The organism is Ruegeria sp. E1 (assembly GCF_056534225.1).
Genome location: NZ_JBQFPE010000007.1, coordinates 1 through 56,380 on the forward strand (window position 1 = coordinate 1; position 56,380 = coordinate 56,380).

Genomic DNA, 56,380 nt, shown 5'->3' on the forward strand with positions numbered 1-56,380 from the left:
CCAAACCAAAGTGTCGCGGGATGGAGCAGCCCGGTAGCTCGTCAGGCTCATAACCTGAAGGTCGTAGGTTCAAATCCTACTCCCGCAACCAGCGTCAGAAAATCTCAGTACAGCCCGCATCACCACAATTGAGCCGCCAGTTCAATCGCTTGTCCGAGCCTCGTCGATTTCAGGGCCTAGGTCCCAGAAAGGCAGCGCTGTAAGATCGCCGACACCTTATTCCCCAAGGCCGGAGCCTCGGATTTTCGGGGGCCCGCTATGTTGAGCGTTTCAGTCTTATGTCTGGCCATCCATGACTGGATATTGCGGATGCATGCCTCTTCCCCGGCTTTGACGTTGACGACTAGGCACGGTTTTTCCAGATCACGGGCGAAATCAACGGTTTGATCAGTTCCCGGGCTGTTCGAGCCGTCCACGAAAACCAGGGTTGCGTCGCTGGATGCAACGTTGAGCCGGGTGCGTTCGATGACGTCGCTGGATTGGGTTTCCTTCATGCCTTCGAAATGGTCGGGGATTATCCCTGCCTCGTTGGTTCGCCCTTTGGGCACCCAGCCACCAGTTGGCAAGCCGCAGCGGTGCGCGAATTCAAGGGCTGCGGTGTCCACGCCTGTCTGACCGCCAGATATGATTTTTATTGGCATTTGTCCGGCTCTGGATAAGGATCAGTCTTACCGGAATATTAAACGCCCAAGCGACGCAGGCCAGCTTATTCTGCATGCCGGTGGGGCTGCATTCTGTCTGCTACAGATATTCTACTATAATTGATCAAGTTCGCCGCGCAGGGGGTATCCTGCGCGGCGGGTATTCATCAGGCAAATGAGACGCCGTTCTCGCTCATCGGCAGTTCCGAGACGCGAAGGTCCAGTTGCGCGATCGCATTCGCCAGTGCAGGCGCCGAGGGGGGCGTGCCGGGCTCGCCGATCCCGGTCGGGGCTTCGGCAGAGGCCACGATGTGGGTTTCGATCGCCTTGATGTCCGAGATGCGCAGCGGTTCGTAGTCGGGGAAGTTGGACTGTTCCACGGCACCACCGTACAGGGTGATCTGATCCCGCATCGCGTGACCGATCCCATAGCCAATACCGCCTTCGATCTGGGCTTTGATCACGTCGGGGTTCACCGCGATACCGCAATCGACGGCAGCGGTGACTTTTTCGACCTGAATGCCGTAATCGAGATCACCCGAGATTTCGACAATCTCGGCGACATAAGATCCGAAGGATTTGTGCACGGCAATGCCTTGCACATTGCCTTCGGCCGGTTTGCCCCAATTGCCTTTCTCGGCCACCAGTTTCAACACGGCAGCTTTGCGTTGCTGGTCCTTGTCACCTTCCAGATAGGCCAGACGGAACTCCACGGGATCTTTGCCAACGGCCTTGGCGGCCATGTCCATCATGACTTCCATGACATAAGCAGTGTGGGTGTGCCCGACCGAGCGCCACCATAGGACCGAAGTCGCCTTTTCGGTGTCTGTCAGACCAATCGCCATACCGGGAATGATATAGGGGTTGTCTGTGACACCTTCGACTGTGGAATGGTCTATGCCATCGCGCACGGCAAAGGACTCGAACGGGGTGCCTTTCATGATCGATTGGCCGGCGACCTGATGTTCCCAGCCAACGATGGAGCCAGCGCTATCCAGTCCAACGCGCACTTTATGGCCCGCCGCCGGGCGGTAATATCCGCCGCGAATGTCGTCTTCGCGATCCCAGACCAGTTTTACCGGACGCGTCCGGTCAGTCATGACAAAGGCCAGAGCAGCTTCGACCTGATAATCCGCGTCCGGGGTCGCACGGCGACCAAACGAGCCACCGGCCAGCATTGTGTTGATGTGGATCTTTTCGGCCGGAAGCTCGAAAATCTGCTGATAGGCCATATGCGGTCCGGTCGGCATCTGCGCGCCATCATGCAACACAATGTCACCCTCGGCGGTCTGTTCGATGGTGCAGTTCAGCGGCTCCATTGGGGCATGTGCCAGCAGCGGGAAATAGAATGTCTTTTCCACAATCGTCGCTGCGCCGTCCACTGCCGTGGTGACTGCGGCCTGATCGGCGTTGTTCACGTTGTAAACCGGTTTCGCATCCAGCGCCGCCATGATCTCATCCCGGATTTCCTGAGACGACCGGGTTTCAGCGGCAGACAGATCCCATTCAACCTGCAACGCCTCGCGCGCTTGCATCGCGGCCCAGGTGTTTTCGGCATAGACAGCGACACCATGTTTGGTTGGAAGGGTCTGGGCCATGATGAAACCCTTCACCTGCTTGGCGTCGGTATCGTCAAATCCGGCCACCAGACCACCACGCTGCGGCGTGCGTTTGACCATGACAACCATCTGGTTGTCCAGATGAACATCCATTGCGAACTTACCGCTGCCGTTCACCTTGACGGGGCTGTCCTTGCGGCGCGTGGCCTCGTTACCGATGATCTTCCATTCGGACGGGTCGCGTAGGCGCGGGTTTTCCGAAGGTGCGATGTCGGCAGCCGCTGTAACGAATTCACCCAATGGGGCGGAGTTACCGGAACCGACTATCAGGCCGTCCTGAATGTCCAGCGAGCTTGCGTCAACACCCCAGGCATCTGCAGCTGCTTTGATCAGCATCTCGCGCGCATTGGCTCCGGCGGTGCGGTATTGCAACCACGAGTTCGCCATCGCGGTCGAGCCGCCGGTCCCCTGAAACGGGCCGAACAAAGTGTTGTTGTATACAGTTGGATCAGATGGAGCGAATTCATAGCCGATCTGGTCCATCGTCACGCCCAACTCTTCGGCGATCAGCGATGTCAGGCCAGTGGCTGGACCCTGACCTTTTTCAAAATGTTTCACGATCGCAATGACGTTGCCATTGCTGTCGATCTTAACAAATGGGTTCAGCATCGCGTCCGCGCTACCGGATGCTGCGACCGCACCATCGGCGTTTGCGCCGACATAGAGGATCGCACTTGCGGCTGCGGCGGACTTCAGGAACCCACGGCGGGAAATATTGGCTGTCATGGGTCTCAGGCCTCCAGAATCTCGGATGCACGCAACACGCCTGCGCGGATACGTTGATAGGTCGCGCAGCGGCAGGCATTGCCGTGCATGTAGTCATCAACTTCTTCAGCCGTTGGCTTGGCGTTTTCGCGCAAAAGCCCTACGGCATTCATGATCTGACCAGATTGGCAGTAGCCGCACTGAACCACGTCAAGTTCCAGCCACGCCTGTTGGACGGCGGCACCAACTTTGTCCTGATCCATCACTTCAATGGTCGTGATTTCGGCGTCTTCGACATCTTCGATATAGGTCTGGCAGGACCGAACAGGTTCACCGTTCATATGCACGGTGCAGGCCCCACACGAAGCGACGCCGCATCCGAATTTGGTGCCGGTCAGTTTCAACTCATCCCGGATCACCCACAGAAGGGGGGTGCCGGGTTCGGCCTCGACGCTATGGGTCTGGCCATTCAGTTTAAGCGATATTGCCATGGCTGTAGGGGCTCCCTTTGGCTGGTTCGTTGGATTGTCAAATTGCGTGGATTGCGCAGTGCTTTTTGTGGGGTCTCCACAAAGATAGCGCTGAGGCACGCAACGTCGCTGCCTTATCCTCCGAATGATCTGCCTAATCCTCCGACAGCCTGCGGTTTGGTGTTTCCTGACGCTGCATAGACCCTATATTTCAAAGGCAGAGGAGGCACGGGATGCAATCGAAACAGCTGGTTGATGATGTAATCGATCTTGTGAAAGCCAATGGCGCTTTGGGTGTCGGCTGCGAAACCGGTGTCGATGGGTTTTATGCGTTTGGCAGTCTGGAGACGACCGAATGTTCCGCAGGATTTTATGAACCGATCATGTGTCTGGTCCTGCAGGGTGCCAAAGAGGCTTATATCGGGGGTCGCGTCGTGCGCTACAGCGCGGGTGATACGTTGATCGTCAGCCATGCGGTTCCGGTTGAGGCGGCGATCAAACAGGCCAGCCCGGGTGAACCTTATGTCGCGCTGGCGCTGAAGCTGGATCTGGCACTGGCGCGTAGCCTTTACGATGAGATCGGTGAGATGGACCAGGCAGATGTCAATGTGCACACATTGGATGCAGCCGTGTCCGAGGACGCCCTGATCGAAGCGGTGACACGTTTGTTCCGGCTGGCGCAAGATCCGGTCGAGGCGCGTGCGTTAGCGCCGCTGGTAACGAGGGAAATTCACTTTCGCCTGTTGCGGGCGCGCCATGGTGGAATGCTGCGCCAACTGTTGAGTCAGGAAAGCACCGCGAGCCGAATTTCCAAGACTATTGCCTTTATCCGCAGCAACTTCAGATCCAACATCGCAGTGACCGATCTGGCCAGCGAATCTGGCATGAGCCCCTCGGCATTCCACGAGCATTTCAAGACCGTGACGTCGACCACGCCGTTGCAATATCAAAAGGAATTGAGGTTGCTTGAAGCGCGCCGGTTGCTGTCAGGTGGAAATATCTCGGTTGCGTCAGCGGCCTATGATGTCGGGTATGAAAGCCCGACTCAGTTCAGCCGCGAGTATTCACGCAAATTCGGGATTACACCCAGCGATCAGAAATCCGGTTCAACTCTGTTGGCGGGATAAACCGACCTTTGACGCGTGGGATCCCGAGAAGACTACGATCCCAATGTTTAGCTCTCGCTCTGCATAGTAACACGCAACCAGGATGGATTGCCCAAGCCCCGGTACTCGGAATTCATGGAGCTCGCCGTTGCCGTCAGCCAGGAATCCGGCGAAAGCGCCGCCCGGTGCTTTGCGGACCTAAGCAAATTGGCGGTGATCAGAAACAAAAGGCCCCGCCGCTCATGCGGCTTTTCGCAAATCCTCGATGGTTGCAAAAGTTTTCGAATTTTTGGCCAGTTCCTTTAGTAGCAACGCCAGCTCTTTCTCTTCTACCAGCTTTGCCGCCTTGCCCGGCGAGAACCAGTGGCGCTTGCGCTCGTTCCGTTCCTTCCAGCGGCGTTTGAGCTTCTCTACGATCATCGGATAAAGCGTCACGCGACAGGGAATGTTGTCCTTGTCCTGATACCGCTTGTCATAATGAAATTGACCAATCGCGTGTTTCGAGATCGACCCCACGGCCCCGGCCTCTTCCAGCGCTTCAATCTCGGCTGCGTGCCAGGGTTTTTTGCCGTCCATCATCCAGCCTTTGGGAAATACCCAGCGGCCCCGGTCACGTGAGGTGACCATAAGAACGCGCAGCTTGCCGTTTTTTTCCCAGCGTATGGGCAGTGCTGCAATCTGATCAACGATATCGGTGCTCATGCGGTGCCCCCAATTCGGTAGGCCGCAGTTGCAGGATGTTCCACACTGCCGATCATTTGCCTGTCTATGTCGTGTGTTTCCGGTCGGTACATGTCAGACTGCGCCTCGAAGTTCTTTTTATATTTATGGATTCTCACAATGATATAAGGGATATGCAACAAAAAAATATCGCCACACGCCCGAAAGACCACAAGATCTAGTGTGTAGCAGAGCCAGATCAACGCATGTCCGGATCGAAAACGCGCTGCAAGACCCCGGAGTACAAGCAGGGCCGTCAGAAACCACAGGCAATCATCGGTGTCGCGGTCGATGTCCTTGTCGTGAACCGGCCATAGTCGCGACGATCAAGCAACTCGGTCAGGTCGACCAGATTTTTCTCCGCCTTTCTTTCACCAGTTCATTGCCCTCGGTCGTTCCATCGTGAAAGGTGCCCAACCAGCTGTCCCACGGTGTCTCGAACGTCCCATAGTTGCAGTCGAAGAAGCGGTGGTGAAGCTGGTGAAAAAAGTCCCCGACCTCAAGCCCTCCTGCCTTGCCAAAGCTCAGCTTTTCAAAACCGGCGTGCGAGGTTGGGGCGCCAATGCCATGATGGAACAATAGGAAAATGACGTGGATTGGATGGGCGGGCACAATCAGAAACAACAGGGTATCTGTCATCAGGATGAAACTTTCGACCGGATGCATGGCAAGCCCTGACCAAGGCCCGGTATTGATGTTCTTGTGGTGCCAGGAATGAACGTGCTTGTACATGAACCCAATGTGCAACAGGCGGTGCTGGCAGTAGAAATAGAACCCAGCCCAGATCGGTATCAGAATGATCAGCAGAACAAACCATACCGGGTTGGAGGCAAACGTGATCATCGTCGCCCAGCCTTTGGCATAGGCGTACCACATGAAACATTCCCAGAACGTCCAGAACTGCATCGCAACAAATGACCAGAGCATGTTGTCCCAGACCTGATTTTTGAACCAGAACGCCTTGGTGTTGGTCATCATCGGGCGCATGTCATAGCGGGTTTCATCACCTTGTACGCCAAATCTCCAAAGCAACAGATGCAGGCCACCAGCAACGGCAAACAGGATGATGAAGTTGCGGACCCAAACCTGAAAGACCCAGTCGAATGCCAGCGTTTCCGCTCGGCCTATCTCGGGTGTTGCGAACGCCCAGGTGATGATCGCGCCCAACAGAAAAAGGCAACGCATACCGACCGGGTTCCAGCTGCGCAACAGATACACAACCGATGCAACAGGTTTCATGGGCCAGTCCCAGTATGGGGCGACCTGCAGTGGCAGGCTGGGTGTGAAATTCCAGATTTTCCGCGGTACGCGCGCTGGTCTGTCGGCTTGATTTGTCATCTCAACAGCTTGCTCAGGCGCGGTTAGCCGCAGTTTCCGGTACAACAAGCGGCCGGTCTTCGGCCTGCATCACCGCAGGATCATAGGGTTTGCGTGCAAAAACCTCGTGCACCATGGGGGCAAAGAAAGACAGGGGCAGCGTGTCGTAGTCGGGATCAAAGCTGGCCTGATCCCAGCGTTCGCAAAACTCGGCGCAATCGTCGAAATATCTATGCCCGCGATGCCGCTCACGCTTGTTTTGATCGAACCCGTCCAGGTGATGGCCATAATACAGCATCTGGAAATCGCCGTGGGTTTCCACGCACCAGCGGCATTGCTCGCGCACAAACGGCTTCAGGATGGTCGCGGCATATTCATCGTGGTTATAGGGCGCAAAGATATCCCCGATATCGTGCAGCAACGCTGATACGACCCAATCAATATCTGCGCCATCGCGCCAGGCCCGCGTCGCGGACTGTACCGAGTGTCCAAGCCGCGTGATCTGATATCCCGACAGACCTTCATCCAGATGTTCCAGCGCGTGAAGCAGACGATCAGCAGTGCCTTTTGTGTACTCGATCTCATGTGCGGTCAGGAATTCATACTCTTCCTTGGTGCCGTCCTTCATCTGGGTAAAATTCACGCGGTCCATGATTCTGGCGTCCTTTCGGTTGGCTTGCGTCAATCATTCCACAAGTCGGGCGCGATTCACGAGAGCAAATTGTTGAATGCTTTGATGCCTTTTTGTTATCTAGCTGCCACGATGATTAGACGACGCTTACCCCCGATGAACGCATTGCTTGCGTTTGAATCAGCCGCCAGGCATGGCAGTTTCACCCGCGCCGCCGAGGAGCTTTCGGTCGCGCAACCTGCTGTCACGCGGCACATCGCTAACATCGAGGCATGGTTGGGCACCCCAGTCTTTGTCCGCCGCGGAAACAAGGTCTCACTGACATCGCAAGGTCAGGAGCTGGCTGAACTTGCGACCTCGGTTCTCGACCGCCTCGAACTGGGCCTGAGAAACGTGGTTGCGTCTGATGAGCGTGAGTTGCGCATAGGTGCGTCCTTTGGCGTGACGCATCTGTGGCTCATGCCGCGAATAAGCAAGATGCGCGCGGCGGCACAGGTGACGATCAATTTTCTGACGTCGGACAACTATCGTGATTTCGACGATCCTTCTGTGGATTTGTCGATCCGGTTCGGCAGCGGCACCTTCGGCGAAAACTCAAGCGACCTGCTGTTCCCCGAGACATGTCAGGTCATCGCCAGCCCCGCCTTTCTTGCATCCAATCCGGGCTTTGATCCCTGCAAGTTGGCCGAGACCGTCGATCCCCGGCGGATGTTCGACCACGGTGATCCTTATGCCCATGGCTGGATGACATGGCATGACTTTGCCGCACAGACCGGTCAGACGCTGCGGGCTGATACTCCGTTCCAGCGGGTGGCAAGTTATCCAACCATGTTGGATATGATTTGCGCGGGCGAGGGGGTGGGGATCGGCTATCGCGGGCTTGAAGAAACGTTGATCGAGCAGAATCAGCTTGTTCGGGTTGGCCCCGCCATCAGCCGTGCAGATCGTGGATATTACATGGTTTATTCACAGGCCGCAGAGGCCAAGAAGTCGTTAAAAAGGTTAAGGGATTATCTGGTTTCAGGCAGCGCGCCATCCCTTGAAACGCCACCAATGGAAACCTGACGGGCAGACCCCGCATCACCTGCGCCCTTTTTTTGGGGCTGGTGACGTGCCAGACTTGCTGGATTACAGGAACAGGAGTTTGAAAGATGGCACTGTTTTTTTCCCGCCGTACCTTTAATGCGCAGAAAAAGAAATTCACCTTAAAGCCTGCGGCGAAAACCCGATACGTCAGCATCACCAAGCAAAGTGCCGGTGGCCGCATTCGCAAAGGCGGCATCGTGAAGCAATCGAAATGGCTGGAGCTGGTGCGCAAGGAAGGCGGGGACAGCTCGGTTTTGATCTATGTCCACGGGTTCAACACCTCACAAAAGGGTATGCTGGACCGATTGGGAAAGATCGAAAAAAACCTCCGATCACAGGGGTATCGGGGTGCGGTTGTGGGGTTTGACTGGCCTAGCGACGGGTCGATCCATACCTATGATCGGGACCGATCCGACGCCAAGGCGGTTGCGCCGCATCTGGTCGGCGACGGGATCTTGCCGCTGCTGGCCATGTCACCCAAACCCAAGGTTCACATATTGGCGCATTCCATGGGCGCGCTGGTCGTCCTGCGTGGCTTTTCTGATTTCGGCGATGGGGCCGGGGCCGGAAAAGGGAACTGGGGCGCAGATCAGGTCATGTTCGCCTCGGGCGACGTGGATTCAGCCTGGCTTGAAAAAGGGGCGTGGGGCGATCTGGTCCTGAAAAAGCGCAGCAAACGCTTTACCAATTACTACAGTGGCAAAGACAAGATCCTCGCGCTGTCTGGGGGGCTGGTAAATGGGGGCAGGGCCCGGGTGGGGCATGTCGGTATGCCCAAGCTGGTGTCAAAGACCCATTGGGACATTTACTGCGATGATCAGTATCTGCGCCATGTGCCCAAGGGAAAGCGGACCAAAGCCTTTTCGCATCGTTGGTTGTTTGACGACAAGGGGTTCTACAAGGATGTTGCCCTTACCCTGGCTGGCGCGGATGCAAAGAAAATGCCAACGCGGCACAAAACAACAATCTCGGATCTGGCGTTGCTGACCTGAAACGCGCCCGCAAGGCTCTGGTCGGGCTCTGCGATTGACGCAACCTCACTTGGCAGCTAGATCCTGTGTCCATGGAACATTGCAGCGTCATTACTGTGATCTGGTGGCTGGTCTCCTGACAAGGCGGCCAGAACATTTCCATTTTTTCTGAGGCCGCCGCTTGGGCGGTCTTATTTGTTTTCAACACTCCCCAATGCGGCGCCTCAAAATCTCATGAGGACACGCATATGAACAAACCCATCATCCTGACAGGCGACCGCACAACCGGGCCGCTGCATATCGGCCACTATGCGGGCTCGCTGGCCAATCGACTTCGGTATCAAGACAGCCATGAACAATTTCTGCTTCTTGCGGACATGCAGGCCCTGACCGACAACGCCCATGACCCCGACAAAGTTCGTCGTAATGTGCTGGAAGTTGCGCTGGATTACCTCGCGGTGGGCATTGACCCCCAGAAGACAACGATTTGCCTGCAATCGCATCTGCCTGCGCTGGCCGAGCTTTCGATGCTTTATCTGAACTTCGTGACAGTGGCGCGGCTTGAAAGAAACCCGACCATCAAGGATGAGATTCAGTCCCGCAGATTTGGCCGGGACATTCCTGCAGGCTTCCTGTGTTACCCAGCAGCGCAAGCAGCAGATATCACCGCCTTTAAGGCTACAGTCGTCCCTGTCGGAGAGGATCAGGCCCCACTGATAGAACAAACGAATGAGATCGTGCGCAAGGTCAATGCGACCGCGGGTGCATCGGTTCTGCCAGATGTGCAGGCGGTGATCCCGCAATCCGGGCGGCTTCCCGGGGTTGATGGCAAGGCCAAGATGTCAAAATCCGGTGGCAACGCCATTTTACTATCCGCATCACCTGACGAAATCCGTGCAGCTGTTCGGGCGATGTATACCGATCCGAACCACCTGCGCATCGAAGATCCAGGGCGCGTCGAAGGGAATGTAGTTTTCACTTATCTCGATGCGTTTGATGAGGCGAAAGATGACCTCGCCATGCTCAAGGCCCACTACCGACGTGGCGGGCTGGGCGATGCGAAGATCAAGGCGCGACTGGAGGACATCTTGCAAGCCTTCATCGCACCGATCCGCGCGCGTCGCGCACAGATCGCAAAAGACAAAGGCTATGTTCTTGACATCATTCGGCAAGGCACTGACCACGCAAGAGAGCGGACCGAAACCACCAAGAGCGCGGTGATCAAAGCCCTCGGGCTGTTTACGCTTTGATGTGTCGGACGAACTGGGGCAACTTGGATCGTCCAACAACGCCCCAGATCGCGTTCATTGGACTAGTTGCCCAAGGCAGTATCCAACGTGTCCCGAAAACGCTGTGTCACCTTTGCAAAGCCCTCGTCTGTGCCATGGATTTCATCGATCCAGTCGGTCAGATTCGGCATCGCGCCGCGGCAATTCACAACCAGAACATCGTTATGCGTCTGCGCCAGTTCGTTCAGCATGTCATAAAGGTGGTCGATCAACCGTTTCACGATGTTATGGCGCAAGTTGCGCTGGGTTTGTGTTGTCGTCGGAAAATGGCGCTGGTCCAGAGGCTCGCCCAGCCATTCGTTATTCGCGGCGTGGATGGGATTGCGTGGATCGTCATCGATATGAGGGAAGGGGAACGTGTAATCGTACCCGTGAATGATGATCGGAAGCGTCTCTAGCCCCGGTTCGGCCCGCACATCCGTGATCACCCGCGTGTAAGCTGTGCGCAGAGTATCCAGTCGCGTTGTCAGAACGCCACTGTCGATATGGCCGTCGATATCGGTCTCGTTCCCGTTGAAATCTTTAAGGATGTCAAACAACGCAGATTTCTCTGTGTCCGGATCCTCTCCGATGATGTCATTGCCAGCGGCGGAAAACAGAAAGGCGCGAACATGTTCTTTTTGGCGGCGCAGGTTGATCATGTATTCGCGCCCGCCGGATTCTTCGGGGCCGTCCACCATGTTCTTTGCCGTGTCCCCGGCTGCAGCCAAAGACAGGATCGCGTATTTGTCCGACAGATGATCTAGGATTTCATCCACGAGGATCGGAAACTGAAACCAGCTGTCACCCTCGGCGACCAGCACGGGTTTGTGACGACTGAATATCCGATCCAGATTAAAGGCCAGCCGCCGCGCAGTCCGCTCGATCCCGTTTCCGGCCTGCATCGCGTTTTCAAGCTGAATATCGTCAGGGATGTCCACCACAAGGTCGGGGTTCGGAAGAACACGGAAATCAAATCCGCTGTCCCCGGGGATTACGATCGAATAATCGCGAAACTCTTTGCGGCGATTGCGGTTCGCAGAAAGAGAGACGTAAGTGTCGTAGGAAATTTTGTCCATTTGAAAAAACCTTGCACAATAAAGCCCGCATTTTAGGCTCAAAGCCATTCTACACCAAATTCAATTGTGAGATCACATGGCGATTACCCCACTGGATCTGGGCTTTGATGATCATGACGATGCCATCGCGCGGATGATGTCGCGCAAGGTTAAGTGGCAGAAAGCCCAAGAAAATATTGCAAAAGGAAATGGCCGCGCGTCAGAAAGCGATCAGAGACGTCTGAAGGCTGAATTGCGGCAAAAAGCGATGCAGACTGCCGAATCGGAAGGTGGGCAGAGTTTTCTGACCCTCATGCCCGATTTGGGGCAGGAAGCTCATATCGGGGAAAGAAACAACATCCTGTCAGGAGAGTTTCTGGAGATCGGAATTCTGACGGCACGGTCGGTTTGCAGGATCGCTCAGGGTCTGAAAACGGGCACCGGATTTCTGGTCGGCAACAGCGTTGTCGTGACAAATCACCACGTCATCAAGAACGAAGCTGAGGCAAAGAACTCGTCTTTCGAATTCCTGTTTGACGACAATAGCATCGGCACTCCGCGCAGCACGGAAACCTTTCTTGCGGATACAGACCATTTCTTTTGGGCGGATGAGGATCTGGATATCTGCTTTCTGGGCCTGCAGGGTGTGACGGATATCAAGACCTTTGGCTGGCTTCCGCTGTTGCGCGAAGAAGGCAAGGCGCTGATTGGCGATCCTACCAATATCATTCAGCACCCAGCGGGTGAAAAGAAGCGTATCGTGGTGCACGAAAGCACGTTTACTCTGGTCGACAACGGGACCGATGCGGATGCATTCTGTTGGTACACGGGCGATACCGACAAGGGCAGTTCCGGCGCGCCGGTTCTGAACAACCGGTGGGAAGTGCTGGCCGTGCATCACAAGGCCATCCCGGACACCGATGTCAACGGGCATGTTCTGGACGTAAACGGCAAGAAGATCGCCAAGGACCGTTTCGAAGAAAACGATGCCCGTGTGCGTTGGCTGGCGAATGAAGGCATTCGCGTTTCACGCATCGTTGCAAGACTTGAGGCGCAGGTTTTCGACAATGCGCAGCATACTTCGGTGCGCGATGAACTTCTTGCGCTGTGGTCAGACCCGTTGGTCACAGACAAGGCACGCCTTGCATCGTTTCAGGGCATGGATAAGCAACTTTAGCCGCTGGTTTTGCACCTATGCAAACCGCCCAGGCAAGCGGTGACTGTTCAAAACCTGCCAATTCATGGTTTAATTCGGTTATACTTTAAGAAGATTAACTTTATTTTTTGGGAGTCTGATATGCTGCGTAGCTCGATCGCCGTATTGTGTCTTGTTGCCGGTTCTGTCGTCGCCGAGGATTTTTCGCAAAACGACGTGTCCATTTTGCTTGAAGCACCTGTGCAGGCAAGTGACCCTCGCGTTGCTTTGCCTCAGTCAGTATTCTCGACCGCTTTATCGGCGTCCGCTGGCGCAGTTATTGACGGGGTGAATGCCTCTCCGACGGCGGTTGAAACGATCGATACAAGCCTGCTGACCAATCGCCGGGATCAATTGCACGTTGCATCGATCCGAGTTGATCCGGGCGCGCCGGGGCTGGATGCGGCGTTCCGTCCTTTTGGGCGAAACCTGCAGATCAGACTGGTTGTGCAGCCCGTGGATTTTTCTGCCAACATTCCGGTTCGCGACGAAGCAGTGCATCTGGTCTATACATTCGGCGATGCTGCTCCGGGTGGATCGCCGGTCTGTCCGTTCCGCGTATTGCCGGATCAGGCGGATATGGATGATTTTCAGGCAGCATTGGATGATCTGGCCGCAATCCGCGACGATCTGGCGGCGATGGGGGTGGTGACTACGGATACCCCGCTGGGTGTACATCCCGCGTTTGAAAACCCGGCTGCGGCAGAGCTTTTGACCGCGCGCCTTGGTGCGTTTCTGGATACTCATCTAAGCGAAGGCCGATTGTCGGCGCTGTCCATCGCTGGTCTTCCGCCGGGTGCGCCAGAGCCTTGGGTGTTTCTGGCTTTGCAGCACGATGAAAACGGGTTTGGACCGGTTCCCAGCCCTGCTGTGGCCCAGCCGAACCTTCAGCAAATGTTGACGTTTCTAAGCGACCCCCAGAACGGCGGGGTGGTTCCGCCCGGGCTGACACGAAACCTGTTACCGGTTGATTGCGGGGCGAATTTCCTTCTTCCACCCGGGGCGCAACCGGGTGCGGATGCCGGGGTCTCGACCAGCACTTTGTTTGGTGATGGCGACAATAGTCCGCAGAACGCAGCGGACATCGCGGCTGTTATCGCAGACCCTACCGTTTCACATTTCTTCAACACCGATTGCGTCAGCTGCCACACTGAAACGCGGCGCGAGTTGGATGCCGCGCCGGACCCGCAGGCCGCTGCCGAACGGATCGCCACGCAAGAGCGGATTGCAGTCGCCGACCTTCCGCGCAGCCCGGATGGTGAGGCGACCCGGTTTGACCGATGGAACGTCCGCGCCTTCGGCTGGTTCCCGGGCTTTCAGGTCACGAACAAGCGCGCGCACGCCACGGTAACGCGCCGAACCGCACGCGAAACCGTCGAGGTTGTGGCATGTCTGAACGACGGCGACTGGACCAAGCTGGACGAACCTTGCCTTGCCGAGGATCACACTCAATTCATAGATCAGGGCTGGCCGGACGAAATCCGCAGGCTTTATTATCATACCAGTCAGGGCGGTGAGATCATGCCTTTGAACTGGTTTCTGGCGCTTGAAACCAGCGAGGGCACGCGATTTGCGGACCCCGACAATCTGGCAGGCTATGGCTTTCTGCCTTCGCCAGCCGATGCGCTCAACCCGCATGGATTGCCGGTCGGGTTTGCCGAAACCGCTGCCGAGGGTGGGGCGCAGGTCAGCCTGAATTGTGCTGCCTGTCATACGGCGGACGTTGTGATCGGGGGTGAGAAGTTCAGAATTGACGGTGCCCCGGCCAATTTCGATTTCGATCACTTTGTAGCTGATCTGGCGCAAGTCGTTCGGGATACGGGGCAATTGGACCTTACCGATCCGGTCAACCGGCCACCTTCTAAACGTCTGGTACGGTTCATGCAGAACCTTGGTCAATTGGACCCTGCCGCTCTGCAGGACCAGCCTGCCTTTGTGGCGCAGTTCCTGAAGTTTGCCTCGGAATTCTCGGGGCAAATGGCGCAGCGCAGCCCCTTGCACCCGTCAGGACCGGGCCGCGTTGATGCGTTGACGCAGATTGTCAACGCCGTGGCAGTGAAGGATCTGGGCGTCATCGAAAATCTGGCGACACCACGCGCGCCGACCAGCTATCCACCCTTGTGGTTGGCCGATCAGCTGGAATTTGTGCAGTGGAACCTTGCCGTCGCCGACCCGTTCTCAAGAAATCTCGGGCAGGCGTTGGGCGTTTTTGGCACCACCAGTTTTGATGCAGACACCCTGTTTGACTCGACGGCGGACCGTCAAGCGCTGGAGCTTTATGAGACATGGATCGCGGATCTGTCGCCTCCGCCCTGGCCCGAGGATTTGTTGGGACCAATCGATGAAACGCTGGCCCAGCAGGGTCGGGATCTCTTTGCCGCAAACTGCGACGGATGTCACAACGCACCGCCTTTTCGTATGACCGATCCGGGCGACAATCTGCAGGGTGAAACGTTCATTCGGGTCAATGCGATCCCTGCGATTAAAGCAGGGACAGACAGCGCATATACAAATGCGTTTACGCAACGTTGGGCCACGACGGGTTCGCTTGCTGGCCCTTCCGATCAGGGCGGTCTACCCGCTGTCGTGCCCTCGGTTGCGCTGTTGCAAACGGTCGTTGGGGGCGTGGTCAGAAAAGCGCTTGGGGATCAGGCTGGTGCGAAAATGCGCCTAAGGCCGCCGACCCACGCGGACTGTGCGAATAACGGCAATACTGCGCCCTGCGGCTATCAACCACCCTTTGGTGGCGCTGCGTTGAAGGCGAGCCCGTTGATCGGCGTCTGGGCCACCGGTCCTTATCTGCACAACGGGTCCGTACGCACCGTCTATCAGGTGATCTCGTCGCCCGAGGATCGCGAGGCGACGTTTTTTGTGGGCGACCGTACTCTTGACGCTGAAAAGCTTGGGTTTGCAAGCACCGAAGGTGACAACGCCTTTGTGTTTGACACCACGGTGCCGGGAAATGGCAATGGCGGCCATGTATTCTGGGACACGCCTTTCACCCATGATGAAAAGATGGCGATTGTCGAATATCTGAAAGACCCCGAACGCTTTCCAATTCAGCGGTGACACCCGCCCGAACCAGCCATCAGGATTGAATGGAAGGAGAAGCATTAATGTCAGATCAGCATAGCAAACACGACACCGGCCTTAGCCCGAATCTGGGTAACCTGTATCTTCCGTCCGGATTTTCACCGGACGCGGGCCATCATGGGCATCGGGAATCCTTTACTTCGATCCGAACGGCAGAGCATCGCGGCAGGAAAATCAAAATCAGAACGACCTATCGTATAGAAATTGATGGCGAACCGCTGACCATGCACACCATGGTCATGGATGACGGCTCTGTTCATTACCACGGTCTGCCGAACTATTCCTTTCCCTCGGCCATAGATCTTGTGCGATCCATCATCGATGCCGAACGGCTGGCGCCGATGGTCCGTAACGAGCTGGGCTCAGAGGGTGATGACCACGATGGTCACGGCAACCACGGAGGGCATGAACACGGAGGGCATGACCAATGAGCGGCACCCGAGAGAACATACTGGTCAGCGAAACCGTCCGCGATCAGTTCCTGCAAGGCATGGTGGCGCTGGATCAGCCTAACTCTGGCATCTTTGCGCGCGATATTCTTGCCTTTCTCAGAAACAACAACCTGCCGCTGGATATTGTCGGCATAGATCAGGAATTGTCGATCTATGACATCTTTGTCTTCTGGCATGTGCTGGCCATGTCGATCCCTCTTTCAGTGGGCAACGCGGCCCATAGTGGCCCGATCTTCCTGCCCTGGCACCGGATGTATATGATCCGTCTGGAAGAGAACCTGCAGCAGGTTCTGGGTGATCCCGATTTCGGCCTTCCCTATTGGGACTGGGCCGCCGACGGGGAACTGCCGGTTCAAAACCAATGGCGTACGGAGCTATGGTCGCGCGATTATATCGGCGAGGCACGCGGCGCGGTTCGGTCCGGACCCATCGCCAACATGCAGGTGCGGTTGGTTCAGGATGCCAGAACCGGCCGTCTTGTTTCAACGGCGCCCAGACCGATCCAGCGCGCTGCGGGGCTGGATCCGCGCGTCAGAACGCTGCCGACCGAGGCGCATGTGGAAACTGCGCTGAACCAGAACGTCTATGACCAGCCCCCGTGGAACCAGAGTGTTATCAGCCACCGCAACATTCTGGAAGGCTGGGTCCAGGGCCCGCAGCTTCACAACCGTGTCCATGTCTGGATCGGTGGAGATATGGGGCCGGGAACCTCGCCAAACGATCCGGCGTTTTTCCTCAATCACTGCAATGTGGACCGCATCTGGCAGCTTTGGATGGACCGGAACGGCAACGACTATCAACCCGGTCGCAATCGCGGGCCGCAGGGTCACCGGATCGATAGCGTCATGGTATCGATCATCGGTCAGGCACTGACACCCGAGCAGGTTCTGGACCCATCCAGCTGGTATGCATACGATCATCAGCTCATTGCTTAGGTCCGGATTGTGATCGCAGAAGGTCAAGCATCTTTCTGCGATCCACCTTGGACGCATGGCGCTTGTCCATGGGGATGGTCGGGACGGACACGACTTTTGGCACCCCAAACTTGCGGGCCGCGTTACGCCAGTCGGGCAAATGCTCTGCCTGTCCCTGAACGCACAGCACCGCCTGGTCGTCCACCGCGACAAGCGCGCTGCGTTCGACACCGGGCCATTGCCGCGCGGCGACCTCGATCGCAAAGGGGTAGATACGTCCCGAAGGTGTGGTCACGTCTGTTCCGACACGACCCCACAGCCAAAGACGCCCCTGATCATCCAGCGCCCCGGCATCCCCTGTCCGGTGCCAGATCACATCCCCGTCGGCAATCTTGTTTTCCTTCGAGTGAGCGAGATCAAGATAGCCGTCGTTCACATGCGCCCCGGCCACCTGTATCTCGTCATTCTGAATGCGAAGCGCGACCTGCGCGACTGGTTGCCCGACCAGAAGACCGTTGCCACTTGCCATTTTCTGCCGGTCCTTTTCCGAAATCTCACCGGCATCCAGATGGGCAATCGGTTCCGCCTCGGTCGAGCCGTAGACGCAGGTAACATCCAGCCCGACCGCGCTATGCAACGTCTCGACAAGATCGGGAAACACCGGACCGCCCCCGGTGAAAACCTTTTGCAGCGGGTCGGTATCGTCACAAAGCGCCAGCTTTTCGCAAAGCGAGGGCGGCACAAGGATGCGCGTGACCTGCTGCTGGCGGATCCAGCCCGATAGCTGCGCGGGCGTGACGCTGCCGGGCTTGCTTATCTTCCAGTTCGGAAGGACGGTCGTGCGCCCAGCGGCGAGATTGATCAGGGCAAAGACCGGGAATGCCACCAGATCACGCTGCGGCGTATCGCTGTTCAGCAACGGTGCAATTGCGTTGTGTTGGGCCATTAGGAACCCATGACTGCGTGGAATGGCCTTGGGCTGGCCCGTGGTTCCAGAGGTGAATGAGATCAGCGCAGTCTCGTCTCCTGCGACTGTCGCTACCGCTCCGTCGCGTTCCCGGCACAAAAGCAAACGCAGAGGCCAAAGGTCCGGCTGGCAGAGTTTCAGCAGCGCATATGCGCCAGCGGCGCAGAATGCCGTGGGTCTGGTGGTTCTGACGGCACGGCACAGACCGGGCAGGCCCATTGCAGGTTCCGGCAGAACCACGGTTGCCCCCAACGACCAAAGGGCGGCCAGACTGGCATAGAGATCGGCGCTGACACCCATAGCCAGCAACACGCGATCCCCCGGTCGGATGCCCTTTGACTGCCAGTTTGCGGCAAAGCGCTGGGCGCGGGTTTGCAAGTGCTGAAAGCTGATCTGCCGCCCGTTGCCCTCGACAATCGCGATCCGGTCCGGGTGTCGGTCAACCGCCGCCGCAAAGTGGTCCAGCAGGCTAGACATCCAGCTTTAGCCCCAAAAGACAATAGCGCCGAAAGACCGAAGCCCCTTCGGCCGCGCTGCGGTCTGCGGATTGGTTGTCGTCATGGATCAGCGCGTGGATTGCCGTGTCAAAGCCCATTTCCAGCGCGGTTCTATGAAACCGGTTCGCCATCTGCCGCCCCGCACCGGGTTCAAGGCTGGCATAGGTTTTCAGGATCGCGGCCTTTGGATTGGGCCCCTCGGCATAGTTCGGTATCCCGAACAGGAATCCGGCCAATGTACCATCTGGGCGGCGGGCAAAGAAAATCAGCTCTGGCCTGATCATCGGCACCACCGGCATGTACATTGCCAGAAAATCGGCCTCGGAGATGGGCTTGTAAAATGCGTTCCCTGAAAATGCCTGAACTGACAGCTGATATACCTGTCGAAACAGGCCTTCGGGATCCGCGCCGTCCCAGGTCTCGACCGAAAACGCATCGCTGGGCGGGGCAACCGACGCAGTGGTGTCGGCCAAGGCAACCCGGGCCGAGAAGTACTGGCTGATTGCAACGAACCCCGCCGCGCGGAATACATCAGGATCATGCGGCTTGTTTGTTGGCTCCATCAAAAAGGGGGCCGAGCCGTCGGTTTCGGATACGAACCGATAGCTGTGCCAAGTGTCCCCCGACATCGGCCCGATGATGCGATCAATCCCAGCGTCGCGGACCAGCGCGATGCCCTGTTGCAGAATCTCTGCTCCGGCCTCGGGACTGACACAGGAAAAATCGCCAAAGGTGGCGGTTGCGTGATGGTCCCAATACGGGCCGTCTAGGTAAACCGTCAGCTTTGCGCCATCGGTCTTGAGGGTTTGTTTCGTCATGAGACCACTCCAAGGAACAGGCCTCGTTCGGATGACACCGCGACGGACCACAGATAGAAGATTAGCGGCGGTGCAATTGCCAAAGCCGTCAGCTTTGCCACACGGTCTTTGATGAAAAGACGTGGAAAGATCAGCGGCGCACCTGCTGAAACCCCCAGCGTGATCAGCGACAAGGCCACCAAAGGCTCGGCCCAGTTTGAGGCATCAGGGTTCAGTGTCACAACCATGTTCCGGGTAGCGAACAGGATCGCGGCGACGGCCGCAACAGCCAGAGCCTTACCCCGAAGGGCCAGAACGCTCAGCCCCATGGCCAGACCCATCGCACTGAGCCCGAAAAACGACACCGCATTCCAGCCCGTTGCATTCCCCAGCGCCAGCCAGCCAAAGCTGAACAGACCCAGTGACGCGACAATATCCAGATCGGGATATTTGCTGTCGCATGGGGCCGCTACCCGTGCCCAGAAATGCGTCGCCAAAACGGCGATGGGCAGGATCGCGTTCTGAAAGGCCGTCACCGCCAACAGCAGGAAAACCGCAATGACATAGACGCGGGTTGCATGTTTGGTCAGCCCAAGCCGGGCGCCGAGTACGCTAAAGCTGATGAGTGCGGCTAGAAAGGTCAGCGCCAGCACCGTCAGTTCGAACAAAGAGCTGCCGGAATGCACTGACAGGAAGATCAACAGCCCAAGCGGCAGGAATAGGTTGTCAAATCCGCGCCAGCTTTGTGCTTCGACCAAGGTGCCAAAGGCTGCGACCATCAGGCATAGCATCAGCGTATTTGCGGGGGGTAGGTCAGACAGGAACAGAAAGCAGATCAGCGATATCAGCAGGGTAACGACAAAGAAAACGACGGACCCTTCGACGCTTTTTTCGCCATCCTCGACAACAAAACGCCGGGTTCCATAGGTCGTTCCGGCCAGCGCCGCCGCTGCATCAGCCAGTGTCAGCACTGCGATAGGCAGCACGTAATACAAGGTATTTGCACCGGCCAGCAGAAAGCAAAGCCCAACCGACAGCGCCAGCAGGAAATCCCCGTACGAGCTGCGTTCAACCCCGTGCAGCGTTGCCCCGATACCGGCCGAGAAGCGCGGCAGGCGCAGCACCACCATGACACCCATCGTCAATGCGACCAGCATGTAGACCGGCCATCGGTCAGGAAAAAGCCAGGGCAGCAGCAGAGCGAACAGGCCCGTTCCCACATGCATCAGCTTGCGCTGCACCTCGGCGCTGAAACCCATGTTTCCCGCCAGCCTGTGAACGGCTGCCATCAGGCCCAAAAGCGCCAGAACCGACCCAAAGGCCAATAGGATCTGAGACGCAACATTCATTCCTGAACTTCTTCCACCACGAAATCAGAATAGAAAAAGGCCATATCATGGGCTTTCAAACGGGTCTCGAGCTCGGACAGAGTTTGGATCTTGTCCTTGTACTGTTCCGGCACGCGGCGCGGGGCCATCATGTTCCAATAGACCAGACGGGCCTTTGGGTTGGCGGCTGACAGGATGGTGCCATAGACCTGCGTAAAGACATCCGGTGACATGTATTCAAAGATATCGGACAGGTTAAAGCCATCGGCCTTTTCGCCGGTTGACACAAAGGCCTCAAGCGACCCCTGACGGATGTCCAAACGATCAAGCCGGGATCGGATTACCTCGAAGTGCTCGGCGCGCCACGCCATGGGAAGGGCATCGCCATGATCGCCCTTCAGTATCCAGTGCAGATAGGGGTTTTGCGATGGATCGGTCTCGACCCCTGCGTGACGGATCCGACGGGCGACATGCTGCGCAGGGCTGCCGTCAACGTGATCGAAAAACGCCTTGTCCCGCCCCATGCGGCCCATCACGAAACGCGAAAAGAACAGGTTCAGCAACATCCGCCAGCGGAAGGTGTTGAAGCGCGTGTTGAAAAACTCCGTGCGCGCATCCGGTTCGCGGGGGATGAAGACATCATTCAGGGTTGCGCTGGAATGAACCAGCGGCAGCAACCATGTTCGAAAGATGCGAAAATAGCGTTCGAACTTACCGACGCCGCCGATGCCGTATCTTTCGACGTCCCCGGCTTGTATGGACCAGAAGGCGCGCGTTTCGGGGTCGGTGCCTTGCAGCGCCCGGTCCAGCAAGTCCCGCCGCCGCGTGCTGGGGCGGGAACCGGTCAGTTCAATGAACTCGCTATGGGTCAGGTTCCGATAGGCCCCGATCCTGAGCTTCAGGCAGGCAATCTGCGCCGCAGACAGGTCCAGCACCACGATCCGCGCCGGATCAAGCGTCAGCATTGCCAGCGCATTGTCCCCGGCCGAGCAGATGGACACCAGCGTTTTCCCGGTACAATCGCCCAAAGCCGCGGTCAGCACATCGGCATCTTCCCACAGCTGCGCATAGCGGATGTAGTCGAAATCGGCCTTCTTCTCGATCTCAGCTTTGGACATCGCATCGCTCCACCGCGCCGCTTGCGCCATCGACAGACAGGGTTTCGCCATCTGTGATCCACCGGGTCGCCCCTTTCAGGCCCACAACGCAGGGAATGCCCAATTCCCGCGCGACAATCGCCGAATGGGACAAGAGCGAGCCGCGCTCGACCACGATGGCTGCGGCGTTGGAAAACACCGCGATCCAGCCCGGATCGGTGTGGCGCGCGACCAGAATATCCCCGGGCTCTAACGCCTGTTTGCGTGGGTCGCTGATCACGCGGGCCCGCGCCGTCACCTGTCCGGCAGAACAACCGGTGGCGTGTTTCAGCCGCGTTGTGTCAGCATCCTTATGCGCCGGTTGCGACCAGACAGGCGCTATGGCAGGGCCACGAATTTCAATCCGCTCTGGCGGGTCGGAACGTTGCGCCGAAGCTGAGTCTTCGGATTTGCGCTGCTGGACGGTCGCTTTCAGATCGGGCGACAGGCTGAAGCCTTCGATGGCACCCAAAACCTCGTGTGTGGTCAGAAAGAACACATCGCGCGGGGTGTCCAACAGCCCGCGCGCCGTGAATTCGCGCCCAATGCCCAGAAACACTCGGCGCGCATAGCCGAATATCCGGGTGCGTTCAAAGCGCAGGTTTTCGCGGTCGCGCACGCGCGCCTTGGCCCAGCCGACGATCCACTGCGCCAGATATCGCTTGATCGGGTTCGATGGAAACAGGGTGGCCCAATCGGGTTCTGCGCCTGTGATGTGTGCCGCGACCGGGCGTTCAGCGCTGGCGGCAATGGCCAGAAGCAGACTGGTGGGATCACCGCGCAGGGTGATGCTTTCCAGCTTAAGCTCTTCGGTGCAGCGGTCGCCGAACTTCTCGAGATATGCATCAACCTCGGCGCTGATTTGCGGATGGTCAAACAATTCTGCCAGATCCGGATTGCTGCGCAGTTGCTCGGCAATACCAGCCGCACCAACCATCTGTCCCATCTGCGCAATCCGACGCGCCGGTTCTGCCGAGACGATGTCCCCCTGACCGATCATCACATCGTTGTGTAGCAACAGTCCGTCCTCGCCAAGCCATTTCTGCAGCAGATTGCGCGACGCACCAAAGGCGATCATGCATAGAAAGTCGTTGATCAAAGGGGCATCCCACCGATCCAGCAGAGTGCTTTCGATTTTGCGGTACTCGGCGGCCAGTTCGGTTGCGTTGGCGGTGTCAACATCCAGTTCCGATTGCAGGACGCCATTCAACCGGTGATAAAAGTCGCGCCGGGTCCGGGGCAGGCGGATCGCCTGCCAGATCAGCCCTCCGGCGACCCGGACCAGCTTTGCGTATTCTACCCCTTTGCGCCACCCGACCGACGGGGCTGGGGCCAGCGCATCCGTGACCTCGGGCGGCATGGGTTCGGACACGCCCATCATCGTTTCCATGTAATCCCGGTTCAGCGAGAACCCCGGCAACAGCGCCAGCGCGCGATACCAGTTGATCAGGTTGTAGTAGGCGCGCCCGTCAATCCGCCCCAGCAGGTTGTCGAACACCGTTGGGTTCTGCCCGACCGTACGCTCTGAGACTCCCAGCAGCCGGACAAAGGCGCGATACACCCGCGCATAGACATGCAGTGCAAAGGAATAGGTCAGCGGGCTGACTATCCCCGGATAGCTTTCGACAATGTTCGAGTTGTCAAAGATCGTCAGCGTCTGGTCTGGCTGCGCTGCCGGGTTCAGTTCGGTCGTAATGGGCCGAGTCTGCAGGATTTGCAGACCAGCCTTGTCAATCGCCCATTCGATATCCTGTGGTGATCCAAACGCGGCTTCGGCCTTTCGGGCGAGTTCAGCGATGGATTGGGCGTCGCTTAGCGTCAGAACCTTGGGATTATCCGGTTCGGTCGTGGCATGGCCATGCTGATCGATCACCCAATCCTCACCATCCGCCTCGCCCGAGACCAGACGCTCACCCAGCCCGTCGATGGCCGAAATGACGACTACATCGCGCCGCTTGCTGACAGGATCGGCGGAAAAGGCAACGCCCGCGGCCCTTGCATCGATCATGCGTTGCACGATGATTGCAGGGGCTTCGGCATCACCACCGGATTTCAGCGCGCGATAGGTTTCCACGGTGTCGGAAAAGCCCGACGCCCAGACTTGTTTGGCTGCCTTCAGAACGCTGCCCCGTGCAACGTTCAGCACCGTGTCGTATTGCCCTGCGTGACTGTGTTCATCCCCATCTTCGGCCTGACCTGAACTGCGCACCGCGTATGGCCCAGCCCCCAGATTTTCCAGTGCGGCTTTCAGCGATGCCTGCAGGCCCGCCTGAGCAACCGGGCCGGATTTGCCCATCCGGAACGCGTCACTTGTGATGACGAAAAAGGCCGGTGGGGCAAAACCCTGCGCCCCCAGTCGCGACAGCGCCGCAGCCTTTCCGCCGACGCGGCGCGTGTCGGTGGCCTTGGGTGCGGCGATGATGAACGTCATGCGAAGGCTCCGATCAGATAAGGCAGGAAGCCTGCGGTAGCGTAGCAGAAAAATACCCAGAGGCCGGAAACCGCGTCCATTCGGCCTTGCGCTTTAGGTGTCGGTGACGAGTGGTAGCCATAGGCTGCCAAACCGCATGGGATCAGGGCCAGCATCCCGACCAACGCCGTGATCCAGCCCGTGCCTGTTGCAATGCCCGTGCCAACCAACAGCGCAAAGGACGTCAGGATGACTCCCAGCCAAATGCGGATGGCTAGGGATGGTCCCCACAGCCCGGAATAGGTGTCGACGCCTGCAATCTCGTTCTCAGGTGCCCACAGCTTGCGCCCGATTTCCAGCACGCAGCCGTTCACGAAGGACAAAGCCAGAAACAGCCACAGGTTCGATGCGGCACCGCCTGATGGCAGCCACTCGATCCCGGTCAGCAGCAGGTCGATCAAAGGCATGATGGCCATATGGCTGAGTAGATACAGAACAGGTCGGGCTTTCAGCCACTCTGGTGCACCAAACTCGGCTGTCATCGCTGCCAGCCATATCCAGACCCCTGCCAACAGCCACAGAACTTTCGCATCCCAAAACCACGCTGCAGCTATGGCAAGCGGAACGGTCAGCACACCAAGGCCCAGCACTTCGTTCGGCGAGACCAGACCGCGCGGGATCGGACGGTCAGGGCGATAGCGGCGGTCGTCTTCGGCGTCCTTGAACTCGTCGCAGACCCGCATCTGAAAGAACAACGCTATGGCCAGAACAAACCCGACCACGAATGCGGGCCATTCAGGCAGAGGGCGGTCGGCAAGGCGGGCCGAGACACAGATGCTGGCGGCGGAAAACACAAGCAAAAGCGGAACGGTTTTTTTCAGGGGAAAGCGCTCGGCCTGATACACCCAGATGCGATCGAGAAAGCTCATCTGTGGCGGGCCAGACTTTCATGGGCGCGGGTGAAATGACCCGCTGCGATGGCCGCGACGATAGAAATCTCGCCGCACAGGCAGGTGGCGGCAGCGACCTCGGCCAGCGCGGTTCCGTTGCCACTGCCTTTGAGGCCCAGAATGTTCAGCGCGGCGGTCTGGCTTGGCAATCCGGTGCCGCCGCCGACTGATCCCACAAGAATGTTGGGCAGCGTCACCGAGCAGAACAGATCGTCCCCCCGAGGTTCCATCCGTGTCACCCCCATCGCGCTTTCGGCGACACAGGCCGCGTCCTGACCGGTGGCGATGTAAAAGGCGGCCAACCCGTTTGCATAATGGGCCTGCGCGCCCAACTGACCAGACAGATGCGCGCCCAGATTGGCAACCTGACCGTATTTCAGCATCGCCTCGACCGTGGTACCCAGCGTCTTTTCAACGATCTCGGCGGGCAATGTGACGGACGCGCTGGCTTTGCGCCCGCGCCCTGTCACCAGACCCAGCGCCGAGGCTTTTTTGTCGCCCGAGAAATTGCCCTCGATATACCAGTTCTCGAACGGGATTGGGCATTCGTCAGCGATCGAACGGCAGAGCGCGTCGGTTGCGATTGTCACCATGTTCTGACCTGCCGCATCGCCGGTCGTATAGCGGCATATCAGAAAGACGACATTGGTGTCGATGAAGGGCTCAAGCGACACCAGCTTGCCGTGCCGGGTTGTGCCCTCGGCCGCAGATTTCAGCGCCTCGACATTGGTGACTACCCAATCGACGAATTGACCGGCCTGCAGCAGGTTTTCGAACACGAAGGCCGGGGTGCGCAGGACACCTTCGTACAAGACGGCGGTGCTTACACCGCCCGAGCGTGTGGCGGCGTAGGCACCGCGCGCGTAAGAGGCAACGAGCGCTGCCTCGGTTGTAGCGAGAGGGACATGAAAATCGCCGTTCGCGTTCATGCCGTTCAACCGCAGCGGGCCGATGATGCCGACCGGCAACTTCACTGTGCCGATGAAATTCTCGATATTTGCGCTGTAGGTCTCGGCGGCGTCGACGCTGTCTGGATCGGCGATCTGTGCCTGATCTGTCGCAGCAGCGGTTGGTTTCAGCTTGTCCCAGAACCGCGCGACCGTGTCAGGGCTGGCTTTGCGGGCCGGGCGCAGGGTTGAAAAATCTGCGTCGCTGGGCGCCATTTGAATCGGCGTATGCGTTGCATCATAGCGCGACTTTATGCGGCGCAACATTTCACGGACATGAAACGGAATAATCAAGCGCGTGCCCTCGCACCCGTTATGCGGTCCAAATTAGAACGAAAAATCAATATCATTGCGCACCAAACCCGAGTCGCCGATAGATATTGATACGCATCCGACTGACGGTTTGTCAGCCGCTGGATGTGGTACAAGGCGTTCGGGTGTGCTTTTCCGATCAGCCCCACCAGGGCGAAGGAGTGGGTCAAACGATCCAGGGTCGCGTCTGGCTGGTCCGGCAAGTGGATCGACTCGAAAGCAACATTTTTGTGAACGCTGTATTTCCGTCTCTTTTCTGCCGTTTTTTTCATTGATACACAGGTCGCGTTAAAGGTGGGTGTTTAACAGTGCGGGCGGAAAGATGAGAACCGGTAACAACGGTCGAATAGCAATATACTGGACCCAAACCGAACTGGACGGGCTTGAGGCAGCGCCTCTGGCAGACGTGTCGGTCGGGTCCACCTGGTCCTGGAAAGGACCATTTCTGGATTTTGCAACAGCGGGACAGTTGGGTATTGAATACTCTGCGTCCGAAAAACGAGCGCCGGGCCAGCCTTTGAGTGCCGCAGCGCAGGCCATGGATCCGGGTATCAGCGTTTGGGCCAGGATCGAACTGTCGAATGGCGCGCAACGCTTTGTTGCCGACATCGTTCGGATCAATGGCGAGGACCGCTCGCTTCTGATCTTTGAAAACGGATGCCCCGCGCGAGAGCAGGAGTTCTGGGTCAATTCTGTATCGCGGTTGGCGAAAACGGCTGGCCACGTTCAGCAAGACGCGAATGTCGTTGCTTTCCCGTCGCGTGTCGCGGCAGTTGCGGCGGGCGCCGCCAGACCCCGCCAGATCGCTGGCATCGCGGCGGAATAACCGATCTTTCGCAGCGATTTCTCTTCTTCCGGAATAGTGTAATTCGGGCCTCTTTCGCGTGTTGACTCTGTCTGCCATGCAGATATAAGCGCAGCTTCATTGGTGTTGGTGGCCCCCGCAAGGGGATGCCTGTCATGAGGGAAACCTCAAGAGGACAACGCCCTTCATAGTGGCCCATCGAGGCCTCGACCAAACGAAGGAGATCAGCCGTGACCAAACGCACGTCTGCCAAGTACAAAATCGACCGCCGGATGGGCGAAAACATCTGGGGTCGTCCGAAATCCCCGGTCAACCGTCGTGAATACGGCCCCGGCCAGCACGGCCAGCGCCGCAAGGGCAAACTGTCAGACTTTGGTCTGCAGCTGCGCGCCAAGCAGAAGCTGAAAGGCTACTATGGCGACCTGACCGAAAAGCAGTTCCGTCGCATCTATGCCGAAGCCGAGCGTGTCAAAGGCGACACCGGTGAAAACCTGATCGGCCTGCTGGAGCGTCGTCTGGATGCCGTTGTCTACCGCGCCAAGTTCGTGCCGACCGTGTTTGCCGCACGTCAGTTCGTAAACCACGGCCACGTCAAAGTGAACGGCAAGCGGGTCAACATCCCCAGCTACCGTGTGAAAGAAGGCGACGTGATTGAAGTGCGCGACAAGTCCAAGCAACTTGCTATTGTTCTGGAAGCAGCTGCGCTGGCCGAACGTGATGTGCCTGATTATATCGACGCCGACCACTCGAAAATGACCGCAACTTTTGTTCGTGCGCCGGGTCTGGGCGATGTGCCGTACCCCGTCGTCATGGAACCGAACCTGGTTGTGGAATTCTACGCGAAGAACTAAGCGATTTGCGTTTCGTTTAGGGCAAAAGCATCGAAACACGCGTTCGACCGAAGGGAGAGGCAGCGGGTTTCGATCCAGTTCAAACGCAAAACGGTTTTATCTTCGCCGATACACATGATCCAAAGGGCCGCGCTTTCAGCGCGGTCTTTTTTTGTTTAGTGGGGGCGCTGCCCCCGTCGCTGCGCGACTCCCCCGGGATATTTCCGGACAGATGAAGGGGCGGATCAGATCGGCAGGGGGCGGCCTTCGGCAATGGCCTCCATCGCGAAATAGGATGTGACGCTGTCGAGTTCGACCTTTTCGATCAAACGCTGGTAGACCTTGTCATAGGACGCCATGTGCTGTGTTACCACCTTCAGCTGGTAATCGTAGTCACCGCCGATCCGGTGAAAATCGACCACCTCGGGAATGGTTAGAACGTGGCGACGAAAAGCCTGCAGCCATTCGGCTGAATGGTGCCGGGTGCGCAGCATGACAAAGACCACAAGGGTCAGTCCCAGTTTCTCGCGAGCAATGCGCGCGGTTGAACCCAAAAGCACATCCTGGTCGTTGAGAGCCTTGAGCCTGCGCCAGCAAGCGTTCTGGGACAGGCCAACCCGGTCGGCCAGTTCGCGCTGCGACAGGGTGGCGTCTTTTTGCAGCTGTCGCAGGATGCGTGTATCAATTTGATCTAATTTATGGCTCATATCTAATCATATGACACAAAAAATTAAAAATACAGGCAGATATTTGTGAAGTTTTTGGCTTAAAATTCAATCATATTTGCTCTGCAAGAAGGAGCCGATGTTATGACTTTGTCGAATTTCCGCGCCGAGATACAGGCTGCCACTCAGAAATCTGAACTGCGTGACGGTTTGATTGGTGAGAATGTTCTGATCCCGGGTCTGCACGGAGACGTACCGCTTGTCTACGCGGATTACGTCGCTTCGGGCCGCGCGTTGCGGCAGGTCGAGGATTTTGTGGCCACGCAAGTGCTGCCGTTTTATGCCAACAGCCACACCGAAGCCTCTTATTGTGGATCTTACATGACCCGTCTGCGCCGCGAAGCACGGGCCGAGATCGCCCGCATTGTTGGCGCGAGGGAAGAGGATGCGGTGATATTCGCCGGGTCCGGTGCCACTGCGGGGCTCAACCGGCTGGTCAGTTTGATGGGTGTGGAAGAGGCTGACCAGCCGGTTGTCCTGATTGGTCCGTATGAGCATCATTCGAACATCCTGCCGTGGCGCGAAAGCAAGGCGCAGGTCATCGAAATTCCCGAAGCGACGGATGGCGGGCCGGACATGGTCGCGTTAGAGCAGGCGTTGATTGCCAATTCCGGGTCTGATCTGTTGATCGGTTCCTTTTCTGCCGCGTCCAACGTAACCGGGATCATTTCCGATCCGGATCCGATCACGCGGCTGCTCAAGGCGCATGGGGCGTTGGCGGTGTGGGACTATGCTGGGGGCGGGCCTTATTTGCCGATGGATATGGGCCCCGATGATGCGCGCAAGGATGCGATCGTCGTGTCACCGCACAAGTTCCCCGGCGGGCCGGGCGCGTCGGGTGTCTTGATCGTCAATTCCAAGGCGGTACAGCGGACCAGCCCGAGTTGGCCCGGCGGCGGGACCGTCAGCTTTGTTTCTCCGTGGCGGCACGACTACAGCGAAGATCTGGCGACCCGTGAAGAGGCCGGAACCCCCAACGTCATCGGCGACATCCGTGCCGCGCTGGCTTTTATCGTCAAGGACGTCGTGGGCACGGATGAGATCGCAAAGCGCGAGGCGCAGTACAATCGGATGGCGCTGGAAGGTTGGGCGGACAACCCGCATCTGACCCTTCTGGGCACAAAGAACGCGCATCGTTTGCCGATCTATTCCTTCCTTGTGCGTGACAATGCTGGCCAGCCGGTGCATCAGCAGCTGTTCACCCGGATGCTAAGCGATATCTATGGCATTCAAGCGCGCGGCGGCTGTGCATGTGCCGGGCCTTATGCGCATCGTCTGCTGGGGATTGATCGCGAGACCTCGGAAGGTTTGCACGCCGATCTGATGGCAGGGGAAGAGATGAAGAAACCCGGATGGGTGCGGCTGAACTTTTCCTATCTCATGAGCGAGGAAACCGTTCAATTCATCATCGACAGCGTTAACGACCTGTCGCGCCGAACCGAAGAGTTTGCCCGGTTCTACAATGCCGATCCGGCGACGGCGCGCTTCAAGGCGGCATAAAGGAATTGCCGCTTTTCTCAACGCATTGAGACAGGTATGAGGGGCCCTAATCAACGGAGCCTCTTATGACCAAAATCACCCCGCAACCCGGCATTATGGACATCGCGCTGTATCAGGGCGGCCAGTCGCATGTGGCGGGGGTCGAGCATGTGATCAAGCTGAGCTCGAACGAGAACCCGTTTGGGCCTAGCCCTAAGGCCATCGAAGCGGTGCGCGACAGTGCCGCAAACCTGCATCGCTATCCTAGTACCGATCACGCAAGCCTGCGGGCCGTGATTGGTAAGCAGCACGGGTTGGACCCGGCGCGGATCATCTGTGGGGTCGGCAGTGATGAGGTGCTGCAATTCGTGGCGCAGGCCTATGCCGGGCCGGGGGATGAGGTGATCCATACCGAGCATGGATTCTCCATGTATCCGATCATCGCGCGTATGGCCGGGGCAACGCCGGTCATGGTGGCCGAGCGGGATCGCAAAGTGGACGTGGACAATATCCTGTCCGCTGTGACCGGACGAACGCGGATCGTGTTTGTGACCAATCCAGGCAACCCGACCTCGACCATGATCCCGGATGCGGAATTGACGCGTCTGGCCGATGGGCTGCCGCAGGGTTGCCTGATGGTGATTGACGGGGCCTATGCCGAGTTTGTCGAGGGGTTCGACGGCGGCGCAGGTCTGGTGGACCGCTATCCAAACGTGATCATGACGCGGACCTTTTCCAAGGTATACGGCCTTGGCGGAATGCGCGTCGGTTGGGGCTATGCACATCAGGACATCATCGATGTGCTGAACCGTGTGCGTCAGCCTTTCAACCTGTCACTCACGGCTCTGGCCGCGGCTGAGGCTGCGGCACTGGATCAGGAATACCTGTCTTTTTGCCAATCCGAAAACGCCCGACTGCGGGTTTGGCTGGCCGAGGAGCTGGCAAAGATCGGCGTGTTGTCGGACCCGTCCTGCACCAATTTCATCCTCGCCCGTTTTGCCGATCAGGCCGAGGCCGAAGCTTGCGATGACTACCTGAAAACTCAGGGTTTGATCGTACGCCGTGTTGCGGGCTACAACCTGCCGAACGCTTTGCGGATCACCGTGGGCGACGAAGAAGCCTGCCGCCGTGTCGTTGCGGCCGTTACCGCGTTCAAAGGGGGCGCTGCATGAGCCAGATATACGACCGCGTGGCGCTGATCGGGCTGGGCCTGATCGCATCGTCGATGTATTGGGCGATCAAACGCGCTGGTCTTGCGGGTGAAGTGACGGGCTATGCCCGGTCCGAGGCGACACGCGAAACCGCCCGCCGGATCGGCTTGTGCGACAGGGTTTGCGATACGGCGCAAGAGGCTGTCGAAGGGGCCGATCTGGTTATTCTTTGCGTGCCCGTGGGCGCGATGGGGGCGGTTGCGCGCGATATTGCTCCGGCGCTGAAACCCGGGGCGACCGTGTCCGATGTAGGTTCGGTCAAACGCCATGTCATTCAGGATGTTGGCCCTGCGATCCCGGACGGTGTCCACTTTATCCCGGCCCACCCGCTGGCCGGGACCGAACATTCTGGACCCGAGGCCGGTTTTGCCGAACTGTTCGACAATCGCTGGTGTCTTTTGGTACCCGTCGAAGGAACAGACCCAGAAGCAATCGCACGCTTGCGGGCGCTTTGGGAAGGTCTGGGCTCGAATGTGGATGAGATGGACGCCGATCACCATGATCTTGTGCTGGCCGTGACCTCGCACGCGCCGCACCTGATCGCCTATACGATGGTCGGTGTGGCAGATGATCTGCGCCGCGTCACAGATACCGAGGTTATCAAATATTCAGCGGCGGGTTTTCGGGACTTCACCCGGATTGCGGCGTCGGACCCGACGATGTGGCGGGACGTGTTCCTGACCAACAAGGACGCGACACTGGAAATACTGGGCCGCTTCACCGAGGAACTGTTTGCCCTGCAACGCGCGATCAGAACAGGTGACGGAGAGCAGCTTTTCGACTATTTCACACGTACACGGGCAATCCGGCGCGGCATTATTGATGCGGGTCAGGACACGGATGCACCGGATTTTGGACGAGGGAAGGTTTAGAAATGCGGGTTTTGCAGGGTACGTTCACGGGATTTTTTGTGACATTGATGACCCTGCCTGCGTTGGCGAACTCGCCCGAAACCTCACTGTTTCCGGTATCGCGGCCAGTTGAAACCGCCAGCGCCATTCCAGCCTCTGCCGTTGTGGCCGCGCTGCCCGCCGCGATTCCGTATATGCGACCACAAGTGCGCCCTGTTTCACCGCAACAGGTTGCCGCCGCCGCGCGGCCATCGGACCTTCCGGCGCTGGGGCCGGATGTGTCGTTGAAACCGTATCTCAGACCAAAAGAGTTGGAGCAGCAGGTGTTGTTCAAAAAGCGCAAATTGCGCAAAGGCTCGGTTTGCGGCGATATTGATATTCAGGGCAAGCCGATCGGTAAAGTGCCGGGGAAGATCAAGGCCTGTGGGATCAAGGATGCGGTTCAGATCACGTCTGTGTCCGGCGTGGTGCTCAGCCGCCCATCGACAATGGATTGCGGCACGGCCATCGCGTTGAACAAATGGGTGGACAAGACGGTTAAACCAACCTTTAAGCGGCGCGGTCCGGTGGTCCAGCTACAGGTGGCGGCGCATTATGCTTGTCGCACACGTAACAATCGCAAAGGCGCGCGTATTTCTGAGCACGGCAAGGGCAGGGCCATCGACATCTCGGGCTTCAAGATGGCTGATGGAGAGGTCGTGACGGTCTTGGCAGGATGGCGTAAGAACCCTTCGCAAAAGCAGCTGAAAAAGATCTGGCGCGGGGCGTGCGGGCCGTTTGGCACGGTGCTGGGGCCGAACTCGGATCGCTATCATCGCGATCATTTCCATCTGGATACCGCTCGCCACCGCAGCGGGCCGTACTGCCGCTAACGCAAAATCAGGCGCGGCGCGGGGCCAAGAGGTAAGGGACCAAGGGCCACAAACCCGTCGCGGAAATTCAGTTGCAGGTCCAGCGCATTGGGATTGCCACCCAAACCGGCCAGAAAGTGCAAAGCCCGCGTCACCGGATCAACCGCCTGATCCGGCAATGCCCCGGCGGCATTGGCCATGGCAATCATGTCGCGCCAGTTTTCAGCCTTGATGGCAATTTCTCCGGTCGGAATGCCTTGTTCGTCCACGTCCAACTCTCCGGCTGCAAACAGGCGCAATTCGCCCCATTTCATCTCGGCCAGATTGACTTCAACAGCAACTGGTTGCGGGCGACCCTGTTCCAGCGCGCTTCGGTCCCAGGGTTTGTCAAAGGTCGCGGTGATGTCCAGTTCCAGCGTATCGAATGCCTGCGGCAACGACCTTGCCGACCGCATGAGGTCACGCAGATCGTCGCCCGGGGTGAACTCATCAATTTGTGCCTTGATCGTGTAGGTTTCAGGTGTCGACGTCTGTTCCATCACCATGGCAAACGTCGTTCCCCCGGCCAGATCGGTGCCATTCTCGACAACCGACCATGGGCCTGCGGTCAGGGCCATTTTCTCAAGCACCAATGCGACACCGGGCTGCAATTGCAGCTCGGCCATCAGATCATCTGCCTCGATCGTGGCGGTCTGATCGAAATAGGATAACCGCTGTGGCGTGTCGGCAAAGCGCAGAACCTGACGACCAGGCCAGATTGCGGGGCTTTGAAATTCGATCCAATCCGCGCTCCATGCCGTGCCGTTGATGGGATCGGCCAATGCAGGGTTTATCAACCTCGTCTTGTGTTGGGCCGGGTAGCCCGCAGTTTCAACGCCCGAAAAATCGGCCTGCCAGCCCATCGCCTGTTGCTTGTCGAACCAACTGGTCAGCGCGCTGCGCAGCCCGTAACCGGCGATGAACCAATAGGCGCTCCAGGCGATTGCGATGAAAATCAATACTCGTATCAGACGGCGCATCAGCAATGGCCCTTTTTCCCACTTTGAATTTGATGTTTATAGGGGCAAACAGGCAAGGACCAGAGCAATGACAATGTGGGTTTTCGGATATGGATCACTGCTGTGGAATCCCGGTTTTCCGGTGGCCCGCAGTGAACATGCGACGCTGCACGGTTATGCGCGGTCCTTCTGCATGAGTTCGATCCATCATCGCGGAACCGAGGAAAACCCAGGCCTGGTGCTGGCGTTGGACGAGCAGGCGGATGCCAATTGCACCGGGCTGGCGCTTGCGGTCGAGGCCGGGCATGAAGAACGTACTCTGGCGGAACTGCGCGAGCGAGAACTGATCTCCTCTGCCTATCTGGAACGAATGCTTGATGTTCACCTGACCAATGGCGAGATTGTGAATGCAGTGACCTACGTGATCGATCCGCACCATGTTCAATATTGCGGTGGAATGCCGCTTGAGGAACAGGCCCGGATCATCGCCCACGCGGTCGGCGGGCGTGGCCCGAATACCGAGTACCTGTATAACACCGCCGAACACCTAACCGAGATCGGTCTGCATGATCCCGACCTTGAGTGGTTGTCGCAACGGGTGCGCAGAATTACCGCATAAACCCTTGGCGTCCTCGCAGGGTTTTCGCTAGGTTTGGCGCAAAGCAGGCAAAACCCGGGGCACAGGCGCATGGCGCAGGCACAACAAGGCGCGAGACCGCATTTCTCGCACCCCATTCGTCAAATCCTGATGATGTTGATCGCAATCGGGCTGTCCGGTCTGGGTGTATTTCTGGCGCTGCCTTACGTGTTGCCGGTGTTTCAGGCGAACCTTTACCTGAACGGGTTCATCTTTCTTGTTTTCATCATCGGCGTGTTCGCCTGTTTTTATCAGGTAACGCAGCTGATCGGTTCCGTCCGCTGGATCGAGGCTTTTGTGGGCGGCGTCGAACGCGATGATACCCGTCCGCCGCAACTGCTGGCCCCCTTGGCTTCGTTGCTGCGGTCACGAGGCGCGCGGTCACATATCAGTTCCAGTTCTGGCCGGTCGATCCTGGATTCGGTAGCCGAACGGATTGAAGAAGAGCGTGAGATAACGCGCTATATCACCAACGTGCTGATCTATTTGGGCCTGCTGGGCACGTTCTTTGGTCTGGCCACAACCGTTCCGGCCATTGTCGACACAATCCGCAGCCTGAATCCGCAGGAAGGCGAAGAAGGCCTGACCGTGTTCAACCGCCTCATGACAGGTCTTGAGGCGCAGTTGCAGGGCATGGGCGTGGCGTTTGGGTCATCGCTTTTGGGCCTCGCCGGATCCTTGATCGTTGGTCTGCTAGAGCTCTTTGCAGGACACGGCCAAAACAGATTCTACCGCGAGCTTGAAGAATGGCTGTCCGGGATCACGCGCGTTGGCCTTGGCGGGGCGGATGATGGCGGTGCAGAACTAGCGGTTCTGACACCTGTTCTGGACACGATGGCCGAGCAGATGGATGCCCTGCAAGAGATGTTTACGGCACAAGAGGCCGACCGAGCCGATGTGTCCGCCAAACTAGGAGCGCTTGTGGATGCGATCGGCGACATGAACCAGCGTCAGGCCCAAGGCGAAGGGGTGACCGCCGCGTTGGAACGCGTCGCGCTGGGGCAGGACGCTTTGCTGGATCACATGCGCGATCATGGCGCGGGCGAGGGGATCGATGCCGAAAGCCGTATGCGCCTACGGTCGATGGACGTGCAGTTGCTGCGCATCCTCGAAGAAATCTCAGCCGGTCGTCAGGACAGTATGAACGAGTTGCGCAAAGACTTTGAACTGCTGGTCAAGGCCCTGACATTGCCGCGCGGCGCGGTGCGAACCCCTCCGGAAGGAGAATAACGCATGGCCCTGTCGCGCCGCACCGGTCAACGTTTCCAAGGCTCGGTCTGGCCCGGTTTTGTCGATGCGATGACGGGCCTGCTGATGGTTCTGACCTTTGTTCTAACCATCTTCATGATCGTTCAGTTCGTGCTGCGGGAAACCATCTCAGGGCAGGAAGACGAATTGACCGCGCTGTCAGATGAGGTCGCGGCGCTGGCCGGGGCGCTTGGATTGGAAGAGCGGGAAAACAGCCGCCTTCAGGCGCGGTTGGGGGCGTTGAACACAACCCTGTCACAGGTCGAGGGCGAGTTGGCGCAAGCTCAGGGCCGGATCACCGCATTTGAGGCAGAAGTTGCCGCATTACTGGCCGATCAGGCCCGGGCGCAAAACGACATCGCATCGCTTGAAGCGCAGGCCGAGTCCCTGCTGACGCAGCGCGATGATCTGTTATCGGAACAAGAGGCGCTGAACCTGGCGCTGGCACAAAGCCGTAGCGAGATTGACGCACAGGCCGAGGCCGCCCGTCTGGCTGCTGCGCGCCGTGAGGCGCTGGAGGCGTTGGTCGCCGATCTGGAAAGCAGCGATGCCGCGCAATCGGCGCAGATCGCCGAATTGGAGCAGCAGCTTTCCAGCGAAGAGGCGGCCCGTTTGGCGGAAGCCGCCGCTGCCGAGACCCTTCGCGACAGGCTGCAAAACGCGGATGCGGAACTGACGGCGATGACGCTGGCGCTGGAATCGCAGCGGAAAGAGGCCGAGGAAACGCTGACCCTGCTGGCTGCCGCGCAGGCAGCGCGGGCTGAACTGGAACGACAGTTTGGTGAGTTGAACCCGGATCAACTCAAAGCCCAGTTGCAAGCGGCCTTGGATGCGCAGGTACAGGCGCAGGATGACGCAACTGAGCAAAGAACATTGGCAGAAGAACGTGCCGCCTTGCTGGCCATTGCTCAGCAGTCGCTGGAATCGGAAAAAGAGATTTCGACCCAAGCGCAACGCCAGACCGCTTTGCTGAACCAGCAGATGTCAGCATTGCGTGGACAGTTGGGGTCTTTGCAGGCGTTGTTGGACGATTACGAGGAACGAAACGCCGCCGCCGATATTCGAATCCAGACTTTGGGGCAGGATTTGAACGCCGCGCTTGCACGCGCCGCATCCGAAGAACGCCGCCGCCGTCTGTTGGAAGAAGCAGAGCGTGTGCGCCTTGAGGCCGAAGCCGAAGCATTGGCGGGTCAGAATCAGGAATTGACCGCACAGGCCGAGGATCTGCAGCGATACCGGTCCGAGTTCTTCGGTCGTCTGCGGGACGTGTTGGGTGATCAGGACGGCGTTCGTATTGAAGGCGACCGCTTTGTCTTTTCGTCCGAAGTTCTGTTCGACACAGGCTCAGCGGTTTTGTCTGCGGAAGGCAGGCAAGAAGTCGCCAAGGTCGCCAACATCCTGCGCAGCGTAGCGGCAGAAATACCAGAAGGTCTCAACTGGGTGATCAGGGTGGATGGCCATACCGACAACGTACCGCTGGGCGGCTCAGGTCGCTATCGCGATAACTGGGAGCTTAGTCAGGGGCGGGCACTTTCCGTGGTGCGCTACATGGTGGACGCGCTGGGCATCCCGCCCGAGCGGTTGGCGGCCAACGGTTTCGGAGAATTCCAACCGGTCAACCCCGCCGACACGCCCGAGGCGCGCGCTCAGAACCGGCGGATCGAGTTGAAATTGACCGAACGATAAGCGTTCAGATCAGCCCGTGGAGCCGGGTGAATGGATCGTGTGTCTTGTCCTTGTGCCAGTTATATTCGCTCCACAACGCGACCTTGTCGGCGATATCTTCTCCGTGCATCAGCGCTATGGCCCCCAAAGCCATGTCCATTCCGGCCGATACACCGGATGAAGTCAGGAACCGCCCATCCTCGACCCATCGCGCCTGTGGCACCCAGTGGACATTCGGTCCTTGATCCTTCACCCAAGAAAACGCGGCTTTGTTTGTGGTCGCGCGCCTGTTGTCCAATATTCCGGCCTTGGCCAGAAGGGCGCTGCCGGTGCAGACGCTCAGTGTGAATTCCGCACTTTCAGCCTGTTTTCCTAACCAGTCCAGCAGGCGGGTATTGCCGACCTCTCTACGCGTTCCAGCACCTCCGGGGACAAACAGAATGTCGTACTGCGTCGGGTCATCAAGCGACACGTTCGCATGTGCCTGCAGTTGCTGATTGCTTTGCACCGGGCCGGTCGTTTCGGCGATCAGCGACAGTTCGAACTCATCCGGCAAAAGCCCGAACATCTCCATCGGACCGAACAGGTCCAGAAGTTCAAAACCGGGAAAGATCAATGCTCCAATCTTGCGCATATGACCTTTTTACCTCGTGCATTGATCGGAACGAAAAACGCCCACCGAAGCGGCGGGCGTTCTGGGTTGTTTGAGGCTCTGCATCAATCGGCCGTCAAAAGCGGCGGCTTGTCGCCCGGAATGCGCGGCTGATCAGGGCCAAGGATTTCCAGGTTCAAATCCCCCTTCTTAACCGAGACACGCACAACACCGCCCTTGGCCAGCTTGCCAAACAGCAATTCCTCGGCCAGTGGTTTCTTGATGTGTTCCTGAATGACCCGACCCAGCGGGCGGGCACCCATCTTGTCGTCATAGCCCTTGTCGGCCAGCCATTCAGCAGCCTTGGGTGTCAGATCGATAGTCACGTTGCGATCCAGTAATTGCGCCTCAAGCTGCAGGACGAATTTCTCGACCACCTGCAGGATGACCTCTTTCGGCAGCGGCGCGAACGAGATTACGGCGTCCAGACGGTTGCGGAATTCCGGCGTGAACATGCGTTCGATCGCGGCGGTATCCTCGCCCTCGCGACGGTCACGGGCAAAGCCGATGGCGGCCTTGGCCTGTTCCTGCGCGCCCGCGTTCGAGGTCATGATCAGCACCACGTTGCGGAAGTTCACAGTGCGACCGTTGTGATCGGTCAACTCGCCATGATCCATGACCTGCAACAGAATGTTGAAGACATCCGGATGCGCTTTCTCGATCTCGTCCAGCAGTAGGACACAGTGCGGATGCTGGTCAACGCCGTCAGTCAGCAGACCACCCTGATCAAACCCTACATAGCCCGGAGGCGCACCGATCAAACGGGAAACCGCGTGTTTCTCCATGTATTCCGACATGTCAAACCGCAGCAGCTCAACACCCAGCGTATCCGCCAGTTGCTTTGCCACCTCGGTCTTACCCACACCGGTGGGACCGGCGAACAGGTAGTTGCCGATTGGTTTTTCAGGTTCACGCAGACCCGCACGGGCCAGTTTGATGGCGCTCGATAGAGCCTCGATCGCTTCGTCCTGACCAAACACCACTCGTTTGAGCGAGGCTTCGAGATCTTTCAGAACCTCAGCATCGTTTTTGGTGACATTCTTGGGCGGAATGCGGGCGATCTTGGCAACGACGGCTTCGATCTCTTTGACACCTATGGTCTTGCGGCGCTTGCTTTCGGCCAGCAGATGCTGCGCCGCGCCGGCTTCATCAATGACATCGATGGCCTTGTCGGGCAACTTACGGTCATTGATGTACCGAGCGGCCAGTTCCACAGCGGTCTTGATCGCGTCTGCGGTGTATTTGATTGCGTGATGTTCCTCGAAATAAGGCTTGAGGCCGCGCAGGATTTTCACGCTGTCCTCGACCGAAGGCTCGTTCACGTCGATCTTCTGGAAGCGGCGGCTCAGCGCGCGGTCTTTTTCGAAATGCTGACGGAATTCCTTGTAGGTTGTCGAGCCCATTGTGCGTAGCTTGCCACCCTGCAGGGCAGGTTTCAGCAGGTTCGACGCATCCATTGCCCCGCCCGAGGTTGCACCGGCACCGATCACCGTGTGAATCTCGTCGATAAACAGAACCGCGTCGGGGTGATCCTCCAATTCGGTCACGACCGCTTTCAACCGTTCTTCGAAATCACCGCGATAGCGGGTCCCTGCCAGCAGCGCGCCCATGTCGAGCGAATAGATCGTGGTTTCAGACAGCACATCCGGTGCTTCACCAGCGACGATTTTGTGGGCCAGACCCTCGGCAATAGCGGTTTTACCCACGCCCGGATCACCCACCAACAGCGGGTTGTTCTTGCGGCGGCGGCAGAGTACCTGAATACAGCGTTCCACTTCGTCCGAGCGACCGATCAGCGGATCAACATCGCCCGCGCGCGATTTGGCATTCAGATCAACGCAATACTTACCCAGCGCGCTTTCCTTCTGGTCCGCCTCACCCGAGGTGGTCTGCGCCTCATCTTCCACCTCATCCGCGCCGGTGACCGGGCGGTTTTCGCCATAGGCCGGGTCCTTCGCCACGCCATGTGCGATGAAGTTCACCGCGTCATAGCGGGTCATGTCCTGTTCTTGCAGGAAGTAGGCCGCGTTGCTTTCACGTTCGGCGAAGATAGCAACCAGAACGTTGGCCCCGGTCACTTCGGTCCGGCCAGAGCTTTGAACATGGATTGCGGCGCGCTGGATGACGCGCTGGAACGCAGCAGTCGGAACAGCCTCGGACCCGTCGATATCCGTGACCAGATTTGACAGGTCTTCATCGATGAATTCGACCAAGGTGCTGCGCAATTCGTCCAGATCGACGCTGCACGCCTTCATCACCCGGATCGCGTCCGGTTCTTCCAACAACGCAAGCAGCAGATGCTCAAGCGTTGCAAATTCATGTCGCCGTTCATTCGCAGCCGCCAAGGCCGCGTGGATGGCTTGTTCCAGTGTGCTCGAGAATGAAGGCACGCGGGTGCTCCTCTGTCTTGGGTCAGAAGGGGCGGGCTTTAGGCCGGATCCCCATCCCAACCATGTCCTCATACTATTAGAGTTTGGTTGATCGTGGCCCGGCTTCAAGGGTTTTCTTGCTCTTGACAGTCACATTTGTTGTGACCGTGACCGTGAACAGCGCAAAATATGCACTAAAAGCGGTCTTTTCGGGCCCTGATTTCGGCAAAGACCGCAGCGGGATCTGCATTTTCCATTCCCAGAAGGGACTGAATCGCCGGATTTTCAGCGCGCAGGAAGGGGTTTGTCGCTTTTTCCAACGCCAGAGTCGACGGCACCGTCGGTTCTCCGGCTGCGCGCGCACGGTTGATTTCGGCAACACGATCCAGCAGGGCAGCATTGTCCGGGTCAACCGTCAGCGCAAATTTAGCGTTCGATTGGGTATATTCATGGCCCGAGCAAACAATTGTCTCATCCGGCAGGGCCGCCAGCTTGCATAGTGAGGCCCACATCTGCGCTGGTGTCCCCTCGAACAGACGGCCACATCCCAGCGCCATCAGGCTGTCGCCGGTGAACAATGCGCTGCTTTCTGGTGCGTAGAATGCAATATGCCCTACGGTGTGGCCCGACACGTCTATAACCTCGACCGGGTCCGAGCCGATGTAAAAGCTGTCGCCCTCAGCGACCGCCTGATCCAGCTTTGGCAGTCGGTGTTCGTCGGCCTTTGCGCCGATCACCCGCGCGGGATGTTTTTCCAGAATACCGGGCAACCCGTCCACATGGTCCCAATGATGATGGGTCAGCAACACATGACTCAGACGCCAGCCATGCGCATCCAGCGCCGCAAGAATCGGTTCCGGTTCCGGTGCGTCGATCAATGCGGTCTCGCCACTGGCGGCATCATGCGCCAGAAAAGCATAGTTATCACTCAGGCACGGGATGGTGACGATCTCAAGAGGCATGGCCTTTTGCCCTTTCGTTGCTAGACTGCGCTCAGCTAAGCCGATTGACCGGGTGTCCGCAATGCATCTTGATGTGCAGGATCTGAGGAATTTCTACTACCGCAGCACCCTGGGCCGTGCGGCGCAGGCGGCCATTCGCGGGCGGCTGGTCGATTTGTGGCCCGAAGCCAAAGGGCAGACTGTGGTTGGCTTTGGCTTTGCTGTGCCCCTGCTGCGCCCCTATCTGGCGGACGCGCGCCGCGTAATCGGGCTGATGCCCGGGCCGCAAGGGGTTATGCCTTGGCCTGCAGGGATGCCCAATGTATCGGTCCTGACCGAAGAAACGCTGTGGCCGATCGAGACCGGCCATGTGGACAAGCTGGTGGTGATGCATGGGCTTGAGACCTCAAGCCGTCCAAGCAAATTGCTTGAAGAATGCTGGCGCGTGCTTGGGCCCGGTGGCCGGGTTTTGTTTGTGGTGCCGAACCGGGCAGGGCTGTGGTCACGGACCGACAAGACACCTTTTGGTTTCGGGCGGCCTTATTCAGCATCCCAGCTTGAGAACCAGTTGCGGGCGCATCACTTTGTGCCGGAAAACCACTGCTCGGCCCTGTATCTGCCGCCGTCGTTCCGCCGGTTCTGGCTGAAATCCGGCAACCTGATCGAAAAAACCGGGCAGCGCCTGCCAACGGTGATGGCCGGGGGCGTACTGATGGTCGAGGCCAGCAAGCTGATCCGCCCGCCCAGCGGAAGCGTGACCAAGGACAAGGCGAAGCGCCCGATCAAGGCGCTGGACGGGTTGTTAAAGCCCGCCTGAGACCTGCGTCCGCGACGGCGAAAATCGCGGGAAAAAAGTCACAGGAATCGCAAAAACCTGCATATTCGTAACATTTTTCAACTGCCACAACCGGTCCAAAGGGTCGCACTTGGTGTAAGTAACTGAAAATTAACATTTTGTGGATAAGTCCGTTACCGCTATAGCGTATTGCTAGGTTGGAACACCTCTGCTACATCCCCGGTGATTTTGATCCCCGCCCTTCATGGACGGGGTTTCCTCACGCCCCAAGGTAGCGGCCGCTACTTAAAATCGGGGCCTCAAATATCGGAAGGGTGGACGTGTCCGAACCAGCTTCGATTTCCACAGGCATCGCCGAGCGCTATGCCACCGCGATCTTCGAGATCGCCAAAGAGAATAATGACCTTGCAGGTCTGGAAACCGGAATCAACGATCTGGCAGCAGCATTGGGCGACAGCGCCGAACTGCGCGACCTGATCGCATCGCCTCTGGTTTCGCGCGCCGAACAAGAGGGCGCAATCACCGCAGTTGCCGACAAGATGGGCCTGAACTCGATCCTGCGCAACACGCTGGGTCTGATGGCGCAGAAACGCCGCCTGTTTGTTGTGCCGCAGCTGGTGCAGGTTCTGCGCGACATGCTGGCTGAAGAGCGTGGCGAAGTGACCGCCGATGTCGCCTCGGCCAAGGCGCTGACCAAAACACAGATGGATAAACTGTCCAAAACGCTGTCCGAGCGTGTGGGCAAGACCGTGACAATCAATGCGACCGTGGATGAAAGCCTCATCGGCGGTCTTGTCGTTAAAGTGGGCTCGAAAATGATCGATAGCTCGATCCGTTCGAAGCTGAACTCCCTACAGAATGCAATGAAAGAGGTCGGATAAATGGGAATCCAAGCTGCAGAGATTTCTGCAATCCTGAAGGACCAGATCAAGAATTTTGGTCAGGAAGCCGAAGTGGCCGAGATCGGCCGCGTGCTGAGCGTCGGTGACGGGATTGCCCGTGTATACGGCCTGGACAACGTTCAAGCAGGTGAGATGGTCGAATTCCCCGGTGGCATCATGGGCATGGCCCTGAACCTGGAAAGCGACAACGTGGGTGTCGTTATCTTCGGGTCCGACCGTGACATCAAAGAAGGTGACACCGTCAAGCGCACCAACTCGATCGTGGACGTTCCAATCGGTGACGAACTGCTGGGCCGTGTTGTTGACGGTCTGGGCAACCCGCTGGACGGCAAGGGCCCGATCAATGCGTCGAAGCGTGGCGTTGCAGACGTCAAAGCCCCCGGCATCATCCCGCGTAAATCGGTGCACGAGCCGATGGCAACCGGCCTGAAATCGGTTGATGCGATGATCCCGATTGGCCGTGGTCAGCGGGAACTTATCATCGGTGACCGTCAGACCGGCAAAACTGCCGTTGCTCTGGACACCATCCTGAACCAGAAAGTCTACAACGACGCAGCAGGCGACGACGAGTCGAAGAAACTGTACTGCGTTTACGTCGCCATCGGTCAAAAGCGTTCGACCGTTGCGCAGCTGGTGAAGAAGCTGGAAGAATCCGGCGCGATTGAATACTCGATCGTTGTGGCCGCAACCGCGTCCGACCCGGCGCCGATGCAGTTCCTGGCACCTTATGCCGCGACCGCGATGGCCGAATACTTCCGTGACAATGGCCGCCACGCGCTGATCATCTATGATGACCTGTCGAAACAGGCTGTGTCCTACCGTCAGATGTCGCTGCTGCTGCGCCGTCCGCCCGGACGTGAAGCCTATCCTGGCGACGTTTTCTACCTCCACTCGCGTCTGCTGGAGCGTTCGGCGAAGCTGAACGAAGACTTCGGCGCGGGCTCGTTGACCGCTCTGCCGGTTATTGAAACCCAAGGTGGTGACGTTTCGGCCTTTATTCCGACCAACGTGATCTCGATTACTGATGGTCAGATCTTCCTGGAAACCGAACTGTTCTATCAGGGCATCCGTCCTGCAGTGAACACAGGTCTGTCAGTTTCGCGTGTGGGCTCGTCGGCTCAGACCGATGCGATGAAATCGGTTGCGGGTCCGGTGAAACTGGAACTGGCGCAGTACCGCGAAATGGCTGCGTTTGCGCAGTTTGGTTCCGACCTCGACGCCGCGACCCAGCAGCTGCTGAACCGTGGTGCACGTCTGACCGAACTGATGAAACAGCCGCAGTATTCGCCGCTGACCAACGCGGAAATCGTCTGCGTTATCTTCGCAGGCACCAACGGTTACCTCGACAAGATCGACGTATCTGATGTTGGCCGCTATGAGGCCGGTCTGCTGGCGCACCTGCGCGGCAAACATGCTGACCTGCTCAAGTGGATCACCGACGAAGATCCCAAGATCAAAGGTGACGCAGCAGACAAGCTTAAGGCAGCGATCGACGAATACGCCGCGACCTTCGCTTGATAGGGGGTTCCGATGCCTAGTCTGAAGGACCTTAAAAACAGGATCGAGTCGGTCAAATCGACCCGCAAGATCACCAAGGCCATGCAGATGGTCGCGGCGGCAAAACTGCGCCGCGCCCAGGAATCTGCCGAAGCCTCGCGCCCCTATGCCGAGCGGTTCAATGCCGTGATGGCGGGGCTGGCGGCATCGGTCGGGGGCAGCGACAGCGCCCCCAAGCTGCTCCGGGGTACGGGCAGCGATGATGTACATCTGCTGGTTGTGATGACAGCTGAACGCGGCCTGTGTGGCGGCTTCAACTCGAACATCGCCAAGCTGGCCCGCCAAAAGGCGGAAGAGCTGCGCGGCAAAGGCAAGACGCTCAAGATTCTGACTGTCGGCAAGAAAGGCCGTGACGCGCTCAAGCGCGATTTGGGCGATCTGTTCGTTGGACATGTCGACCTGAGCGAGGTCAAGCGTATCGGGTACACCAATGCGCAAGACATCGCCAAGGACGTGCTGTCCCGCTTTGACGGGGCTGAGTTCGATGTTGCCACGATCTTCTACTCGAAGTTCGTCAACGTCGTGACCCAGATTCCGACGGCACAGCAAATCATCCCCGCTTCGTTCGAGGACGAAGCGGCAGGTGACGATAGCGGTGCCATTTTCGACTACGAGCCCAGCGAAGAGGCCATTCTGGCCGATCTGCTGCCCAAGGGGGTTGCGACCGCGATCTTCTCGGCTCTGCTCGAAAACGGAGCGTCTGAACAGGGTGCACGGATGTCCGCGATGGACAACGCGACACGCAACGCGGGTGAGATGATCGACAAGCTGACGATCCAGTTCAACCGCTCGCGTCAGGCCGTGATCACCAACGAGCTGATTGAAATTATTTCCGGCGCCGAAGCGCTGTAGAGACATACCGGAGACGAAACATGGCGAATGCAAAAGGCAAAGTCACACAGATCATCGGGGCCGTCGTCGACGTGCACTTCGAAGATCAGCTGCCTGAAATTCTGAACGCGCTGGAAACCACCAACAACGGCAAGCGCCTGGTGTTGGAAGTTGCTCAGCACCTGGGTGAAAACACCGTCCGTACCATCGCGATGGACGCGACCGAAGGTCTGGTCCGCGGCGAAGCCGTGACCGACACCGGCGCACCGATCTCGGTTCCGGTTGGCAACGCCACCCTGGGCCGCATCCTGAACGTTGTGGGTGAGCCGATCGACGAAAAAGGCCCAGTTGAAGCAACTGAGGCCCGCGCGATCCACCAGCCTGCACCGACCTTTGACGAACAGTCGACCGAGTCGGAAGTTCTGGTAACTGGCATCAAGGTTGTTGACCTTCTGGCCCCCTACGCCAAAGGCGGTAAAATCGGCCTGTTCGGCGGCGCCGGCGTTGGTAAAACCGTTCTGATCATGGAACTGATCAACAACATCGCAAAAGTGCACTCGGGCTTTTCCGTGTTCGCGGGTGTTGGTGAACGGACCCGTGAAGGGAACGACCTGTACCACGAGATGATCGAATCGAACGTGATCAAGCCGGACAACCTGTCGGACTCACAGGTTGCGCTGGTTTACGGTCAGATGAACGAACCTCCGGGTGCGCGTGCACGTGTTGCTCTGACAGGTCTGACCCTGGCCGAACAGTTCCGCGACCAGTCCGGTACCGACGTTCTGTTCTTCGTCGACAACATCTTCCGCTTCACGCAGGCGGGTTCCGAGGTTTCGGCTCTGCTGGGTCGTATTCCGTCAGCTGTGGGTTACCAGCCGACACTGGCCACCGACATGGGCGCCCTGCAGGAACGCATCACCTCGACCAAGTCGGGCTCGATCACGTCCGTGCAGGCGATCTACGTGCCTGCGGACGACCTTACCGACCCTGCGCCGGCAACCTCGTTTGCTCACTTGGACGCGACCACCGTTCTTAACCGTGCGATCTCGGAAAAGGGTATCTACCCTGCGGTTGACCCGCTCGACTCGACCTCGCGTCTGCTTGACCCGGCCATCGTTGGTGAAGAGCACTACAAGGTTGCGACCGACGTTCAGCAGATTCTCCAGCGCTACAAGTCTCTGCAGGACATCATCGCCATCCTCGGCATGGACGAACTGTCGGAAGAAGACAAACTGACCGTTGCCCGTGCCCGTAAGATCGAACGCTTCTTGTCGCAGCCGTTCGATGTGGCCGAGGTCTTCACCGGCTCGCCCGGCGTTCAGGTTCCGTTGGACGTCACCATCTCGTCGTTCAAGGCCGTTGTGGCCGGCGAATACGATCACCTGCCCGAAGCGGCCTTCCTGATGGTTGGCGGCATCGAAGAAGTGATCGCCAAAGCGGAAAAGATGGCCGCAGAAGCCGCCTAAGGAGTATCCCTGATGGCAAACACGATGCAATTCGACCTCGTCAGCCCCGAGCGGAGCCTTGCTTCGCTCGAGGCCACCGCGGTCCAGCTTCCCGGCGCGGACGGGGACATGACGGCAATGCCCGATCATGCCCCCACCATCACCACGTTGCGCCCCGGTCTGCTGAAGGTTGAGGCACCCGAAGGGTCCAGTGAATACCTGGTCACTGGCGGGTTTGCCCAGATCAACGGCGACGGCCTGTCGGTTCTGGCCGAAAAGGCCATTCCGGTTGCCGAAGTGACCCGGTCGCATCTGGATGACCTGATCGCCGAAGCCCGCGCTTCGCACGAGGCCGCCAAGGCCGGTGACGATCAGACCATCGTCGACGATGCCGCCAAGCTTCTGGCCGACATGGAAGCGCTTGGAACGCATATGAGCCTGTAAAGGTTTATCTCGGAGAAATTTGAAACGGCCCTGCTTTGCGGGGCCGTTTTTTTTGTCGTGATTTCGTGATCTCTGCACGGTAAGGTGCCGGAATTGAAAGAAAAGACGACACGATGAAGAAATTTCTGACCCACCCCATGGGCATCGATCAGGGCGAGGCTGTCCTGTTCTCGGATTTTGCGGATGGGGGTGACATGTGGACGGGTGCAGGCCCCCGCGAACGCCGCAGCGCTGTGCGGTTCAGCGAACCGTTTCGATCCGCGCCCATCGTGCAGATCTGCGTTTCACTTTGGGATGTTGACACGGCGTCGGCCCTGCGCGCCGAAGTTCAGGCCGAGCACATCACAGCGCATGGGTTTGATGCCGTATTCCGCACGTGGTCGGATTCACGCGTCGCCCGCATTCGCGTGACCTGGACCGCGATTGGCGAGGTCGCCAGCGCGGATGACTGGGATATTTCCTAGCAGGGCTGTTTCTCACACAACCGCGAAATGACGCAAACGGTTTCTTAAATAGAAACCGAGCCTGAAACTTTCAAAGTTTCAGGCCCCCGATTAGCGAAACGCGCAGACCCGCGCTCGCCGATCAATCCATCTGATACAGCGACTCGTAAATCGGCGTCAGCGTCTTGTCTTCAAACAGCGACGAAACGCTCGTCCCGTTCCAGATGTTCAGAATCGCCTGCGTAAAAATCGGCGCGGTCGGAACGATGCGGATATTGGCGGCATTGGCCACCTCGGGCGTCGGCTGGATCGTATCCGCCAGCACCAGCGACTTCATGACCGAATTCGTCACCCGCTCGACCGCAGGGCCGCTCATGACGCCGTGGGTGATATAGGAATGAACCTCTTTGGCCCCATTGTCGATCAGCACCTGCGCTGCCTTGCACAATGTTCCGGCGGTGTCACAGATATCGTCCACGATAAGGCAGATCTTGCCCTTTACATCGCCGATCACGGTCATCTCGGCCACTTCCCCCGCCTTTTCGCGGCGCTTGTCCACAATCGACAGGGGCGCATTGATGCGCTTGGCCAACTCCCGCGCCCGCGCCACGCCGCCGACATCGGGTGACACCACCATCAGATCTTCCATCTGATCCTTGAACTGCTTTTTCACATCCAATGCAAAGATCGGCGAAGCATAGAGGTTGTCCACGGGCATATCAAAAAAGCCCTGAATCTGCGCGGCGTGCAGGTCCATGGTCAGGATACGCTCGATCCCGGCGCCGGTCAGCATGTTTGCCACCAGCTTGGCGCTGATCGGCGTGCGCGCCTTGGTGCGGCGATCCTGACGGGCATAGCCGAAATATGGGATGACTGCGGTGATGCGGGCGGCGGAGGAGCGGCGCAGCGCATCGGCGATGATCAGCAGCTCCATCAGGTTGTCATTGGCGGGGTTCGAGGTCGGCTGGATGATGAACATATCCTCGCCGCGCACATTCTCGAACACTTCGACGAAAATCTCGCCATCATTGAACCGCTCGACCCGGGCATCGACCAGCCCCTGATCGACGCCGCGATGCAGGCTCATGCGGCGGGCAATGGTTTCGGCAAGCGGAAGATTGGCGTTCCCAGCGATAAGCTTGGGTTCGTGAAGTGTCGGCATCGGCTGATTTTCCCCGGGCAGCAATGGCAATGTGACAGATTCGTGATGTTGACACCGCTTAGCACGGGTCTACCGTCCCGCAAAGATAACGCAGCGGAGAAAGTGAACATGGCTCAGATTGACTACTATTTTGCGACAATTTCGCCCTATTCCTACCTGGCGGGCACAAGGCTCGAAGAGGTTGCCGCCAAACATGGCGCAACGATCAATTACAAACCGCTCGATATCATCGCATTGTTCGGCCGAACCGGAGGCACTCCACCCAAGGACCGCCATATCTCGCGCATTGAATACCGGGCGCAAGAGTTGCTGCGTCAATCAAAAAACCTTGGGATGGCGTTCAATCTGCAGCCTGCCCACTGGCCAACCAATATGGCTCCTTCGTCATATGCGGTGATCGCAGCCACCCAGGATGGCTCGGGCGACATAGGGCAACTGTGCCATTCGTTCCTGCGCGCCTGCTGGGCCGAGGAAAAGGACATTGCCGAAGACAACGTGATCCGTGATTGCCTGACGCAAGCAGGCTTTGACCCGAAACTGGCCGATACCGGTCTGCTGGCGGGGGCCGAAACCTATGCGGCTAACCTCGAAGAGGCGGTGGATCGAGGTGTCTTCGGCGCGCCGTTCTACATCACGCCTGACGATCAAAGGTTCTGGGGGCAGGACCGCCTCGACGACCTTGATCGCCATCTCGCAACGCTAAAAGGTTAAACCAAACCCGCCTGCTTCATCTGTCCAGAAATATCCCGGGGGAGTCGCCGCCTGCGGCGACGGGGGCAGAGCCCCCATTCCCCTAGAGCAAAGCTAAAAATTGCTCGATCTGATCTGCCGGAGTGGACCAGTCACAGACCAACCGGCAGGCCAGCATCTCGTCCTCATCCGGCCCGTCCAGCGTATCACCCCACAGGTGGTACACCGCACCTGCGTCATGCAGCCTGCGATGCAGGCGGCGCGGGAGACTGGCAAAGATCATGTTGGCCTGCGGCTCATGCAGAAACTCGGCGCCTGCAGCACGCAAACCCTCAGCCAGACGCGCACAATTCGCATTCGCCTGCCGGGCGGATCGCAGCCATAAATCATCCCGCAGATAGGCCGCCATTTGTGCTGACAGATAGCGGTGCTTGGAAAATAAATGCGCCCCGCGTTTGCGGCGCAGTTCAAACTCCCAGGCTTTGCTTTCGTCAAAAAACACCACCGCTTCGACGCCCATCAGCCCGTTCTTCGTGCCGCCAAAGCTCACCGCGTCGACACCCGATTTCCACGTCATTTCAGCCGGAGAACAATTGAGCGTGACCAGAGCGTTTGTGAAACGCGCGCCGTCCAGATGCACTGGCAGGCCAAATTCCTTGGCAACGGCACCCAGCGCCTGCAATTCGTCCAGCGAATAGACCGAGCCCCGTTCCGTGACCTGGGTGATCGACACCGGGCCGCGCTGCGGGCCATGCACACCTCGGGTTTCTTCGCCCGCGATCGCCCCGCGCAAGGCCTCAGGCGTCATCTTGTCACCGCCGGGTACAAGGGTCAGCTTGGCGCCGCTGTAGAATTCGGGCGCGTTGCACTCATCCTCATGGATATGCGCCACGGGCGAGCAGAACACCGTCTGCCAAGGCTGCGAAAGCGTCGCCAGAGCCAGAGAATTGGCAGCCGTCCCCGTTGCCACCAGATATACCGCAGCGCCCGGAGCCTCAAAGATCCCCCGTATCCGATCCCGCACCTCGTTCATCAGTGTGTCGGCACCATAGGCCATTTGATAGCCCTGATTGGCCTCGGCCAGCGCGGCCAGAACTTCGGGATGAACGGGCCCGGAATTGTCAGAGGCAAAATGCATCAGGTCGGCTCCTCGATGATGTAATCTTCCCACTCTTCCATGGGTGTTTCGAATTCCGAGACCGTGCGCCCCTGCACCGAAATACCTGCGGCATGAACGCTGTCTGGCGTACCTGATATCAAAGGATGCCAGTCGTAAAGGGGCTTGCTCTCCCACAGCAGGCGATAGGCGCAGGTCTGCGGCAGCCAATAAGCGTGGTCGTCGATATTGTCTGGTGTCATCACGATGCATTCGGGCACGAACTGATGCCGGATGTCGTATTGCGTGCACCGGCAACTCTCGTCATCCAGCAGCCGGCAGGCGACGCAGGTCAGGGCAACCTCACCGCTATCCTCGTCTTCCAGCTTGTTCAGGCAGCATTTGCCGCATCCGTCGCACAGCGCTTCCCATTCCCGCTGGTTCAGTTTGCGCAGCGGCTTGCGCTCCCAAAACCGGGGGGGCAGGCCCCTGCGATCGATCGGGTCCGAGGTCATGGTTTGGCCAGAATATCTCGCGCGCGGGCGCAGTCCTCGTTCATCTGGGCGATCAGCCCATCAAGCCCGTCAAAGGTCATTTCGGGCCGCAGAAATTCGACAAGGCCAACGGAAAGGGTTGCTCCATAAAGATCGCCGGAAAAATCGAACAGAAAAGTCTCAATATTCGGTACTTCGCCATTGAACATCGGCCGTGTTCCGACCGAGGCCGCACCGCGATAGCTGCCTTTGTGCGGGCCATCCAGAACATCGACCAGAACCGCATAGACGCCGAATTTCGGCGGATGAAGCCCTTCGATGGACATGTTTGCGGTAGGAAACCCCAGCTCTCGCCCGCGCTGTTCACCGCCAATGACTTCGCCTTCGATCCGGTGCCAATGCCCCAGCATCGTCGCCGCATCGCGCGGGCGCCCTTCGGTCAGGGCCGTTCGGATCGCCGTTGACGATACCACGCTGTCAGACCGTTCCATCAGCGATGCAATGGAGACACCAAACCCCAACTGGTCGCCAAACCGGACCATATCCTCGGCGGTACCCGCGCGGCCTTTGCCAAAGCAGAAATCTGCCCCGACCACCACATGCGTCAGCCCCAGCCCGCGACAGATAACGTTTCGTGCAAACTCTTCCGGCGTCAGTCCCGCAAGTGCCGCGTTGAACGGCAGCTCGTACAGCTTTTGCACACCCAGCTTCTCAAGCCGGTGCGCGCGGGCGTTGCCGCGCATCAATCGAAACGGAGGGGTATCGGGCGCAAAATACTCGCGCGGATGCGGCTCGAAGGTCAAAACGCCCAAGGGCGCATCCGGTGCCACGCTGCGCGCCAGTTCAATCACGGAACGATGGCCAACATGAACACCGTCAAAATTCCCGATCGCCACGCTGGCACCTCGGTCTTCAGGCTCGACAAACTGGAAATCGCGGATGATCTGCATAGGGTTTGCCTAGCGGGACTGCGAACCGGGTTCAAGCACCAGATTGGAAGACAGCACCCGCCGTGCGCTTTGGCCTGTGCCGGGCACGCGCAAAAAAGGTTCCTTTCCGGGTTTTCACGCTTCTTTTGCCTAAATCAAGCTCAGTCGAATTTGCGCGACGGCGCCAGAACCATCGCCTCGCCGACCAGAACTTTCTTGCCATCGACAGAACAATGACAATCCAGCTTGACCCGCCGCTTGGTAAAGTCGATGTCGATCACTTTGACTTCGGCGTAAACCGTGTCTCCGGGGCGTACCGGGGCCAGGAATTTCAGCGACTGGCCCATATAGACCGTACCGTGCCCAGGCAGTTGCTCCCCGATCACGGCCGAAATCAGCCCGGCTGTTAGCATTCCATGCGCGATGCGGCCTTCAAAGATGGTATCGCGGGCATAGTCATCATCCAGATGCACCGGGTTCCGGTCGGTCGAAACCTGCGCAAACATCTCGATATCTTCGTCCGTCACCACTTTGCGCAGGTGCCGGGACATACCTATCTCGATGTCTTCGATACAGATCGTTCCGCGCGGAAGATTGTCCAACATGTTGCCCTCGCTCAAAATTTCACAGGCAACAAAAGACCGTCATTCGCACCCGTTTGGCAACTTTATTGCTTTGCGTCTGCGCAAGATCAAGTCTTTTCTCGCTACCGCAAACGGCCAATCGAATAGGTCGGATTGATGTTTTCTTTTTCGTTATGGGATCGTAGCGCGTCTTCGTCCGGGTGATGCGACGTTTTGGTTTCCGCCGCCGCCAGACCGCCGGTGATGAAAAGAGAATCAAGCCCTTCTCCCATACCGCCCGCAATATCGGTCTGCGGTCCGTCGCCAATCACCAGAATATCCGCATCGCCAATATCCTTGCCCAGTTCCTGCAACCGGCGACGCGCCAGATCGTAGATCGGCGGGTGCGGTTTGCCGAAATACAGGCTTTCCCCGCCCATCTCGGTATAGAGCCGCGCCAGCGCGCCCGCGCACCATTCCCGAACCTCACCCCGGTCCACGACAATGTCGGGATTGGCGCAGAGCAGCTTCATGCCCTTTTGCTTGGCGTAGAGAAAGTCAGGGCGGTTTACCGCGGGGTCGGCCATTGGATCAAACGGTCCGCAGCACACGATCCCCTCGGCCTCGTCCAGAGGAACGCGTTCGATATGCAGCGGGTGGTGCAACAGCTTCAGTGGCTCAAAAAAACCTGCATCCCGCTGCCATTCGCCCATGAAATACACTTTCTCGCCGATCGCACCCCGAAACATCGCCGACCGGGCTGAATCGCCGCTGGTGGCGATCGTGTCATAGGCATCTTCGGGCACACCAAACTGCGATAGTTGATCGGCCACCCCGGCGCGCGGTTTGGGTGAGTTGGTCAAAAGAACCACGACGCCCCCCGCTGCCCGATAGGCCTGCAACGCGGCCACGGCCTCGGGGTAGGCGGTGATGCCGTTGTGGACGCAGCCCCAAAGATCAACAAACAGCGCTTTGTAGCGATCGGAGATTTCGGAAAGCGCGTGAATGATTTGGGTCATAGAGGCCTCGATGTTGAAGGGGTATCGAATGCCCAATCCTATGGCAGAGCCTGCCAGCTTTGGCCAGAGGGGGCTCTGCCCCCGCCGCGGCAAGCCGCGACTCCCCCGGGATATTTTTAGACAGATGAAGCAGGGGATCCGTTCTTCATCTGTCCTCAAATATCCCGGAGCGCGAGGCAGAGCCTCGCAAAAGAAAAAAAAATGCGTCCGCCAGGGACGCCTTTGCGCTCGGGGTCAGACCTTGAGGTTCGGGATGATCTGTTTTTTCCGGCTCATGATGCCGGGCAGGACCACGGCGTCGCCCTCGACCGATGCGCCAAAGCTCTTTTCTGCGACACCTTTGACAAGATCATTCGGGACCAGCAGAGTCGCTTCTTCGTTCAGAATGTCGACCACGAACAGCAGCACCTGATCCACGCCATCTTCGCTGGCAACATCTGCCATCGACGCTGCAAGGCTGTCCTTGCGGTTCAGCACAACGTCGGGGGCCGTGGTTTCCAGAACGGAGACGCGGAATTTGGTGCCGTCGACCTCGTATTCCTTACTGTCCATACGGATCAGTTCGGCGTCCGAGAAGGAAGATACATCCGACTTTGCCGCGAACATATCGGCGGCGTAGGCCGACACATCCAGGCCCAGGTCGGCGGCCAGTTTCTCGGCCATGTCGCGGTCATGCGCGGTGGTGGTGGGCGAGCGGAATTCCAGCGTGTCCGACAGGATGCAGGTCAGGGCCGCGCCCTTCACGGCGTCGGGCATTTTGGCCGCGGCGTCACCCATCAGGTCGATCAGAATGGTCGCAGTGCAGGCCAATGGGCGCACGGTGATATCGATCGGACCCTTGGTTTCCAGCCCGCCGACCAGCTTGTGGTGGTCGATGATGGCGCGGATATCGGCGCTGTTGATGCTGGCGGGCAGTTCAGCGGGGTTGTTGGTGTCGACAATCACAACCGGGGCATCCGCCGCGACATCTTCGATGATGCGCGGCTTGGGCAGGTCCCAGCGTTGCAGCATAAAGGCTGCCTCGGTGTTGGGTTCACCCAGCAGAACGGGCTCGGCCTGTTCGCCTTTGACCTCGTTCAGATACCAGGCCCAGACGATGGGCGATCCGGTCGAGTCGGTGTCGGGGGATTTGTGTCCAAGCACTTGGATGGTCATGTCAGTGTCCTGAAAAAGGTGGATTTGCGCGCCTTATAGGGCTGGCAAGCAGGCTTGTCACCCGGCAGGTCGCGGGCTGCGACCGTTGGTCTGGGAATGGACGCCTTAGAAGGGTGCACGGGTCAGGGTATAGCCCGCCTCTTGCAACTGGTTCAGCAGCCCATAGATGTTGGAAAGGTGCCCTGCGCCGACGGCGACAACCACCGTCTGATCTTTGATTGCCAGGAGGGTGCGCATCCAATTGTCATTGCGCTGCGACAGCAACTGATCTTCGAAGCTGTTCCATTCGGCCTCGAATTCTTGCGGCGTCAGGCCCGATTCAGCGAGTCCCTGCATTTTCGCCAACTGGATGATCTCGGCATGTTTTTCTTCGATATAGGCGTTGGCCATGGTGATCAGCTGATCATCTCCGGCCTGCAGCGCCCCGGCCAGTCGGACTAGAGACTGCACCTGATCTTCCAGCGAATGACTGTCGAACATCGCGATCAGTTCCTGAACGCTTTCAAGCGAATATCTGGGGATCGCGTGCGCCTTGGCCAGTTCGGTCAGGCGGGCGTCCATGCCGCGGTCGAAATCCGGGGTTTCCATCAGGCAGGGCGGGATGCCTAGCATCATGCTCAGGAACCAAGGGCGCAGCTTGGCTGCCATCCAGCCAGGGATGCCCCGCTGCGCCAGCGTCGCGGACAGTGCGGCCCAGTCTTCATCAGACATCATGTCGATTAGCGTGGGCCCCGAAGTGATCATCACCGGGCTGAAATCCTGTGCCAGATCCTGTTCGAAGGCCGCCATTTCTTCCTCGGTGATCTCGAAATAGAACGCATCGGCTTGCGACAGGGTCGGGGCCAGACGGTCGACGATTGTACCCATGCGTTCGTCATTGGTGTGCAGCGTTCCGACCAGATGAAGGACAGTATTGCCCTTGCGTGCGATCCAGTGATTGCCTTCGGGAAAAACAACGCCTGCGACCGCATTGTCCAGCGCGGCGCGGTCTTCTGTCGTCAT

General features: G+C 58.3%; 52 protein-coding genes and 1 tRNA gene (1 of these 53 cut by a window edge). 26 read left to right on the forward strand and 27 right to left on the reverse strand.

Going from position 1 to position 56,380, the window contains the following annotated elements; translation table 11 throughout:
* Window positions 1-14: 14 nt before the first annotated feature.
* Window positions 15-91 (forward strand) — tRNA-Met (locus ACR0FG_RS10125).
* 85 nt (window positions 92-176) lie between these two features.
* Here ACR0FG_RS10125 and ACR0FG_RS10130 read toward each other — a convergent pair.
* The 3 genes from ACR0FG_RS10130 to ACR0FG_RS10140 form a co-directional block, all read right to left on the reverse strand.
* Window positions 177-641, reverse strand: a complete 465-nt coding sequence (locus tag ACR0FG_RS10130; protein WP_480892619.1) for a putative molybdenum carrier protein — start codon at window positions 639-641, stop codon at window positions 177-179.
* 167 nt (window positions 642-808) lie between these two features.
* On the reverse strand, window positions 809-2,986 hold the full coding sequence (locus ACR0FG_RS10135; protein WP_480892621.1) for a xanthine dehydrogenase family protein molybdopterin-binding subunit: 2,178 nt from the start codon (window positions 2,984-2,986) through the stop codon (window positions 809-811).
* Between the two features lie 5 nt (window positions 2,987-2,991).
* Window positions 2,992-3,456, reverse strand: coding sequence for a (2Fe-2S)-binding protein (locus tag ACR0FG_RS10140; RefSeq protein WP_170710582.1), 465 nt, complete (start codon window positions 3,454-3,456; stop codon window positions 2,992-2,994).
* A gap of 212 nt (window positions 3,457-3,668) precedes the next feature.
* On the opposite strand from ACR0FG_RS10140, the gene ACR0FG_RS10145 reads away from it, so the two are divergent.
* Window positions 3,669-4,562 carry an AraC family transcriptional regulator gene (locus ACR0FG_RS10145; protein ID WP_480892623.1) on the forward strand — a complete coding sequence of 298 codons (894 nt, stop codon included), beginning with the start codon at window positions 3,669-3,671 and terminating at the stop codon, window positions 4,560-4,562.
* Between the two features lie 219 nt (window positions 4,563-4,781).
* Here ACR0FG_RS10145 and ACR0FG_RS10150 read toward each other — a convergent pair whose 3' ends face one another.
* The 3 genes from ACR0FG_RS10150 to ACR0FG_RS10160 all read right to left on the reverse strand — a co-directional run bounded on the left by ACR0FG_RS10150 (window position 4,782) and on the right by ACR0FG_RS10160 (window position 7,230).
* The gene (locus ACR0FG_RS10150) at window positions 4,782-5,243 is read right to left on the reverse strand and encodes an NUDIX hydrolase (protein ID WP_170710580.1); all 462 of its coding nucleotides are present in this window, start codon (window positions 5,241-5,243) and stop codon (window positions 4,782-4,784) included.
* Window positions 5,244-5,600: 357 nt separating this feature from the next.
* Entirely contained in the window at window positions 5,601-6,500 is a 900-nt protein-coding gene (locus ACR0FG_RS10155) for a sterol desaturase family protein (protein ID WP_480892625.1), read from the reverse strand.
* Between the two features lie 112 nt (window positions 6,501-6,612).
* Entirely contained in the window at window positions 6,613-7,230 is a 618-nt protein-coding gene (locus ACR0FG_RS10160) for an HD domain-containing protein (protein WP_480892628.1), read from the reverse strand.
* 135 nt (window positions 7,231-7,365) lie between these two features.
* Here ACR0FG_RS10160 and ACR0FG_RS10165 point away from each other — a divergent pair, with 135 nt between their 5' ends.
* From ACR0FG_RS10165 to trpS, 3 genes are all read left to right on the forward strand, one after another.
* Window positions 7,366-8,274: a LysR family transcriptional regulator gene (locus tag ACR0FG_RS10165; RefSeq protein ID WP_480892631.1), complete on the forward strand. Its 909-nt coding sequence runs from the start codon at window positions 7,366-7,368 to the stop codon at window positions 8,272-8,274.
* Between the two features lie 86 nt (window positions 8,275-8,360).
* A complete protein-coding gene (locus ACR0FG_RS10170; protein WP_480892634.1) occupies window positions 8,361-9,287 on the forward strand; it encodes an alpha/beta fold hydrolase in 927 nt (308 codons plus the stop codon).
* A gap of 227 nt (window positions 9,288-9,514) precedes the next feature.
* On the forward strand, window positions 9,515-10,516 hold the full coding sequence (gene trpS / locus ACR0FG_RS10175; protein ID WP_480892636.1) for a tryptophan--tRNA ligase: 1,002 nt from the start codon (window positions 9,515-9,517) through the stop codon (window positions 10,514-10,516).
* A gap of 62 nt (window positions 10,517-10,578) precedes the next feature.
* On the opposite strand, the gene ACR0FG_RS10180 is transcribed toward trpS, so the two are convergent.
* Entirely contained in the window at window positions 10,579-11,613 is a 1,035-nt protein-coding gene (locus ACR0FG_RS10180) for a hypothetical protein (protein ID WP_480892639.1), read from the reverse strand.
* A 76-nt stretch (window positions 11,614-11,689) separates the two neighbouring features.
* Between ACR0FG_RS10180 and ACR0FG_RS10185 the strand changes: the two genes are divergently transcribed.
* The 4 genes from ACR0FG_RS10185 (at window position 11,690) to ACR0FG_RS10200 (ending at window position 17,267) form a co-directional block, all read left to right on the forward strand.
* On the forward strand, window positions 11,690-12,769 hold the full coding sequence (locus ACR0FG_RS10185; protein ID WP_170710573.1) for a S1 family peptidase: 1,080 nt from the start codon (window positions 11,690-11,692) through the stop codon (window positions 12,767-12,769).
* Between the two features lie 120 nt (window positions 12,770-12,889).
* Window positions 12,890-15,856, forward strand: a complete 2,967-nt coding sequence (locus ACR0FG_RS10190) for a di-heme-cytochrome C peroxidase (protein ID WP_480892641.1) — start codon at window positions 12,890-12,892, stop codon at window positions 15,854-15,856.
* A 47-nt stretch (window positions 15,857-15,903) separates the two neighbouring features.
* Window positions 15,904-16,311 carry a hypothetical protein gene (locus ACR0FG_RS10195; RefSeq protein ID WP_480892644.1) on the forward strand — a complete coding sequence of 136 codons (408 nt, stop codon included), beginning with the start codon at window positions 15,904-15,906 and terminating at the stop codon, window positions 16,309-16,311.
* Entirely contained in the window at window positions 16,308-17,267 is a 960-nt protein-coding gene (locus ACR0FG_RS10200; protein ID WP_170710570.1) for a tyrosinase family protein, read from the forward strand. The genes ACR0FG_RS10195 and ACR0FG_RS10200 overlap by 4 nt, the downstream gene beginning before the upstream one ends.
* Here ACR0FG_RS10200 and ACR0FG_RS10205 read toward each other — a convergent pair.
* From ACR0FG_RS10205 to ACR0FG_RS10235, 7 genes are read right to left on the reverse strand one after another with little or no spacing between them, the layout of a single operon-like run.
* On the reverse strand, window positions 17,257-18,690 hold the full coding sequence (locus ACR0FG_RS10205) for an AMP-binding protein (RefSeq protein ID WP_480892646.1): 1,434 nt from the start codon (window positions 18,688-18,690) through the stop codon (window positions 17,257-17,259). The two genes, ACR0FG_RS10200 and ACR0FG_RS10205, sit on opposite strands and share 11 nt — an antisense overlap.
* Window positions 18,683-19,528, reverse strand: a complete 846-nt coding sequence (locus ACR0FG_RS10210; protein ID WP_480892647.1) for a hypothetical protein — start codon at window positions 19,526-19,528, stop codon at window positions 18,683-18,685. The genes ACR0FG_RS10205 and ACR0FG_RS10210 overlap by 8 nt, the downstream gene beginning before the upstream one ends.
* Entirely contained in the window at window positions 19,525-20,856 is a 1,332-nt protein-coding gene (locus ACR0FG_RS10215) for a hypothetical protein (RefSeq protein WP_480892648.1), read from the reverse strand. The genes ACR0FG_RS10210 and ACR0FG_RS10215 overlap by 4 nt, the downstream gene beginning before the upstream one ends.
* Entirely contained in the window at window positions 20,853-22,004 is a 1,152-nt protein-coding gene (locus ACR0FG_RS10220; protein WP_480892651.1) for a BtaA family protein, read from the reverse strand. The genes ACR0FG_RS10215 and ACR0FG_RS10220 overlap by 4 nt, the downstream gene beginning before the upstream one ends.
* Window positions 21,940-24,402 carry a PEP/pyruvate-binding domain-containing protein gene (locus ACR0FG_RS10225; protein ID WP_480892654.1) on the reverse strand — a complete coding sequence of 821 codons (2,463 nt, stop codon included), beginning with the start codon at window positions 24,400-24,402 and terminating at the stop codon, window positions 21,940-21,942. The genes ACR0FG_RS10220 and ACR0FG_RS10225 overlap by 65 nt, the downstream gene beginning before the upstream one ends.
* Window positions 24,399-25,310, reverse strand: a complete 912-nt coding sequence (locus tag ACR0FG_RS10230) for a UbiA family prenyltransferase (RefSeq protein WP_480892657.1) — start codon at window positions 25,308-25,310, stop codon at window positions 24,399-24,401. The genes ACR0FG_RS10225 and ACR0FG_RS10230 overlap by 4 nt, the downstream gene beginning before the upstream one ends.
* Window positions 25,307-26,545 (reverse strand): hydroxymethylglutaryl-CoA reductase, encoded by a 1,239-nt coding sequence (locus tag ACR0FG_RS10235; RefSeq protein ID WP_480892659.1) that lies wholly within the window; start codon window positions 26,543-26,545, stop codon window positions 25,307-25,309. Before ACR0FG_RS10235 ends, ACR0FG_RS10230 begins: the two co-directional genes overlap by 4 nt.
* A 367-nt stretch (window positions 26,546-26,912) precedes the next feature.
* Here ACR0FG_RS10235 and ACR0FG_RS10240 point away from each other — a divergent pair, with 367 nt between their 5' ends.
* Window positions 26,913-27,416 carry a hypothetical protein gene (locus tag ACR0FG_RS10240; protein ID WP_480892661.1) on the forward strand — a complete coding sequence of 168 codons (504 nt, stop codon included), beginning with the start codon at window positions 26,913-26,915 and terminating at the stop codon, window positions 27,414-27,416.
* A gap of 209 nt (window positions 27,417-27,625) precedes the next feature.
* Window positions 27,626-28,246 carry a 30S ribosomal protein S4 gene (gene rpsD, locus ACR0FG_RS10245; protein WP_170710562.1) on the forward strand — a complete coding sequence of 207 codons (621 nt, stop codon included), beginning with the start codon at window positions 27,626-27,628 and terminating at the stop codon, window positions 28,244-28,246.
* A 224-nt stretch (window positions 28,247-28,470) separates the two neighbouring features.
* Here the strand turns inward: rpsD and ACR0FG_RS10250 are convergent, their stop codons facing one another.
* Window positions 28,471-28,932 carry an Lrp/AsnC family transcriptional regulator gene (locus ACR0FG_RS10250; RefSeq protein ID WP_480892664.1) on the reverse strand — a complete coding sequence of 154 codons (462 nt, stop codon included), beginning with the start codon at window positions 28,930-28,932 and terminating at the stop codon, window positions 28,471-28,473.
* A gap of 102 nt (window positions 28,933-29,034) precedes the next feature.
* Here ACR0FG_RS10250 and ACR0FG_RS10255 point away from each other — a divergent pair, with 102 nt between their 5' ends.
* From ACR0FG_RS10255 to ACR0FG_RS10270, 4 genes are all read left to right on the forward strand, one after another.
* Window positions 29,035-30,450 (forward strand): aminotransferase class V-fold PLP-dependent enzyme, encoded by a 1,416-nt coding sequence (locus ACR0FG_RS10255; RefSeq protein ID WP_480892667.1) that lies wholly within the window; start codon window positions 29,035-29,037, stop codon window positions 30,448-30,450.
* A gap of 65 nt (window positions 30,451-30,515) precedes the next feature.
* Window positions 30,516-31,601, forward strand: a complete 1,086-nt coding sequence (hisC, locus tag ACR0FG_RS10260) for a histidinol-phosphate transaminase (protein ID WP_480892670.1) — start codon at window positions 30,516-30,518, stop codon at window positions 31,599-31,601.
* Window positions 31,598-32,512: a prephenate/arogenate dehydrogenase family protein gene (locus ACR0FG_RS10265; protein WP_480892673.1), complete on the forward strand. Its 915-nt coding sequence runs from the start codon at window positions 31,598-31,600 to the stop codon at window positions 32,510-32,512. Before hisC ends, ACR0FG_RS10265 begins: the two co-directional genes overlap by 4 nt.
* Before the next feature lie 2 nt (window positions 32,513-32,514).
* Window positions 32,515-33,363 carry an extensin-like domain-containing protein gene (locus ACR0FG_RS10270; protein ID WP_480892676.1) on the forward strand — a complete coding sequence of 283 codons (849 nt, stop codon included), beginning with the start codon at window positions 32,515-32,517 and terminating at the stop codon, window positions 33,361-33,363.
* On the opposite strand, the gene ACR0FG_RS10275 is transcribed toward ACR0FG_RS10270, so the two are convergent.
* Complete coding sequence (locus ACR0FG_RS10275) at window positions 33,360-34,361, reverse strand: DUF2125 domain-containing protein (RefSeq protein WP_480892679.1); 1,002 nt, start codon at window positions 34,359-34,361, stop codon at window positions 33,360-33,362. The genes ACR0FG_RS10270 and ACR0FG_RS10275 overlap by 4 nt on opposite strands.
* A gap of 67 nt (window positions 34,362-34,428) precedes the next feature.
* Between ACR0FG_RS10275 and ACR0FG_RS10280 the strand changes: the two genes are divergently transcribed.
* From ACR0FG_RS10280 to ACR0FG_RS10290, 3 genes are all read left to right on the forward strand, one after another.
* Complete coding sequence (locus tag ACR0FG_RS10280; protein WP_480892681.1) at window positions 34,429-34,959, forward strand: gamma-glutamylcyclotransferase; 531 nt, start codon at window positions 34,429-34,431, stop codon at window positions 34,957-34,959.
* Window positions 34,960-35,028: 69 nt separating this feature from the next.
* The gene (locus ACR0FG_RS10285; RefSeq protein WP_170710554.1) at window positions 35,029-36,207 is read left to right on the forward strand and encodes a biopolymer transporter ExbB; all 1,179 of its coding nucleotides are present in this window, start codon (window positions 35,029-35,031) and stop codon (window positions 36,205-36,207) included.
* Between the two features lie 3 nt (window positions 36,208-36,210).
* Window positions 36,211-37,911 (forward strand): peptidoglycan -binding protein, encoded by a 1,701-nt coding sequence (locus tag ACR0FG_RS10290; protein ID WP_480892684.1) that lies wholly within the window; start codon window positions 36,211-36,213, stop codon window positions 37,909-37,911.
* A gap of 4 nt (window positions 37,912-37,915) precedes the next feature.
* Here ACR0FG_RS10290 and ACR0FG_RS10295 read toward each other — a convergent pair whose 3' ends face one another.
* The 3 genes from ACR0FG_RS10295 to gloB form a co-directional block, all read right to left on the reverse strand.
* Window positions 37,916-38,524 (reverse strand): DJ-1/PfpI family protein, encoded by a 609-nt coding sequence (locus ACR0FG_RS10295; RefSeq protein WP_480892685.1) that lies wholly within the window; start codon window positions 38,522-38,524, stop codon window positions 37,916-37,918.
* A gap of 83 nt (window positions 38,525-38,607) precedes the next feature.
* Window positions 38,608-40,932 carry an ATP-dependent Clp protease ATP-binding subunit ClpA gene (clpA, locus tag ACR0FG_RS10300; RefSeq protein WP_480892688.1) on the reverse strand — a complete coding sequence of 775 codons (2,325 nt, stop codon included), beginning with the start codon at window positions 40,930-40,932 and terminating at the stop codon, window positions 38,608-38,610.
* 173 nt (window positions 40,933-41,105) lie between these two features.
* Window positions 41,106-41,873, reverse strand: coding sequence for a hydroxyacylglutathione hydrolase (gloB, locus tag ACR0FG_RS10305; RefSeq protein ID WP_480892690.1), 768 nt, complete (start codon window positions 41,871-41,873; stop codon window positions 41,106-41,108).
* Between the two features lie 61 nt (window positions 41,874-41,934).
* On the opposite strand from gloB, the gene ACR0FG_RS10310 reads away from it, so the two are divergent.
* The 7 genes from ACR0FG_RS10310 (at window position 41,935) to ACR0FG_RS10340 (ending at window position 48,291) form a co-directional block, all read left to right on the forward strand.
* Window positions 41,935-42,669, forward strand: coding sequence for a class I SAM-dependent methyltransferase (locus tag ACR0FG_RS10310; protein ID WP_480892693.1), 735 nt, complete (start codon window positions 41,935-41,937; stop codon window positions 42,667-42,669).
* 299 nt (window positions 42,670-42,968) lie between these two features.
* Window positions 42,969-43,529 carry a F0F1 ATP synthase subunit delta gene (locus ACR0FG_RS10315; RefSeq protein WP_480892694.1) on the forward strand — a complete coding sequence of 187 codons (561 nt, stop codon included), beginning with the start codon at window positions 42,969-42,971 and terminating at the stop codon, window positions 43,527-43,529.
* On the forward strand, window positions 43,530-45,068 hold the full coding sequence (atpA, locus tag ACR0FG_RS10320) for a F0F1 ATP synthase subunit alpha (RefSeq protein WP_170710547.1): 1,539 nt from the start codon (window positions 43,530-43,532) through the stop codon (window positions 45,066-45,068).
* A gap of 12 nt (window positions 45,069-45,080) precedes the next feature.
* Window positions 45,081-45,959: a F0F1 ATP synthase subunit gamma gene (locus ACR0FG_RS10325; protein WP_480892697.1), complete on the forward strand. Its 879-nt coding sequence runs from the start codon at window positions 45,081-45,083 to the stop codon at window positions 45,957-45,959.
* 20 nt (window positions 45,960-45,979) lie between these two features.
* A complete protein-coding gene (atpD, locus tag ACR0FG_RS10330) occupies window positions 45,980-47,404 on the forward strand; it encodes a F0F1 ATP synthase subunit beta (RefSeq protein ID WP_480892698.1) in 1,425 nt (474 codons plus the stop codon).
* Window positions 47,405-47,416: 12 nt separating this feature from the next.
* A complete protein-coding gene (locus tag ACR0FG_RS10335; RefSeq protein ID WP_170710545.1) occupies window positions 47,417-47,827 on the forward strand; it encodes a F0F1 ATP synthase subunit epsilon in 411 nt (136 codons plus the stop codon).
* Window positions 47,828-47,940: 113 nt separating this feature from the next.
* The gene (locus ACR0FG_RS10340) at window positions 47,941-48,291 is read left to right on the forward strand and encodes an H-type lectin domain-containing protein (protein WP_480892699.1); all 351 of its coding nucleotides are present in this window, start codon (window positions 47,941-47,943) and stop codon (window positions 48,289-48,291) included.
* Window positions 48,292-48,412: 121 nt separating this feature from the next.
* Here ACR0FG_RS10340 and ACR0FG_RS10345 read toward each other — a convergent pair whose 3' ends face one another.
* A complete protein-coding gene (locus ACR0FG_RS10345; protein ID WP_170710543.1) occupies window positions 48,413-49,432 on the reverse strand; it encodes a ribose-phosphate pyrophosphokinase in 1,020 nt (339 codons plus the stop codon).
* Window positions 49,433-49,540: 108 nt separating this feature from the next.
* Here ACR0FG_RS10345 and ACR0FG_RS10350 point away from each other — a divergent pair, with 108 nt between their 5' ends.
* Entirely contained in the window at window positions 49,541-50,143 is a 603-nt protein-coding gene (locus ACR0FG_RS10350; protein WP_480892701.1) for a DsbA family protein, read from the forward strand.
* 82 nt (window positions 50,144-50,225) lie between these two features.
* Here ACR0FG_RS10350 and ACR0FG_RS10355 read toward each other — a convergent pair whose 3' ends face one another.
* The 7 genes from ACR0FG_RS10355 to ACR0FG_RS10385 all read right to left on the reverse strand — a co-directional run.
* A complete protein-coding gene (locus ACR0FG_RS10355) occupies window positions 50,226-51,260 on the reverse strand; it encodes a threonine aldolase family protein (RefSeq protein ID WP_480892702.1) in 1,035 nt (344 codons plus the stop codon).
* Window positions 51,260-51,733: a YcgN family cysteine cluster protein gene (locus ACR0FG_RS10360; RefSeq protein WP_170710540.1), complete on the reverse strand. Its 474-nt coding sequence runs from the start codon at window positions 51,731-51,733 to the stop codon at window positions 51,260-51,262. Before ACR0FG_RS10360 ends, ACR0FG_RS10355 begins: the two co-directional genes overlap by 1 nt.
* Entirely contained in the window at window positions 51,730-52,662 is a 933-nt protein-coding gene (locus tag ACR0FG_RS10365) for a bifunctional riboflavin kinase/FAD synthetase (RefSeq protein WP_480892704.1), read from the reverse strand. The genes ACR0FG_RS10360 and ACR0FG_RS10365 overlap by 4 nt, the downstream gene beginning before the upstream one ends.
* A 140-nt stretch (window positions 52,663-52,802) precedes the next feature.
* Complete coding sequence (locus ACR0FG_RS10370; protein ID WP_170710538.1) at window positions 52,803-53,246, reverse strand: MaoC family dehydratase; 444 nt, start codon at window positions 53,244-53,246, stop codon at window positions 52,803-52,805.
* Between the two features lie 101 nt (window positions 53,247-53,347).
* Window positions 53,348-54,223, reverse strand: a complete 876-nt coding sequence (locus tag ACR0FG_RS10375; RefSeq protein ID WP_480892707.1) for an HAD family hydrolase — start codon at window positions 54,221-54,223, stop codon at window positions 53,348-53,350.
* Window positions 54,224-54,457: 234 nt separating this feature from the next.
* Window positions 54,458-55,378, reverse strand: coding sequence for a manganese-dependent inorganic pyrophosphatase (locus ACR0FG_RS10380; protein WP_480892710.1), 921 nt, complete (start codon window positions 55,376-55,378; stop codon window positions 54,458-54,460).
* Between the two features lie 105 nt (window positions 55,379-55,483).
* A protein-coding gene (locus ACR0FG_RS10385) for a TraB/GumN family protein (protein ID WP_480892713.1) crosses the window boundary here: on the reverse strand, window positions 55,484-56,380 show its 3' portion. 84 nt of this gene lie beyond the right edge of the window; 897 of the gene's 981 nt are visible here — the last part of the coding sequence; the start codon falls outside the window, past its right edge; the stop codon is at window positions 55,484-55,486.

What these genes read in the sequence shown, in the direction of transcription:
- ACR0FG_RS10130 (WP_480892619.1), bottom strand. Translation starts at nt 641, where the DNA reads ATGCCAATAAAAATCATATCTGGCGGTCAGACAGGCGTGGACACCGCA.
- ACR0FG_RS10135 (WP_480892621.1), bottom strand. Translation starts at nt 2,986, where the DNA reads ATGACAGCCAATATTTCCCGCCGTGGGTTCCTGAAGTCCGCCGCAGCC.
- ACR0FG_RS10140 (WP_170710582.1), bottom strand. Translation starts at nt 3,456, where the DNA reads ATGGCAATATCGCTTAAACTGAATGGCCAGACCCATAGCGTCGAGGCC.
- ACR0FG_RS10145 (WP_480892623.1), top strand. Translation starts at nt 3,669, where the DNA reads ATGCAATCGAAACAGCTGGTTGATGATGTAATCGATCTTGTGAAAGCC.
- ACR0FG_RS10150 (WP_170710580.1), bottom strand. Translation starts at nt 5,243, where the DNA reads ATGAGCACCGATATCGTTGATCAGATTGCAGCACTGCCCATACGCTGG.
- ACR0FG_RS10155 (WP_480892625.1), bottom strand. Translation starts at nt 6,500, where the DNA reads ATGAAACCTGTTGCATCGGTTGTGTATCTGTTGCGCAGCTGGAACCCG.
- ACR0FG_RS10160 (WP_480892628.1), bottom strand. Translation starts at nt 7,230, where the DNA reads ATGGACCGCGTGAATTTTACCCAGATGAAGGACGGCACCAAGGAAGAG.
- ACR0FG_RS10165 (WP_480892631.1), top strand. Translation starts at nt 7,366, where the DNA reads ATGAACGCATTGCTTGCGTTTGAATCAGCCGCCAGGCATGGCAGTTTC.
- ACR0FG_RS10170 (WP_480892634.1), top strand. Translation starts at nt 8,361, where the DNA reads ATGGCACTGTTTTTTTCCCGCCGTACCTTTAATGCGCAGAAAAAGAAA.
- trpS (WP_480892636.1), top strand. Translation starts at nt 9,515, where the DNA reads ATGAACAAACCCATCATCCTGACAGGCGACCGCACAACCGGGCCGCTG.
- ACR0FG_RS10180 (WP_480892639.1), bottom strand. Translation starts at nt 11,613, where the DNA reads ATGGACAAAATTTCCTACGACACTTACGTCTCTCTTTCTGCGAACCGC.
- ACR0FG_RS10185 (WP_170710573.1), top strand. Translation starts at nt 11,690, where the DNA reads ATGGCGATTACCCCACTGGATCTGGGCTTTGATGATCATGACGATGCC.
- ACR0FG_RS10190 (WP_480892641.1), top strand. Translation starts at nt 12,890, where the DNA reads ATGCTGCGTAGCTCGATCGCCGTATTGTGTCTTGTTGCCGGTTCTGTC.
- ACR0FG_RS10195 (WP_480892644.1), top strand. Translation starts at nt 15,904, where the DNA reads ATGTCAGATCAGCATAGCAAACACGACACCGGCCTTAGCCCGAATCTG.
- ACR0FG_RS10200 (WP_170710570.1), top strand. Translation starts at nt 16,308, where the DNA reads ATGAGCGGCACCCGAGAGAACATACTGGTCAGCGAAACCGTCCGCGAT.
- ACR0FG_RS10205 (WP_480892646.1), bottom strand. Translation starts at nt 18,690, where the DNA reads ATGTCTAGCCTGCTGGACCACTTTGCGGCGGCGGTTGACCGACACCCG.
- ACR0FG_RS10210 (WP_480892647.1), bottom strand. Translation starts at nt 19,528, where the DNA reads ATGACGAAACAAACCCTCAAGACCGATGGCGCAAAGCTGACGGTTTAC.
- ACR0FG_RS10215 (WP_480892648.1), bottom strand. Translation starts at nt 20,856, where the DNA reads ATGAATGTTGCGTCTCAGATCCTATTGGCCTTTGGGTCGGTTCTGGCG.
- ACR0FG_RS10220 (WP_480892651.1), bottom strand. Translation starts at nt 22,004, where the DNA reads ATGGCGAAACCCTGTCTGTCGATGGCGCAAGCGGCGCGGTGGAGCGAT.
- ACR0FG_RS10225 (WP_480892654.1), bottom strand. Translation starts at nt 24,402, where the DNA reads ATGACGTTCATCATCGCCGCACCCAAGGCCACCGACACGCGCCGCGTC.
- ACR0FG_RS10230 (WP_480892657.1), bottom strand. Translation starts at nt 25,310, where the DNA reads ATGAGCTTTCTCGATCGCATCTGGGTGTATCAGGCCGAGCGCTTTCCC.
- ACR0FG_RS10235 (WP_480892659.1), bottom strand. Translation starts at nt 26,545, where the DNA reads ATGTTGCGCCGCATAAAGTCGCGCTATGATGCAACGCATACGCCGATT.
- ACR0FG_RS10240 (WP_480892661.1), top strand. Translation starts at nt 26,913, where the DNA reads ATGAGAACCGGTAACAACGGTCGAATAGCAATATACTGGACCCAAACC.
- ACR0FG_RS10250 (WP_480892664.1), bottom strand. Translation starts at nt 28,932, where the DNA reads ATGAGCCATAAATTAGATCAAATTGATACACGCATCCTGCGACAGCTG.
- ACR0FG_RS10255 (WP_480892667.1), top strand. Translation starts at nt 29,035, where the DNA reads ATGACTTTGTCGAATTTCCGCGCCGAGATACAGGCTGCCACTCAGAAA.
- hisC (WP_480892670.1), top strand. Translation starts at nt 30,516, where the DNA reads ATGACCAAAATCACCCCGCAACCCGGCATTATGGACATCGCGCTGTAT.
- ACR0FG_RS10265 (WP_480892673.1), top strand. Translation starts at nt 31,598, where the DNA reads ATGAGCCAGATATACGACCGCGTGGCGCTGATCGGGCTGGGCCTGATC.
- ACR0FG_RS10270 (WP_480892676.1), top strand. Translation starts at nt 32,515, where the DNA reads ATGCGGGTTTTGCAGGGTACGTTCACGGGATTTTTTGTGACATTGATG.
- ACR0FG_RS10275 (WP_480892679.1), bottom strand. Translation starts at nt 34,361, where the DNA reads ATGCGCCGTCTGATACGAGTATTGATTTTCATCGCAATCGCCTGGAGC.
- ACR0FG_RS10280 (WP_480892681.1), top strand. Translation starts at nt 34,429, where the DNA reads ATGACAATGTGGGTTTTCGGATATGGATCACTGCTGTGGAATCCCGGT.
- ACR0FG_RS10285 (WP_170710554.1), top strand. Translation starts at nt 35,029, where the DNA reads ATGGCGCAGGCACAACAAGGCGCGAGACCGCATTTCTCGCACCCCATT.
- ACR0FG_RS10290 (WP_480892684.1), top strand. Translation starts at nt 36,211, where the DNA reads ATGGCCCTGTCGCGCCGCACCGGTCAACGTTTCCAAGGCTCGGTCTGG.
- ACR0FG_RS10295 (WP_480892685.1), bottom strand. Translation starts at nt 38,524, where the DNA reads ATGCGCAAGATTGGAGCATTGATCTTTCCCGGTTTTGAACTTCTGGAC.
- gloB (WP_480892690.1), bottom strand. Translation starts at nt 41,873, where the DNA reads ATGCCTCTTGAGATCGTCACCATCCCGTGCCTGAGTGATAACTATGCT.
- ACR0FG_RS10310 (WP_480892693.1), top strand. Translation starts at nt 41,935, where the DNA reads ATGCATCTTGATGTGCAGGATCTGAGGAATTTCTACTACCGCAGCACC.
- atpA (WP_170710547.1), top strand. Translation starts at nt 43,530, where the DNA reads ATGGGAATCCAAGCTGCAGAGATTTCTGCAATCCTGAAGGACCAGATC.
- ACR0FG_RS10325 (WP_480892697.1), top strand. Translation starts at nt 45,081, where the DNA reads ATGCCTAGTCTGAAGGACCTTAAAAACAGGATCGAGTCGGTCAAATCG.
- atpD (WP_480892698.1), top strand. Translation starts at nt 45,980, where the DNA reads ATGGCGAATGCAAAAGGCAAAGTCACACAGATCATCGGGGCCGTCGTC.
- ACR0FG_RS10335 (WP_170710545.1), top strand. Translation starts at nt 47,417, where the DNA reads ATGGCAAACACGATGCAATTCGACCTCGTCAGCCCCGAGCGGAGCCTT.
- ACR0FG_RS10340 (WP_480892699.1), top strand. Translation starts at nt 47,941, where the DNA reads ATGAAGAAATTTCTGACCCACCCCATGGGCATCGATCAGGGCGAGGCT.
- ACR0FG_RS10345 (WP_170710543.1), bottom strand. Translation starts at nt 49,432, where the DNA reads ATGCCGACACTTCACGAACCCAAGCTTATCGCTGGGAACGCCAATCTT.
- ACR0FG_RS10350 (WP_480892701.1), top strand. Translation starts at nt 49,541, where the DNA reads ATGGCTCAGATTGACTACTATTTTGCGACAATTTCGCCCTATTCCTAC.
- ACR0FG_RS10355 (WP_480892702.1), bottom strand. Translation starts at nt 51,260, where the DNA reads ATGCATTTTGCCTCTGACAATTCCGGGCCCGTTCATCCCGAAGTTCTG.
- ACR0FG_RS10360 (WP_170710540.1), bottom strand. Translation starts at nt 51,733, where the DNA reads ATGACCTCGGACCCGATCGATCGCAGGGGCCTGCCCCCCCGGTTTTGG.
- ACR0FG_RS10365 (WP_480892704.1), bottom strand. Translation starts at nt 52,662, where the DNA reads ATGCAGATCATCCGCGATTTCCAGTTTGTCGAGCCTGAAGACCGAGGT.
- ACR0FG_RS10370 (WP_170710538.1), bottom strand. Translation starts at nt 53,246, where the DNA reads ATGTTGGACAATCTTCCGCGCGGAACGATCTGTATCGAAGACATCGAG.
- ACR0FG_RS10375 (WP_480892707.1), bottom strand. Translation starts at nt 54,223, where the DNA reads ATGACCCAAATCATTCACGCGCTTTCCGAAATCTCCGATCGCTACAAA.
- ACR0FG_RS10380 (WP_480892710.1), bottom strand. Translation starts at nt 55,378, where the DNA reads ATGACCATCCAAGTGCTTGGACACAAATCCCCCGACACCGACTCGACC.